This window comes from Amycolatopsis camponoti (assembly GCF_902497555.1).
GTDB classification, from domain to species: domain Bacteria; phylum Actinomycetota; class Actinomycetes; order Mycobacteriales; family Pseudonocardiaceae; genus Amycolatopsis; species Amycolatopsis camponoti.
In genome coordinates this window covers 168,642-223,437 of sequence record NZ_CABVGP010000001.1, presented here as the reverse complement: position 1 = coordinate 223,437, position 54,796 = coordinate 168,642, and the positions used below count along the sequence as shown (strand labels likewise).

The following is a 54,796-nucleotide window of genomic DNA, read 5'->3' as shown; positions in this document are numbered from 1 at the left end:
CTGGATCTTCTCGGTGAAGTCGGCCAGCTGGGCTTCGGTCGGCAGCTCGCCGTAGATCAGCAGGTACGAGACCTCGACGAAGGTCGACTTCTCGGCCAGCTGCTCGATCGGGTAACCGCGGTAGCGGAGGATCCCGGCGTCACCGTCGATGTAGGCGATGGCGGACGACGCGGCGCCGGTGTTGACGAAACCGGGGTCGTAGGTGATGTACCCCGTCTGCGCCAGTAGCTTCCCCAGTTCGATCCCGGGCGCGCCCTCGACCGGGTGGACGATCTTGAACTCGTGCTCGCCACTCGGCAGGGTCAGCTTCGCGGTTTCGCCGCCGGACTGCCCCGCAGTCGTCGCGTCGGACATACAAGTCCCTCTCACGTTCGGCACGGGGACGGCGGCGCCTGCGGGTTCCACAGGTAGCCACGTGTTCACGCGAGGAAACACTGGCGCCTCGCTGCACACCGCCCCGCTGGGGTATGAAGAATGCCCCTCTACGCTAGTCGAGAAACGTGTGTTCGCGCAGCGGTGGCGTTGCTCATGGGGCCCCCTTTGGGACCAGGTTCACACGACCGCCGCCATATCGGCGGACGTGGGCGGCTCGGCCCCGCTCCGGGAAACGGTGATGGACGCCGCCTTCGCCGCGAATCCCAGCGCCTCGCGCCACGCTCCCGAGTCGAGAGAGGCCAGGTCGGTGACCTGGCGGGTGTGCAGCCAGGCCAGCAGGGCGCCCTGGACGGTGTCGCCGGCGCCGATGGTGTCGACGACGTCGACCTTCCGCGACGGCACGTGGGCCAGCTCACCTGCGGCGGTGATCACCGCGACGCCGTCGGCGCCCCGGGTCAGCACCACGGCGTCCACACCGGACTCGATCCACGTCTTCGCGGCGGCGACCGGGTCGGCGCCTTCGGTGAGCCACGCGGCGTCGTCGTCGGAGATCTTGAGCAGCCGGACGTCCGGCAGCCAGGACGCGAACCGGGCGCGGTAGGCGGCCGGATCGGTGATCAGCGCCTCGCGGATGTTGGGGTCGAGAACGGTCAGCACGCCGCGGGCGGCCTCGCGCCGCAGCATCGCCTCGTACGCCGACGCGCCGGGCTCGAGGACCATCCCGAGGGTGCCGAGCGAGAGCGCGGTCACGGCGTCGGGCAGCGGTCCCGGGTCGGCGACGAGCCGGTCGGCCGTGCCCTCGACGTAGAACGTGTAGCGCGCGGCGCCCTTCGCGTCGAGCGCGACGACGGCGAGCGTCGTCGGCTCGTCGCCGCGCTGCAGCAGCGACGTGTCGACGGCCGAGGCGTGCAGGCGCTCGACCATCGCGTCGCCGAAGCGGTCGGTGGACACGCGCGAGAGGAAGGCCGCCGGGACACCGAGGCGACCGGCCGCCAGCGCGACGTTGTACGGCCCGCCGCCGAGCCGCGGCAGCAGCGCGCGCAGCCCACCGTCCACAGTGGAATCCAGGGGGTCGCCGGGAACCAGGTCGACCAGAGCTTCTCCGCCTACGACGATCACGCCGGGAGTTTAGTGGAGTTCAGGCTGACAATTCCTGTCCGCTATTTGTTCAGCCCGCCGAGGAGGAGTTCACCCAGAGCGGTGAACGCTTCGGCGTCGGACACGTCGATCCGCTGGCCGAGCACGCCGGTCTGGATGCCTTCGATGATCAGGCTGGTCATCTCGGCGATGAGCCGGGCGTGGACGTCCCGGAAGACGCCGTCGGCGACGCCCTTGCCGATGAACTGGTGGAGCCGCTGGGCGGCGAACCGGCTGTTGACCTGGTACGCCTCGCGGGCCGGGCCGAACTCGGCGAGGTCGCGCATGAACGACGGCGACGCCCGGTTCAGCTGCTCGGCGACGCCGGCCAGGTACTCCCCGATGAGCTTGCGGGCGTCGTCGATCCCGGCGACGCGCTCCTCGATCCGCTCGCCGGCGCCCCGGAAGAAGTGGGTGACGACCTTGACGGCGAGCTGCTCCTTGCTCGGCGCGAGCGCGTAGAGCGTCGACTTCGAGCAGCGCAGGCGGCCGGCGAGGTCGTCGAGGGTGAAGTCCGCGAAGCCCTCGGCGAGGAAGAGCGCCTCGAGGTCGCCGAGCAGGGCGCGCTGGCGCGCGGTCGGCCGTCGGCGGGGTTCGGGGCGCATCGGCTCACTATCTCCTACGTCTTCCGGCCACCCCAGGCCCGTCTTACTGTACTCTGAGCGGGCCCACAGTACTGTTTTCAGTACCGCTTTGGAGGACGTCGATGCCCGCCGAACGCTTGCTGCCGGATTCGGACGCCGAAGACCTGGTCGCGCTGGCCAGGGAGATCGCGCGCGACGAGCTCGCGCCCCGCGCGGCGGCGGCCGAGGAAGCGGAGCAGTTCCCGCGCGAGCAGTTCCGCCTGCTGGGCAAGTCGGGCCTGCTGGGCCTGCCGTACGCCGGACGCTGGGGCGGCGGCGAGGTGTCGTACGAGGTCTACCTGCAGGTCCTGGAGGAGATCGCGACGGCGTGGATGACCGTCGGCGTCGGGCTGTCGGTGCACACGATGTCCTGCTACGCGCTGTCGGAGTACGGCACGGACGAGCAGCGCGGCGAGTGGCTGCCGGAGATGCTCGAAGGCTCACTCTTGGGCGCGTACGCACTGTCGGAGACCCAGGCGGGCTCGGACGCCGCCGCTTTGTCGACACGCGCGCGTCTCGACGGCACGGACTACGTCGTCAACGGCACGAAGGCGTGGATCACGCACGCGGGCGTGGCGGACTTCTACACGACGATGGTCCGGACGGGCGCGGACGAGATCTCCTGCCTGCTGGTTCCTTCCGCGACCGATGGCCTGTCGGCGGCCCCGCGCGAACGCAAGATGGGCCTGACGGGCTCCCCCACGGCCCAGCTGATCTTCGACGACGCCCGCGTGCCCGCGTCACGACTGCTGGGCGCACCCGGTGACGGACTGCGGATCGCGCTGTCGTCGCTGAGCTCGGGCCGGCTCGGCATCGCGGCGTGCGCGGTGGGCCTGGCGCAGGCGGCGCTGGACGAGGCGGTGGCGTACGCGAAGGGCCGCTCGCAGTTCGGCCGGTCGATCATCGACTTCCAGGGGATCGAGTTCCTCCTGGCCGACATGGCGGCGATCGTGGAGTCGTCCCGCGCGTGCTACCTGGAGGCGGCCCGGCGGCGCGACCGCGGGCTGCCGTTCCAGCGGCAGGCGTCGATCGCGAAGCTGGTGGCGACCGACGGGGCGATGAAGGTGACCACGGACGCGGTGCAGGTCCTGGGCGGGGCCGGGTACACGCGGGACTTCCCGGTGGAGCGGTACATGCGGGAGGCGAAGGTGCCGCAGATCTTCGAAGGGACGAACCAGATCCAGCGGGTCGTCATCGCGCGGGAGCTGAAGAAGGCTTAGCTGGTCGAGGGAAAGGTGTCACACGCTCGGTACAGATACGGTCACTCATGGTTGCACTTGAGCCGTGAGACAATTCCGGCGACGTGAGGAGAGGCTGTGACTGCACTTCCCCAGCCGGGCCCTGCTCGCCGGTGGGAGATCCCTGATCACCTGCTGACGATCGAGGAGTACGCGGCGCTCGGTGAAACCGAAACAGGTTTCACCGAGCTCGTGGAGGGTCGCGTCGTGATGTCACCAAGCCCCAGCAGACGGCACAACAAGGCCGCTTACCTGCTGGGCCGACAGCTGGAATCCCAGTTGCCACCAGAACTCGATTTCACCCTGGACATCGACGTAGACCTTGGTCTGGCGCCCCGCGGTGAAGCGGGGTTTTCACGGCGCCCCGACCTGCTGATCGCCTACCGCGAAGCGAATGCCCGCGTGGACGACGAAGACGGCATGTATCGCGCCGGGGACGTGCTCGTGGCCGTCGAAGTCGTGTCGCCGGGCTCGAAGCGCACCGATTACCAGGTGAAGCACGACGAGTACGCCGATGCGGGCATCCCGCATTACTGGATCGTCGACCTCACCGAGCCGGTCTCGCTGGTCGCGTGTCACCAGGCCGGCGAATTCGGCTATATGGACGCCGCCGCGGTCACCGGCACCTTCACCACTGACGTCCCGTTCCCGGTCGAGATCGACCTGGACGCGCTCCTCGACTGATCGGACGGCACGCCGGAACCGCCCGGTTACCGGCGTGCCGTCCGAAACTCACTGGGACTCGCGGTAGCGGCGGTCCTTCGACACGCCCTCGCCGAGAGTCTCGTCGAAGTGGAACACCTCGTCGCCCCGGACGAACACGCGCAGGGCACGGTTCATCACATCGAGCGGATCACCGGACCACAGCACGACGTCCGCGTCCAAGCCCGGCTTCAGCGAGCCGATCTGACCGTCGAGACCCAGCATCGACGCCGGGTTGACCGTCAGCGCACGCAGCGCCGTCACCGGGTCGAGGCCGTCCTTGACCGACAGGGCCGCCTGGTAGACCAGGAAGTTGATCGGGATCACCGGGTGGTCCGTCGTGATCGCGATCTTCACCCCCGCCCGCGTCAGGATGCCGGCCGAACGCAGGGTGCGGTTGCGCACCTCCACCTTGGACTTCGTGGTGAACAGCGGCCCCAGGATCACCGGGACGTCGCGCTCGGCCAGCAGGTCGGCGATCAGGTGACCCTCGGTGCCGTGGTTGATCACCAGCTTGTAGCCGAACTCGTCGGCCAGCCGCAGCGCCGTCACGATGTCGTCCGCGCGGTGGACGTGCTGGTCCCAGTACAGCTCGCCGTCGAGGACCTTCGCCAGCGTCTCCAGCGTCAGGTCGACCTCGTGCGGCTTGCCCTCGGACTCCGCGTGCGCGCGCTTCGCCTGGTAGTTGCGGGTCTTCGTGAACGCCTCGCGCAGGATCGCCGCGACGCCCAGCCGGGTCGACGGCGTCTGCTTCTTCTCGCCGTACACGCGCTTCGGGTTCTCGCCGAGGGCGCTCTTCACGCTGACGTGCTCCGCGAAGACCATGTCGAGGATGCTGCGGCCCCAGGTCTTGACGCCGATCGTCTGGCCGCCGATCGGGTTGCCCGACCCCGGCTTGATGACGACGCTCGTGACGCCGCCGGCCAGGGCGTCGTCGAAGCCGGAGTCGTAGGGGTCGATGCCGTCGATGGCGCGGAAGCGGGCGCCGTTCGGGTCGGTCATCTCGTTGGTGTCGTTGCCGGCCCAGCCCTCGCCCTCCTCGTGCACGCCGAGGTGCGCGTGGGCGTCGATGAAGCCCGGCAGCACCCAGGTGCCGGCCGCGTCGACGAGCTCGGCGTCCTCCGGGATGTCGACGTCCGCCTCGGTCCCGACCGCGACGATCTTGCCGCCGTCGATCAGGACGGTGCCGCCTTCGATGGGATCACCGTCGATGGGGACGACATGGCCCCCGACAATTGCCTTCGCCATAGTTCGCCACGCTAACGAACTCGCCCGGGCGGGTGCCAGCGGGGCTCAGCTCGCCAGCAGATCGAACCCGAACCCGGCCACGACCAGCGGCCACGCGCGCGCCAGCAGGTTCACCCCGATCGAGATCCCGGTGAAAGCGGCCCACAGCGAGAACGGGAAAGTCACGACGAGGAGCAGGATCGGCACCCACCAGTACCACGGCAGGTCCGGCTCGACGGTCTGGCCGTCCCACGCCGAGCGGGCCCAGCTTGCCGATCCGGCCCCACCACAGCACCGGCACGCCCCAGAGCCGGTAGCCCGACACGGACTGACCGTCGAACCACAGTCCCCAGGCCTGCCAGAACGACACCGTCTGCACCGAAAGCAGCCTACGGAACCCTGGCCTTCTCCAAGTGCACCAGTTCGTGGTTGTTCTCCGGCGTCCGGTGCGTCTCGCGGTACCCGTGCTTGGCGTACAACGCCAGCGGCCCCACGCTCTTCGAACCGGTGAACAACCGGAAGACCGTCACCGGCGGCGGAGCCGCCGACTCCACGAAAGCCAGCAACCCGCCACCCAGCCCGCAGCCCTGCCGGTCCGGCGCCACGACCAACCTGCCGATCACCCCGACGTCGTCGGAAACCGTCAAACGCACCGAAGCGACCAGCCGTCCGTTCTCCCGGATGCCCCAGGACAAGCATGACGAAAGCGCCGCACGGGTCTCGTCCAAGGTCTCCAGCAGCGGCGGCAGATCCCAGTCGTCGTGCGCGCGGGCTTCGGTCACGTACGCCGCGCGTTGCAGCGTCAGCACTTCGCCCGCGTCGGCGACCCCCAGCCGCTTCACCCGACTCGGATGCCCCAGCTGCCCGACCACGACGTCGCCGGCTCGAGCTCGATCAGGTCCGTGCCCGTGTTGAGCGCGTCCGCCGGGCACGTCATCGGCTCGATCGCCACCGCGCGGCCGCGGCCGACCAGGTCGTCCGGGGTGAACACCTGCGCCCAGCGGAAGTCCGGGCCGGTCCAGACCACCAGCCGCTGGTCCTCGTGGCCCAGGACGAAGTGGTGCGTGCCGTCGCCGGCCGCCGACAACGACCCGAACGCCGTGTCCAGGTCGACGCCCGCCAGCACCCGACCGGCGCGGAAGTCGTACTCGGTGCCCTCGACGTCCTGTTCCGGTGCGTACGGCATCTGCTCGTCGCCCAGGTACGGCCGGACGCGGCTCGCGGGCAGCGTCAGGGTCAGCTCGTCGGTCGGGACGTCGCCGATCCGGAAGTACGGGTGCGTGCCGACGCCGACGCCGATCGGCTGCTCGCCCTCGTTGCGGACCTCGTGCGTGATGGTCAGCTCGCGCGGCGCGACCTCGTAGGTGACGGTCGCGCGCAGCGGCACCGGCCAGCCCGGCTGCACCTCGACGTCGACGGCCAGGGTGATCGACGACTCGGCGTGCTCCAGCAGCTCCCACTCGAGGTGGCGGGTCAGGCCGTGGATCGCGTTGCCGCGCGCCTCCTCGGTGATCTCGAGCTGCTGCTCCGCACCTTGGAACGTCCACTTGCCGGCCTTGGTCCGGTTCGGCCAGGGCAGCAGCACCTGCCCGGCACCCTTCGGCGGCTTCGCGTCTTCGGGGAACTCTTCGACGTACGGCACTCCGCCGACTTCGAACGCGCGCAGGCCCGCACCGATTTCGGTGACGACGGCGCGCGCGTTGCCGCGGGTGATCTCGAACTGCTGACCGGTCGGGTTACCCATGCGACGACCTTACCGAGCATCAGACTCACTAGACCGGTCGTCATAGTTTGAGCTACAGTCGCCCCATGGTCCGTCGCACCGACACGCGGCAGCGGATGCTCGACACCGCCGCCGACCTGTTCCACTCGCAGGGCTACCACGCCACCGGCCTCACCCAGCTGACCACGGCCGGGGGCGCGCCGAAGGGGTCGCTCTACTTCCACTTCCCCGGCGGCAAGGAGCAGCTCGCCGCCGAGGCCGTGCGGCTTTCGAGCGAGCGCACGGGCGCGCTCCTCGAAGCGATCCTGCGGGACGCGCCCGACGTCGTGACCGCGATCGACCGTGCGGTCGACGCGCTCGCGAGCAACCTGGCCGAATCGGGCTTCCAGCGCGGGTGTCCACTCGCGACGGTCGCGCTCGACGCCGCCGCGGAGAGCGAGCCGATCCGGGAAGCCTGCGCCGACGGCTATTCGTCGTGGCACGAAATCCTTCGTGACTACCTTGCGAGACAACAGCTTTCTGCGGAACGCGCCGATGAGCTGGCCACCGTCGTGCTCGCCGCGATCGAAGGCGGACTGCTGCTGGCCCGCACCCGCCGCGACCTCGCGCCACTGCGCGCCGTCGCCGCCCACCTGCACACGACCCTCGACCGGGAGTTCTCCTGATGCGCGTCCACCACCTGAACTGCGGCACCATGCGCCCGCTCGGCGGCCGCCTGATCGACGGCCGGCCGGGCCTGTTCCGGCGCGCCACGATGGTCTGCCACTGCCTGCTGCTCGAAACCGGCACGGGTCTCGTGCTCGTCGAGACCGGCATGGGCACGCCGGCCGCCGTCGACCGGAACGCCTGGCTGGGCAAGGGTTTCGTCCGCCAGTCCAACCCGGTCGAAGACCCCGCGCAGACCGCGGTCGCCCAGATCCGCGCGCTCGGCTTCGACCCGGCCGACGTCCGCGACATCGTCCTGACCCACCTCGACCTCGACCACGCGGGCGGGCTCATCGACTTCCCGTGGGCCCGCGTGCACGTCTACGCCGAGGAGCTGCGGGCGTTCCAGGAGCCGCGTGACGCCGCCGAGCGCGGTCGTTACCGCACGATCCAGTTCGCGCATGGTCCACAGTGGACGTCCTATGCGGACAACGGTGAGCGGTGGTTCGGCTTCGACGCCGTCCGGCAGCTCGACGGCTTGCCGCCGGAGATCCTGCTCATCCCGCTCTCCGGGCACACGCGCGGCCACGCCGGGGTCGCCGTCGACACCGGCGACGGCTGGCTGCTCAACGCCGGCGACTCGTTCTTCTTCCACGGACAGGTCGACGCCACCCCGCACTGCCCGCCCGGCCTGAGGTGGTTCGAGGGCCACATGGAGACGGTCAAGGGCGCCCGGCTGGACAATCACCGCCGCCTGCGCCAGCTTGTTCAGGAGCACGGCGACGAGGTGACCGTCTTCGCCGCGCACGACGAGACCGCGTTCGTCCGGCTGAGTTCCAGGAGCAAAGTATGAAAGTGCACCACCTGAACTGCGGATCGATGCGCCCGGCGGGCGGCAAGCTGCTCGACGGCGAGCCCGGCCTGCTGCGGCGGGCGGAGCTGGTCGCGCACTGCCTGCTGATCGAGACCGGCGACAGCCTGGTGCTGGTCGACACCGGGTTCGGCAGCCAGGCCGTGGCCCGCCCCGGCGAGTGGCTGGGCCGGCCGTTCATGGCGATGGTCGTTGCCCGGCTCGAAGCCGCCGAGACGGCGGTCGCGCAGATCAAGGCGCTGGACCTCGACCCCGCCGACGTCCGGCACATCGTCGCGACGCACCTCGACGTCGACCACGCGGGCGGGCTGGCCGACTTCCCGAACGCCGTCGTGCACGTCCGTTCCGAGGAGCACCGGGCCGCGACGGCGCCGTCGAACGCGGCCGAGAAGAACCGCTACCGGGCCGTGCAGTTCGCGCACCGCCCGCTGTGGAGCACCTACGACGAGCGGGGCGAGCCGTGGTTCGGCTTCGAGGCGGTCCGGTCGCTCAAGGGCCTGCCCGAGGAGATCCTGCTGGTCCCGCTCACGGGCCACACGCGCGGCCACACCGGCGTCGCGGTCGACACGGGCGACGGCTGGCTCCTGCACGCCGGCGACGCGTACTTCTTCCACGGGCAGCTGGACCCCGTCGCGCCGCACTGCCCACCGGGCATGACGGCGTTCCAGAACCTCGTCCAGACCGAGCGCAAGGCTCGCCTGGAGAACCTCGAGCGGCTGCACGAACTGGCCCGCGAGCACCCGGACGAGGTCACGGTGTTCTCCGCGCACAGCCCGGTCGAGCTGGCCGCGCTGCGTCGCTGACTTCCGGAACCGAATGATCGTCCGCCCCATCTGAGCCTCCGACGAAGGAGGCTCAGCGGTGACGAAGAAGTGGTGGAGTGCGGCCTTGACCGGGGCGGTCGCGGTGCTGGTCACGGCGTGCGGGAGCGGCACCCCTCCCGCACCGGCCGCCGCCGCGGCGCCGGAAGCGCCGCCGCTCGACCTCTCCGGCGTCGTCCTGCTGCAGCATTCGACGCAGACCGGCCTCGACGACGTCGTCTTCGCCGATCCCGCCACCGGCGCGGCGAAGACGACCTTGTCGCTGCCCGGGTACGACAGCTCGCTGAACCGGTTCGACGGGCCGGCCACCAAGCTGGACCTCATCTCGCCCGACGGTCGGTACGCGACGCTCGAAACCGGCGACGGCGTCGACGTGTTCAAGCTCAACGCCGACGACCGGCGGTACGAACGCACCGGCACCGTGCCGGAACCGGCGCGGTCGATGAGCGAGAAGTCGGCCAAGTTCCGGAACCCGCGGTTCGGGCCGGCCGGCTCGAAGCTGTACTTCGACGACGACAAGGCGGTGTACTCCGTCGACTACCGGCAGCTCGGGCCGCCGGTCGTGGAAGCCACGATCGTGCCGAACAGCAGCTCCGACCAGCACGTGGAGGACTGGGCGATCGGCCCGCAGGGCGAGGTGCTGACCTGGAAGGACGCCCGGCACGCCGGCGAGGGCCTGACGTACCTGACCGACTCGGCGGGCGCGATCGCCTACGCCTTCTACGAAGAACCCGGCGCCGTCTACCAGTTCGTCACGGCGCTCGACGCGACGACCGTGCTGATGTCCGCCGTCACCGGCTCGGACGAGCACGGCGTCCTGATGCGCCTGTCGCTCGCCGGCGGAACGCCGCAGCCGACCAAGCTCGTCGACCGGTCCGAGCCGATGATCGCCAAGACCGCGGCGGCCCCGGACAAGGCCACCGTGCTGTTCCAGACCGATCAGGACGAGTGGTTCCAGTCGCCGGTCACGCCGGGCGCGATCGCGCAGCCCGCGCTCGGTCAGCTGAAGCCCACCGGGACGCTGTCGGAGCGGCAGCTCGTCGGCTGGGCTTGATCAGCTGGCGTCGAGGGCCTGCTTGACCAGCGGCGCCATCTGCTCCGGCGTCATCTTCGCGGGACCGGTGTAGTTGACCAGCACCGGCGTGCCCGCGACCAGCTCGGCCGAGGCGAGGGTGGCCGTCTTCTGCTCGTCGACGTAGTAGACGGCGCCGTCCGGGAAACCGGCGACGTCCTTCGCGCCCGGCTTCGCCTTCTTGATCGAGGCCACCATCTCGGCCGGCTTGCCCTCGCGGCCTTCGTAGCGGGTCACCGCGAGCGCGCCCGCGGCCTTGCCGTTCAGCTGGTACTCGCAGCTGCGGGCCTTGCCGCCGTTGGCCGTGGTGTCCTGGACCGGGCCGGCCACCGCCTGGAGGTTGTCCAGGAACAGCGCCTTCGACACTGCGGCCGCGGGCAGCAGCTTGCACGGGTCGAGCGACGCCGCCGCGGCGGGGTCGGCGCTCGAGCTCGGCTTGGGCGCGGACGACGGCTTCGAGGAAGGCGGCGTCTTCGACGGTTCGTCACCCGAGGAGCAGGCAGTCAAAGCGGCAAAAGCGACCAAAACGACGGCGAGGGTACGCATGCCCGGCACCGTACTCCGAACGGCCTACGCGGTAGGAGCCCGGTATCGCCAGAACGCCGGAAGCAGGAACATCGACGCGCAGACCGACACGATCACCAGCACGCCGCCGACACTCGCCGCGGCCGCCGTGCCGAACGCGGCCGCGCCCCAGCCGTGGACGAGGTCGGCGATTCGCGGGCCGCCGGCGACCACGACCGTGAACACGCCCTGGAGCCGGCCGCGCATCTCGTCGGTGGTCGCGACCTGCAGGATCGCCATCCGGTAGACCGCGCTGACCATGTCCGCCGCGCCGGCCAGCGCCATGAAGACGACCGCGAGCCACAGCGAGTGCGCGAGCCCGAAGGCCGCCACCGCCGCACCCCACGCGCAGATCGCCACGACGACCGCGACGCCCTGGCGCGGGATGCGCGTCAGCCAGCCGGAGAACAGGCCGATCAGCATCGCGCCCGCGGGCAGGGCGGCGTAGAGCCAGCCGAGGGCGGGGCCGCCGCCGGGTGGATCGCCGAACGTGCGCTCGGCCATCTCCGGGATCAGCGCCCGCGGCATGCCGAAGACCATCGCGATGATGTCGGCGACGAACGAGGCCAGCAGCACCTTCTTGGTGGCGAGGTACTTGAAGCCGTCGACGACGTCGCTGAGCCCGGCGCGGCGCGACGGGCCGTTGAGCGGCGGGAGGGCCGGCAGCCGCCAGACCGCGAGCAGCGTGATCGTGAGGGCGACGACGTCGATCAGGTAGAGCGTCGAAAGGCCGAGGACCGGGATGAGCGCACCGGCGAGCAGCGGGCCGAAGACGGCGCCGAAGGTCGACATCGTCGAGCTCAGGGCGTTGGCCGAGGGCAGCAGCTCGTCCGGCACCAGCCGCGCGACGACGGCGCCGCGGGTGGGCATGTTGATCGCGAAGAGGGCCTGGTTGACGGCCAGCAGGGCGAGGACGAGCCACACCGAGCCGAAGTTCAGGAAGGCCTGCAGCCACAGCAGCGCGGAGGTGATGGCGACGAGGACGTTGGTGACGACGAGCAGCTTCCGCCGATCGACGGCATCGGCGACGGCCCCACCCCAGAGCCCGAAGATCAGCAGCGGCACGAGGGCGACGAGCCCGGTGAGGCCGACGTAGGCGGACGACCCGGTGAGGTCGAAGACCTGCTTGGGCACGGCGACGGCGGTCAGCTGGGTGCCGACAGCGGTGACCACAGTGGACAGCCAGAGCCGCCGGAAGGCCGGGATCTTCAGCGGCCGGGTATCGACGATGATGCGGCCGAGGAGCTTGCGAACGCCCCCGGGACGGGGCGGCAAGGTCTCGGGCTCAGAGGTCACAACCGATGAGTTTAGCTCGGCTAACTATCTCGGGTCGCGTGATTTCCATCGCCCGGACGAGTGCTCGACAGCCGAGCAGCGCCCCGGCCCAAGCAGCGCCCCGCCCTCCCTGGGGGGCGTCCCGCTTCCAGCGTATCGGGACCGTCCGACGAAAAGCCGGAAAAGCCGCGGCCGTGACGTGGCTGTCCACATCACGGCCGGGCTGTGCACAAAGCCGGACTCAGGGAGCCACGCGCTCGATGTTCCAGCCGTCGTCGTGCCGGACGAAGCGGAGCCGGTCGTGCATGCGGTCCTCGCGCCCCTGCCAGAACTCGACCAAGTCGGGCCTGATCCGCCACCCGCCCCAGTGGGGCGGCGCCGGGATCTGCTCGACGTCGGCGAAGCGGCGCTCGATTCCGCTCAACGCGTTGTCCAGCGCGCGGCGGCCGTCGACCACCCGGGACTGCGGGGACGCCCACGCCCCCAGCTGCGAACCGCGGGGGCGCTGGGCCCAGTACTCCGCCGTCTCCTTGACGCCGACCTTCTCGACCTCGCCGCGGACGTGGACCTGGCGGTGCAGCGCGTACCAGGGGAACGTCACCGACGCGTAGCGCGTCGCGGTCAGGTCGTGGCTCTTCTCCGACGTGTAGTTCGTGTAGAACACCACGCCGCGCTCGTCGAGGCCCTTGCACAGCACCGTGCGGGACGACGGCCGGCCTTCGGCGTCCGCCGTCGCCAGCACCATCGCGTTCGGTTCGGCGATCCCCGCGCCGACCGCCTGGTTCAACCACCCCTGCAACTGGTCGGTCCACGTGGCCGCCAAGGCGGACTCGTCGAACGCAGCACCGTCGTACGCGACCCGCATTCCGGGCAAGCGAACTACGGCGTCTTCCACCTGGTCCTCGATCCTCGGCGTCATCGCCAAACCTCCACGCCCGGTCGGGGCATCAGTCGACTTCGGCCCTAGGCACGTTAGGGCCTTCCGAGCTGCGGCGGAACCCACTGAACGGTGACACCCGACACCCATTTCCGGCCATCGTCCCGTAACCGCTTGTCAGCAAGCCGTAACGCGGGCGTTACCCACCGGACCAGGATCGATACAGCGCCGCTCTACCTTCGGCCCGTTCCCCACCACCCCGGAGGCGGGCATGACCGAGATCCTGTCGAACGCCGAAGAAACCGCTCCCCCGAAACGCCGGTACGCACCACTCGCGGCGAACGAAAACCGCGAGGACTACTCACTGCGCTTCGCCGCTCATTCGTTCCGGAAATGGTCACCGTTCGTGGTCGCGACGACGGCGCTGGGCGGCATCGCCTACCTCGCCGACTTCGCGATCGGGGCCAGCATCGTCCTCTCCTACGGCTTCACGTCCGGGGTCCTCGCGATCCTCGCCGCGGCCGTCGTCATCTTCGGGACCGGCGTGCCCATCGCGGCCGCCTGCGCGAAGTCCGGAGTGGACATGGACCTGCTGACCCGCGGAGCCGGCTTCGGCTACTTCGGGTCGACGCTGACGTCGCTCGTGTACGCGAGCTTCACCGTCATCTTCTTCTCGCTCGAAGGCTCGATCATGGGGCAGGCCTTCGAGCTGGCCCTCGGCATCCCGCTGCCGATCGGCTACCTGCTGGCGACGCTGATCGTGCTGCCCTTCGCGCTCTACGGCATGGGCGCGGTGGCGAAGATGCAGACCTGGACGCAGCCGCTGTGGATCGCCGGCCTGGTGCTGCCGTTCGTCGTCGTGCTGGTCCGCGAACCCGGCAAGTTCGCCGAGTTCGCCCGCTTCGGAGGCACCGAGGGCGCCGGCGCCGGGTTCTCCGCGATCGGGTTCGGCTTCGGCATGGGTGTCGCGCTTTCGCTGATCGGGCAGATCGGCGAGCAGGCCGACTACCTGCGGTTCATGCCCGAGAAGACGGCGGAGAACAAGCGGTCGTGGTGGGCCGCGGTGCTCGCCGCCGGGCCCGGCTGGGTGATCCTCGGTGCCGCGAAGCAGATCGGGGGCGCGCTGCTGGCGTTCCTCGCGCTCGGCGTCGTCGGGAAGTCGCACGCGCTGGAGCCGATCGCGCCGTACCTCGAAGCGGTGAAGCCCGCGCTCGGCCCGGTGGCGCTGACGTTCGCCGCGCTGTTCGTCGTCGTCTCGCAGATCAAGATCAACACGACGAACGCGTACTCCGGCTCGCTGTCGTTCGCGAACTTCTTCTCCCGCGTGCTGCACAAGCACCCGGGCCGCGTCTGGTACGTGCTGGTGAACTGCGGGATCGCGCTCGCGCTGATGGAGTTCGGCGCGTTCGGGTTCCTGAACAAGATCCTGGGCTTCTACTCGAACGTCGCGATCGCGTGGATCGGCGCGGTGTGCGCGGACCTGGTGATCGCGAAGCCGCTGGGGCTCTCCCCGAAGTACATCGAGTTCAAGCGGGCCTACCTGTACAAGATCAACCCGGTCGGGTTCGGCTCGATGCTCGTCGCGTCGGCCGTGTCGATCGCGGCGTACTTCGGCGCGTTCGGGCCGTTCCTGGCCGCGTTCAGCCCGCTGCTGGCGCTGGTCATCGCGATCGTGCTGGTGCCGACGCTGGCGGCGGCGACCCGCGGGAAGTACTACCTGGCCCGGCCGAACACCGTCGCGGGACCGGACCAGGACGTCGACCTGCGGGCCACGTACACCTGCTCGGTCTGCGGTGATCCGTACGAACTGCCGGACGTCGCCGACTGCGCCAAGCAGAGCGGGCCGATCTGTTCGCTGTGCTGCACGCTCGACAACAGCTGCCACGACCTGTGCCAGGAGACGGGCCCGGTTTCGCTGGGCATGCCCACCGCGCGCGAAGCGTAAAGTCCGTGAAGGCCCGCTCACCGCGTCCGCAGCGGTGAGCGGGCCTTCACGTTCGCCGGGTTCCCCCCTGTGCCCCCGCCCGGCTTGACTCTTCCACGCCGGAGGCGGCGCCGGGGTTGCCTGGGATTTCCAAGATCTTTTCCGGCCGCATGATGGCCGCCAGCATCATGGCGCGCAGCTCCCCGCCGACCTCCTCGACCGGCAGCGGCGGGTCGTGCGCCTGCCACTCTCGCAGCAGCCCGGTGCCCGCGCCGACCAACGCGATCGCCGTGAGCCGGTAGTCCCGCACCGGCGCGACACCGTGCTCGGCGGCGCGGCTCGCCTCGGCGGCGATGAAGTTCGCCCAGCGGTCGACCCACACCTGGTGCTGCGCCTCCAGCTCGGCGCTGACGCCGACGGCTTCGACGTAGGTCAGGCGCGGCATCCGCGGATCCGCGGTGACGGTCGCGATGAAGACGTCCAGCAGCGTCGCGATGCGGGTCATGGCGTCGGCGTCGGCGACCTTGTCGAGCTCGGCGGTGACGTGCGCGAGCGCGAGGCTGTTGATCTGGTCGTGGAGGGTGCGGAGCACGTCCTCCTTGCCGGTGAACTCTTCGTAGAAGTTCCGCGTCGACACGCCGGCGCGGGCGCAGACGTCGGTGATCTTCGTGTGCCGGAAGCCGGTGGAGGTGAAGAGCTCGAGCCCGGCCGTGAGCAGGCGCGCGCGACGATCGGCACGGCGTTGCTCGGGCGCGACGCCGCCGTACGTGCGAGCCACCGGTTCTCTCCTCCTTCCGAGGGATTGCCAGATCCTACCGGGCTGACTACCTTGTGAAAATCTCGATTACCAGAGGGTTCGCCGGAGAGGACGCAGGGGGTCTTCTCCGGCGAACGGTCACCCCGCCCGCGCGACCGCGCCGATGAGTTCGGCGTGCCGCCGGAGCAGGTCCCGGTAGGTCTTGATCACGTCGCGGTCGAAGTCGCTCGAACTGCCGATAGGAGTCGGGCAGGTCACCCGCCGCCGTTCGGCCCGGCTGTTCAGCACGTGGCTCACGTTCATCCACACCTCCCGGGTGACTTCGCCGAGACTATCGCCGGGCGGAATTGCGCCGGGAGGCTCAGAACACCTTCAGCGCCGTGACCGCGTCGGGGGCCAGGGACGTCGTCAGCGTGCCGCCCGCGGCGAGGGGGCTGCGCGACCACCACTCACCCGAAGCCGCCGGCAGGTCCGGGCCGCCGACCACCAGGTCCGTCGCCAGGACCCGGCGGCCGGCCAGCACCGCCAAGCTCTTGTCCAAAGTGGATTCTCCGATCGTCAGCGTCTGCCGCAGCACCGGTACCGAACCCCGCGTGACGTGCGACGACGTCGTCAGCGACCCCGGGCACTCCCCCGTTCGCCCCAGCACCAGCACCTCGCGGGTGTGCAGGTACGCATCCGACGCCAGGGAAGCGCGCAACACCGCCGTGTGCCGGGCCCGCGCCGTGATCACCGTCGGCTCCGGCAGGTAATCCAGCGAGCCACCCTCTTCGACGACCACCGAAACCGTGGACAGCGAACCCTCGCCGTGCAGACCGGGCAGAGCGAGCGTGGCCGCCACGCCGGAAAGGCGCAGCGACGCGCCGGGGCCGACGTGGATCGAGAGCAGCAAGTCGTCCCCGCCCAGGGGCGAGGTCGCCGAGTTGACCAGGTGCACCACCGCCGCCGGACCGCGCCCCCGGCGGGGGAACAACGTCAACGGCGCCATCGAACGCAGCTCGCGCAGCACCGTGCGCGTGCCGTCGAAGCACGCCGTCAGCCGGGCGTGGGCCTTCACAGCAGGGAACGGACCCAGGCGGCGACGTCGGGTGCGTCCGGAGTGTCCACAAGGGACTGAGTGATGACCGGCAGCTCGCCGCGCATCCGGTGCGCGTCCGACGTCATCACGGCCATGTCCGCGTTCACCAGGTGCGCGATGTCGATCTTGTTGATCACCAGCAGGTCCGCGGTCGTGACGCCGGGGCCACCCTTGCGCGGCACCTTGTCGCCGCCCGCCACGTCGACCACGAAGATCTGGCTGTCGGCCAGCCCGCGGCTGAACACCGCCGTCAGGTTGTCGCCGCCGCTCTCGATGATCACCAGGTCCAGCCCCGGGAACTTCTCCTCCAGCCGCTCGACCGCGTCCAGGTTCGCGGTGATGTCGTCGCGGATCGCGGTGTGCGGGCACGCGCCCGTCTGCACCGCCTCGATCCGCGCCGGGTCCAGAACTCCGGCGCGACGCAGGAAGTCCGCGTCCTCCGTCGTGTAGATGTCGTTCGTGACGACGGCGAGGTCGATCTCGTCACCGAGCGCGCGGCACAGGGCCGCGGTCAGCGCCGTCTTGCCCGACCCGACCGGGCCGCCGATGCCGATGCGGTACGCGCGGCCCGCGGTGGGCGCCGCGTCGTAGTGGTCGGGATCGGCGGCCGTTGGGTCGAAGTTGACCTCGTGAAAATGTCCGTGACCGTGACCTTCAGCTGGCAAAGAGACGCACCTCTTCCTGGTGGTGCCGGGCGTGCGCCTCGGCGAACAGATCCAACGCCGGCGACCCCGGCGATGGCAACGACGCCGGGTCGTCCCCCGCCACGGCCGCCGCCTCCGAAGCAACGGACGCGAGGTCCAGCCGAGCGACGACAGCGTTGACGGCGAACGGATCCAGCCCCAGCAGCCGCACGGCCGCGCTCGCCGGACCACTCACCGACAGGTACGCGACGGCCATCGCGGCGTCGTACGGCGAGCCACCCGCGACCCCGACCAAGGCGCCCAGAATCACCGGGTGGTGCGGCCGCGGCGTCTCGGCGAGCAGCGCGTCGAGCACCGGAGACGGCCACGCGATCCGACCGGCCCGGGCGGTACCACGCCCCTGCGCCCGGGATGCCTCTCGCTGCGCGAGCGACGGGGTGCGCGCGTCCAGCTCACTGTCCAAAAGCGACCAATTCCCGCCGGTGACGGCCGCGTGCGCCGAAGCGGCCGCGAAGGTCGCCGCCAGGGCACCCGCTGTGCGCAACCGTCCGGAAAGGAAGCCCGGCAGATCGCGCACGGCCGTCACGAGCTTCCGGGAGACGACCTCCTCCAGCCCGCCACTGTGGACGTGCCCGCCGCCGGGAAAGCGCGAGTCCGCGAGAATGAGTGCCGAGAGGTCCATCAGAACAGAAAGTATCGCTGGGCCATCGGCAACTCCGTCACCGGCTGCGGTTCGATCAGCTCGCCGTCGACGTGCACCGCGAAGCTGTCCGGCTCGACGCGGACGTCCGGCGTCGCGTCGTTGAGCACCATGTCCGCCTTGGTCCGCGCGCGCGTGTTCGCCACGGCGACCAGCGGACGCGTGATGCCGAACGTCTCGCGCAGGCCACTGTCCAATGCGGACGGTGCGACGAAGTGCAGGCTCAGCGCCGCACCGATGTTCGCGCCGAACATCGGGCGGGCCATGACCGGCTGCGGTGTCGGGATGGACGCGTTCGCGTCGCCCATCGCCGCCCACGCGGGAAAGCCGCCCTTCAGGACGACGTGCGGGCGGACGCCGAAGAACTTCGGCTCCCACAGCACCAGGTCGGCGAGCTTGCCCACCTCGACCGAGCCGATCTCGGTCTCCATGCCGTGCGCGATGGCCGGGTTGATCGTGTACTTGGCGACGTATCGACGCGCGCGCAGGTTGTCGGCCGCGCCGTCGCCGGGCAGCGCGCCCCGGCGCTGTTTCATCACGTGCGCGGTCTGCCACGTCCGGATGATCACCTCGCCGATCCGGCCCATGGCCTGCGAGTCCGAGCTCATCATCGAGATGGCGCCGAGGTCGTGCAGCACGTCTTCGGCGGCGATCGTCGACGGCCGGATCCGGCTTTCCGCGAACGCGAGGTCCTCGGGCACCGACGGGTTGAGGTGGTGGCAGACGACCAGCATGTCGAGGTGCTCGTCGAGGGTGTTGGCCGTGTGCGGCCGGGTCGGGTTGGTCGACGACGGCAGGATGTTCGGCAGCGAGACGACCTCGATGATGTCCGGCGCGTGCCCGCCGCCGGCGCCTTCGGTGTGGTACGCGTTGATCGAGCGGCCGCCGATGGCGTCCACAGTGGACTCCAGGAAGCCCGCTTCGTTCAGCGTGTCCGTGTGGATGGCCACCTGGACGCCGGATTCGTCGGCGACGGTCAGGCACGCGTCGATGGCCGCGGGGGTCGTGCCCCAGTCTTCGTGGAGCTTGAAGCCGCCCGCGCCCGCCGCGAGCTGCTCGCGCAGGGCCTCGTGCCGGACGGTGTTCCCCTTGCCCAGCAACAGGACGTTGACCGGGTAACCGTCCATGGCGGACAGCATCCGGCCGAGGTTCCACGCGCCGGGTGTCACCGTCGTCGCCTTCGTGCCCTCGTTGGGGCCGGTGCCGCCGCCGACCAAAGTGGTCAGTCCGGCGGCCAGCGCCGTGTCGACGAGCTGCGGGCAGATGAAGTGGACGTGGCAGTCGATGCCGCCGGCGGTGAGGATCTTGCCGTTGCCGGCCAGGACCTCCGTCGACGGCCCGATGACCAGGGCGGGGTCGACGCCGTCCATCGTGTCCGGGTTGCCCGCCTTGCCGATGCCGACGATCCGGCCGTCGCGCACGCCGACGTCGGCCTTGACGATCCCCCAGTGGTCGAGGATGACGGCGCCGGTGATGACCAGGTCGGGCGCGCCCTCGGCGCGGGTCGCCATGCCCTGGCCCATGGACTCGCGGATGACCTTGCCGCCGCCGAAGAGCACTTCGTCGCCCGAGCCGCCGGGGCCCATCGAGCGGTCTTCGGTGACCTCGATGAGGAGGTCGGTGTCGGCGAGCCGGATCCGGTCGCCGGTGGTCGGGCCGAACAGCTCGGCGTAGCGCTCGCGGTCGATCTGCGGCATTTCAGAACTCTCCCGAGAATTCGGACCGCAGGCCCGGAACGCGGCGCGCGCCGGCGAGCGGAACAAGATCGACCTCGCGCTCGACGCCCGGTTCGAAGCGCACCGACGTGCCGGCCGGGACGTCGAGCCGGTGGCCGCGGGCGGCGTCGCGGTCGAACTCGAGGCCGGGGTTCACCGCCGCGAAGTGGTAGTGCGAGCCGACCTGGATCGGCCGGTCGCCGAGGTTGCGCACGAGCAGCCGGACGCGCGCGCGGCCGGGGTTCAGCTCGACGGGCTCGTCGCCGGGAATGATCTCACCTGGGTGCATCCGGCTCCTCTCTCGCAGGGAGGTCGTGAGTGAGAAACAGGGTTAGAACCCTGTTTCTCACTCACGACGGGTGGGGTCACACGATCGGGTCGTGCACGGTGACGAGTTTGGTGCCGTCCGGGAACGTGGCTTCGACCTGCACGGAGTCCACCATTTCGGGGACGCCGTCGAGCACCTGCGCACGACTCAGCACGCTGCGGCCGCTCGCGACCAGCTCACTGACCGTGCGCCCGTCACGGGCCCCTTCGAGGACGTGGTCGGTGATGAGCGCGACCGCCTCGGGGTAGTTCAGCCGGACGCCTCGGTCCAGCCGCTTCCGCGCGACGTCGGCCGCCACGTGGACGAGCAGCTTGTCGCGCTCCTGCGGGCTGAGGTGCATCGCTCAGGTTTATCACCCGGACCACGACAGCGCCTGGTTCGGAAACATACCTTTAACCTGGCCTTCGTCACAGTCCGTGGCGAAAATTCTCCCGTCGGACGGCCTCGGTGACTGAATCGTTCTCGTAATCGTGACCGAAACCACCGCTTCTTTCGATTGCCCCCCGGCGATCGAGGGAGCAAGGTCTATCCATCCGTGCGATGGTGCGCGCTTTCCCGCGCTATTCCGTCCGCGCGAGCACCACACCAAGACGGGGAAAAAGCGCACCGAAAGGTTCCGCGAAACAGTGACTACCTCCACGATCAGCAAGCCACAGCCGTCCGGCCAACCCGACGACGGCTTCCGACCGGGCCTGGAGGGCGTCGTCGCCTTCCACACCGAGATCGCCGAACCCGACCGGGACGGCGGTGCGCTGCGCTACCGCGGTGTCGACATCGAGGACCTCGCCGGAAAGGTGACCTTCGGTGACGTATGGGGCCTCCTCGTGGACGGCCGGTTCGGCCACGGCCTCCCGCCCGCCGAGCCGTTCCCGCTGCCGGTGCACACCGGTGACGTCCGGGTCGACGTCCAGGCCGCGCTGGCCATGCTGGCGCCGATCTGGGGCTACCGCCCGCTGCTCGACATCACCGACGAAGAGGCCCGCGAGCAGCTGGCCCGCGCCTCGGTGATGGCGCTGTCCTACGTCGCGCAGTCGGCGCGCGGCATCGGCCAGCCCGCCGTGCCGCAGACCCGCGTCGACGAGGCCCACTCGATCACCGAGCGGTTCCTCATCCGCTGGCGCGGCGAGCCCGACCCGGCGCACGTCCGGGCGCTGGACGCGTACTGGGTGTCGGCCGCCGAGCACGGCCTCAACGCGTCGACCTTCACCGCCCGCGTCATCGCCTCCACCGGGGCGGACGTCGCGGCGGCCATGTCCGGCGCCATCGGCGCGATGTCCGGCCCGCTGCACGGTGGCGCCCCGGCGCGCGTGCTGCCGATGATCGAAGAGGTCGAGCGCACCGGCGATCCCACCGGCCTGGTCAAGGGCATCCTCGACCGCAAGGAACGCCTGATGGGCTTCGGCCACCGCGTCTACCGGGCGGAAGACCCGCGGGCGCGCGTGCTGCGCCGCACCTGCCAGGAGCTCGGCGCGACCCGCTACGAAGCGGCCGTCGCGCTGGAGCAGGCGGCGCTGAAGGAGCTGCGCGAGCGGCGTCCGGATCACCCGATCGAGACGAACGTCGAGTTCTGGGCCGCGGTCATCCTGGACTTCGCGCAGGTGCCGCCGCACATGATGCCGTCGATGTTCAGCTCGGCGCGCACCGCCGGCTGGGCCGCGCACATCCTGGAGCAGAAGCGCACCGGACGCCTGGTGCGCCCGTCGGCCAAGTACGTCGGCCCCGACCCGCGCAAGCCCGAGGACGTCGAGGGCTGGGAACTGGTCACCAAGCACTGACCCCGGCACGAAGCCGGAGCTTTCACGGGAAAGCTCCGGCTTCGTCGTGCTTGGCGGTCGCGTCGAGCATCGCCGTGAGCTGGTCGACCAGCCAGGAGTCCAGCAGGTCGCGCGGGACCGTGCGTTCTTGGAGCCAGCTCAGGAGCGCCCCTTCGACGACCGCCGTCCAGCAGCGCAAGGTCAGCGAGAGCAGCGGCGACGGATCTTCGACGCCCAGCGCGTCCAGGATCAGGGCCACCGCCCGGTTGCGGACCTCGTCGATCGCCGCGTCCGTTTCGGACGTCGCGATCACCGAACCGCTGCGCAGCAAGGCGATGTACCCCGCGCGGTAGTGGTCGGCGACGTCGACCAGGCCGCGGACGGCGGCGCGCAGCCGGGTCTCCGGTGGTCCCTCCTCGAGACCGGCCAGGCCGTCGATGAGCCCGACGGTGACCGTGCGCAGCGCTTCGACCTGCAGCTCGCGCAGGCTGGAGAAGTACCGGTAGAACAACGGCCGCGACACCTCGGCGCGCGCGACGATGTCGTCCACGGTGACCAGCTCCGGCGCCCGCGAGCCGAACAGGTCGAGCGCGGCGCCGATCAGGTCGTCGCGGCGGGCCTGCGGCGACATCCGCCGCGGCCGGCTCACGGCGTCAGGTCCCACTTGGCCGCCTGGCGCAGCAATCCGGGCGTCAGTCGCGAAAGGACCAGCGCCGCCTTCGCCTCCGGTGTGGACGGAGCGATCGCGGTGTCCTTCTCGACGGCTCGCAGGATGTCCTTCGCGACGCCCTCCGGGCCGAACCCGCGCCGGGCGTAGAGCTTCGAGCTCTGCTGCTGACGCCGTCGCTGCTCCTCTTCGGACACTCCGACGAACGTGGTCGTGTTCGTGATGTTGGTCTTGACGATGCCCGGGCACACCGCCGTGACGCCGATGTGGTGCTCGGCCAGCTCGGCCCGCAGGCAGACGCTCAACGTCAGCACGGCGGACTTGGTCGTGGCGTAGGCGGTGAGGATCTTCGACGGCAGGTAGGCGGCGGCCGACGCGAGGTTGACGATCTGACCGCCCTCGGCGCGTTCGGCGAGCATCGGCGCGAAGGCGCGGCAGCCGTGGATCACGCCCCAGAGGTTGACGTCGATGACGCGCTCCCAGTCTTCGACGGAGGTGCCGAGGAACGGGCCGGACATGCCGATGCCGGCGTTGTTGACCACGATGTCCGGGACGCCGTGGTGCTCGCGGACCTCTTCGGCGAAGCGGTGCACGGCGGCGCCGTCGCTGGAGTCCACTGTGTACTCAGCGAGCCCGTGGTCTTCCAGCAGCTTGAGGGTTTCCGCGGCGGCCGTCGGATCGATGTCGGTGATGACGACGTCGGCGCCTTCCCCGGCGAAGGCGAGCGCGGTGGCCCGGCCGATCCCGCTGCCGGCGCCCGTGACCACGACCAGCTTGTGCTCGAACCGTTTCGCGCCCACCCGCGCCTTGCGCAGGCCACGGCTCTCGGCGCCGGTTTCGACGTACTCGACCAGCTCGGCGGCGGCTCGCGCGACCACCGCCGGCTTGGCGCGGGTGACCCAGTGCGTCCCGACGATCGGGCGGATCCGCAGGTCCGGCACCCAGCGCGCGACCTCGGTCTGCAGCGGCGCGGTGACGTAGGCGTCGCCGGTCGGGGCCAGGACCTGCACCGGGACGTCGGCGGCGCGCGGCGCGGGGCGGGACAGGCGCGTGAACATGTTGGCGCGGTAGAGCTCGAGGCCGTGCAGGCCGTCGGCCTTCTCCGGGGGCGCCGCGTCGGGTTCCATGCGCTGGATCTGCTTGCCCAGCAGTCCGGTGCGCCACAGCAGGTCCGGGATCAGCGGGATCTGGAACGCGAGGATGTACCAGGAGTGCAGGAACTGGCTCAGCGCGTTCTTGAGCCGCTTCGGCGTGGGGCGGGTGAGCTGGGCGCGGAACCACGCGCCGGCGTGGTCGAGGCTCGGCCCGGAGATCGAGGTGTAGGAGGCGACCCGGCCGCGCAGGCTGTCGCCGGTGACGGCGTGCCAGGTCTGGATCGAGCCCCAGTCGTGGGCGACGAGGTGGACCTTGCCTTCGGGCTGGACGGCGTCGACGACGGCCCGGAGGTCGTCGGCCAGCTGGTCCAGCCGGTAGGACGCGCGTCCCGGCGGCTTGTCCGACTGTCCGGCCCCGCGGACGTCGTAGGTGACGACGCGGTGTTCCACGCCCAGCTCGGCGACCACCCCGCCCCACATCGAGCTGTTGTCGGGGTAGCCGTGCACGAGCACGACCGTGGGCCCGTCTTCCCGGCCGTCGATGGTGACGGAGAGGCGGACACCGTCGCTGGCGGTCACCCACTTGTGAGACATTCTGTCATGTTAGACAACTTGTCAACAGTACGGTTCACCCGCGCGGCGGCTGGCGGCCGGATGTTGTTCATGCATCCGGCTGGTTTTTGCTTGTATGACAGCGTTTTCACGGTTTCCCGTGGAACCAGGGCAGGCCCGGCTGACGACTCTGTCCACCGATCGATGGACAGCCGGATTCAGCTGAGCGTCGCTCCCGCCCTCCGCCGCGAGCGAGCAGACTTCTCCCCATGACCACAGCAGTGAGCGTGCGCGGCCTGCGCAAGCAGTACCCCGGTCACCTCGCGGTGGCCGGGATCGACCTGGACATCGCCCGCGGCGAGGTCTTCTCCCTGCTCGGCCCGAACGGCGCCGGCAAGACCACCACCGTCGAGATCCTCGAAGGCCACCGGCAGCGGACCGCCGGCGAGATCAGCGTCCTCGGCGAGGACCCGGGCAAGGCCGGGCGCGCCTGGCGCGCACGCATCGGGATCGTCCTGCAGACCGCCAACGACGCCGCCGAGCTGAGCGTCGCCGAAACCGTGCGGCACTTCGCGAAGTACTACCCCGACCCGCGCGACCCCGACGAGGTCATCGAGAAGGTCGGGCTCACCGAGAAGGCCAAGGCGCGGGTCAAGTCGCTCTCCGGCGGGCAACGGCGCCGCGTCGACGTCGCGCTCGGCATCATCGGACGGCCCGAGCTGCTCTTCCTCGACGAGCCGACCACCGGCTTCGACCCCGAGGCGCGCCGGCAGTTCTGGAAGCTGATCAGCGACCTCGCCGCCGAGGGCACGACCATCCTGCTGACCACCCACTACCTCGACGAGGCCGAAGCGCTCGCCGACCGCGTCGCGGTGATCGCGCGCGGCGAGATCGTCGCGCAGGACACGCCGCAGAACCTGGGTGGCCGGGCCGCCGCCGAGGCCACCGTGCGGTGGACCGACGAGCGCGGTGAGCACGTCGAGCGCACGTCGTACCCGACCAAGCTCGTCACCGAGCTCTCTGCTGGGGGTAGAGAGCTCGCCGGGCTGACCGTCACGCGGCCGAGCCTGGAGGACATCTACCTGGACCTGATCGGAGACAAGGCATGACCACGCTCGCTCTCCCGGGCCCGCTGTCGCTCGGGCTCGCCCGAGGCGGCACGGAGCTGCGGCAATTCTTCCGGCACAAGGAGCAGGTGGTCTTCACCTTCTCCCTGCCCGCGGTCCTGATGATCCTGCTCGGGTCCATCCTGGACGGTCCGACCGCGCTCGCCGGCGTCACGTCCGGTCAGCTGCTCGCGGCCGGGATGATCGGCTCCGGCATCGTGTCGACGTCGTTCAACAGCATCGCGACCGGCGTCTCGGCCGACCGGGAAACCGGTGCGCTCAAACGGCTTCGCGGCACGCCGATGCCGTCGTCGTCCTACTTCATCGGCAAGATGGTGCTGGTCGCGGTGTCCAGCCTGGCGCAAACCGTGCTGATGGTCGCGGTGGCCGTGCTGCTGTTCGGGCTGAAGCTGCCCACCGAGGGCGGCAAGTGGCTGACGCTGCTCTGGGTGTTCGCACTGGGGATCGTCTCGTGCACGCTGCTCGGGATCGCGCTCAGCTCGCTCGCGAAGTCCACCACGGGCGCGGTCGCCGTCGTGCAGATGCTGTACTTGGTGCTGCAGTTCATCTCCGGCGTGTTCGTCACACCGATCACGAACCTGCCGAAGATCATGGTGGACATCGCGTCGTTCTTCCCGTTGAAGTGGATCTGCCAGGGCTTCCGGTCGGTGTTCCTGCCGGACGGCGCGGTCGGAATGGAGATGGCTGGGTCATGGGAACTCCCGCGGGTGGCGCTGGTGCTGGGGATCTGGTGCGTGGTGGGCGCGGTGCTGGCGCGGCTGAGCTTCCGGTGGACCGACACGAAGTGAAGGACGCCTGGGACCGGTTCAACTGGCTCTGGGAGATCCTCTTCGCGGTCGCTTACCTGGCCACGACGACGCTGGTGCTGCTGGACGAAGCCGATCCGGTCCGCACGGTCGTCGCGGTCGGGGCGCTGACGGCCTTGGCGCTGATCTACCTGCTGTGGGGGCGGCGCATCGTCCGGTCCGATCGGCAGACCGCGGAGCAGTGGGCGTTCGCGGTGCTGGTGGTCCTGCTGGTCGCGGTCGCGGTGTTCGCCAACGCGACGTCCAGCTTCATCCTGTTCATGGTGTGCCCGCTGCTGTTCTCGACGCTCGAGTTCCGGCCGGCCGCGGTGCTCACCACGCTGGTGATCGTGCTGAGCCCGCTGTCGTCGATCGCCGCCGACGGGCTGCGGGGGCCGGCGCTGCACATCCTGCTGCCGATGACCGCGATCCTCGTCGTGTTCGGGATCCTGTCCGGCAAGTTCATCCTGCACGTCATCGAGGAGAGCCGGGCGCGGGCGGACCTCATCGACCGGCTCGAGGCGAGCCAGGCCGAGGTCGCCCGGCTCTCCCGCGAGGCGGGCACGGCGGCCGAGCGCGAACGGCTCGCGCGCGAAATCCACGACACGCTGGCCCAGGGCTTCACCAGCATCGTCACCCTCGCCGAGGCCATCGAGTCCGAACTGGACAGCGACCCGGCGGCCGCGCGGCGGCACGTCGAGCTGGCCGCCCGCACCGCGCGGGAGAACCTCGCCGAGGCCCGCACGATGGTCGCCGCGCTGGCGCCGGCGGACCTCGCGTCCGGGTCCCTCGTGGACGCCGTCCGCCGCCAGGCCGACCGGCTCGCCGACGAGACGGGCGTGTCGGTCGAGTACGAAGTGGACGGTGCGCTGCCCGCGATCGGCATGGCCGGCGAAGTGGTCCTGCTGCGGGGCGCGCAGGAGGCGTTGAACAACGTCCGGAGGCACGCGGCGGCGTCGTCGGTGTCGGTCCGATTGTCCGTTGTGGACGATGCGGTGCGGCTGTCCGTCCGGGACGACGGCGCCGGCTTCGACCCCGAGGGCGTCAACGGGTTCGGCCTGCGCGGCATGCGGTCCCGCGCCGAGCAGGTGGGTGGCAGACTGAGCGTCCGAAGTGGCCCGCGCGGCACCGAACTCACCTTGGAGGTGCCGGCTTGATCCGCATCATGCTCGTCGACGACCACCCCGTAGTCCGCGAAGGCCTCCGGGGGATGCTCGAAGCCGAACCCGATCTGACGGTGGTCGGCGAAGCGGGCTCGGGCGACGAAGCCGTCGCGCTCGACCGCGTCGCGTTGCCGGACGTCGTCTTGATGGACCTGCGGATGCCGGGTCTGGACGGCGTCGGCGCGACGAAGCGGATCCTGCGCGAGCAGCCGGGCCGCCGGATCGTGGTGCTGACGACGTACGAGACGGACGCCGACATCCTGCGCGCGGTCGAGGCGGGGGCGTCGGGTTACCTGCTGAAGGACGCGTCGCGCACGGAGCTGGCGAACGCGATCCGCGCGGCGTCGCGCGGGGAGACGGTGCTGGCGCCGTCGGTGGCCGGGAAGCTGGTCAACCGGGTGCGCAACCCGGAACCGCAGTCGTTGTCGGCCCGCGAGGTGGAGGTGCTGCGCCTGGTCGCGAAGGGCGGCACGAACGCCGACATCGGCCGCGCGCTCCACATCAGCGAGGCAACGGTCAAAACGCACCTGCTGCGAGTGTTCGGCAAGCTCGGCGTATCGGACCGCACGGCCGCAGTAACAACGGCAATGTCCCGAAACCTCCTCACCTGACCCGTGATCCAGCGGGCATCACGCGTGTCCCGAGGGGCATCACCCGTGATTGAGCGGGCATCAAGCGTGATCCCAGGGGCATCAGCCGCGATGCCCCTCCAGACACACGTGATGCCCCTCCAATCACGCGTGATGCCTCTCCGGACACGCCTGATGCCTCTCGACGCACGCCGGGGCGTGTGAGGTCTGGCGAAGAGTCCTGCTGCGCCGGCCGTGGCGCGGCAGAATGCCCCTCATGCTTGAGTCGACCGAACACGCCCTGCTCCGCCGGATCGCCCACGAGCAGGCTGCCTGCCGTGCTCCTTCGCTCGTCGCCGCCGTCGTGCGGGACGGGGAGATCGTCTGGTCCGGGAGCCGCGGGCGCGTCGGCGACCGGCCGCCCGGCACCGACACCCAGTACCGGCTGGGCTCGATCACCAAGACCCTCGTCGCCACCGCCGTCATGCGGCTGCGCGACGAAGGCCTGCTCGACCTCAACGACCCGCTCGAACAGCACGTCCCCGGCACGCCCTTCGGTGCCGCCACCGTCGCGCAGCTGCTGTCGCACACCTCCGGCCTGACCTCGGAATCGCCCGGCCTGTGGTGGGAGCGGACCCCCGGCGCCGACTGGGACGCGCTCGCCGGGAGCCTCGCCGAGGGCGCGACCAAGCACCGGCCGGGCGCGCGGTTCCACTACTCGAACGTCGGCTACGGCGTGCTCGGCGAGCTCATCTCGCGCCACCGGGGCAAGGGCTGGCTGTCCGTGCTCGACGAGGAGATCCTCGGCCCGCTCGGGATGACCCGCACCACCCCGCACCCGGTCGGCGCGCACGCCGAGGGCTTCGCCGTGCACCCCTTCGCCGACGTCCTCCTGCCGGAGCCGAGCCCCGACGCCGGCGCGATGGCCCCGGCCGGGCAGCTGTGGTCCACCGCCACCGACCTCGCCCGCTGGACGGCGTTCCTCGGCGGCCACGACGGCGGCGTCCTCGCCCCGGAGACCATCGAGCAGATGCGGACCATGGTCACCGTCGACGACACCGACGTCTGGACGACCGGGTTCGGCCTCGGCCTGATGCTCGTGCGCTACCAGGGCCGCCGGCTGGCCGGGCACACCGGCTCGATGCCCGGCTTCCTCGCCGTCACGCTGGTCGACCCGGCCGCGCAGACCGGCGCGCTCGTGCTCACGAACTCGACGTCCGGCGTCGGCATCACCCAGCTCTGCCTCGACCTGATCACGATGACCGACGAGCGGGAGCCGCGCCTGCCCGCCGAGTGGCAGCCGTCGGCCGTCGACCCCGCGCTGCTCGCCCTGACCGGGCTCTGGCACTGGGGCCCGACGCCGTACCACCTGCGCATCCAGGGTGACGGGCTGCTCCTGCTGGCCCCGGCCGAAGGAGCCGGGCGCAGCTCGCGCTTCCGCGCCACCGGTCGTGACACCTACGTCGGGCTCGACGGCTACTACGCCGGCGAGACGCTCGTGGTGGGCCGCGACGCCGACGGCGTCGCCACGCACCTCGACCTCGCGACGTTCATCTTCACGCGCACGCCGTACGACCCGGCCGCGCCGGTGCCGGGCGGCGTCGACGGCTGGCGCTGACTCCCGGGCCCCGCTCACACCCCCAGGGTGGTGGTGAGCGGGGCCCTAGGCCAGCGCGGCGGTACCGGCCGAGAAGGCGACGGCGGCCGCGAACCGCGTGGCGATGCGCTTGCCTTCGCCCCAGTCGAAGACCCCGAACTTGAGGTTCGTCATGATCGTGAGCGTCGAGCCTCCGGAGGCCGGCACCACCGTCGCGGTGATCTCCTGGCCCCAGCTGAGCAGGCTCATCCCGGTCCGGAAGGACACGAACCCGCGCTGCGGGTCGTAGAACGGGCCCTGCCCGCCGATCGCCGCGACTCCGGCGGGGAGCGCGTTCCACAACGCCTCGGGCGGCGCCGGGAAGCTCTGCTGCACGGTCTTCATGACCGGCAGCCAACCAGCGGTGACCACGTCCGGGAACCGTGTTTTTACCCCCACGGCCCGCCGCGAGAAGCCGCCGGACGGCCGAGCCGCCTAGAGTCGGAGACGGCGTCCCGGCGCCCGGGTCCCACATACCGGACACTGGCGAACCGCTATCACCAGCCGCATCCCGACCTGAGAGACTGGCCACATGACCGACGCTGAGTTGACCATCCCCGCAGACCTCAAGCCGGCCGACGGCCGCTTCGGCTGCGGACCGTCGAAGGTCCGCGCCGAGCAGCTGAGCGCCCTGGCGGAGTCCGGCTCCACCTACCTCGGCACGTCGCACCGGCAGAAGCCGGTCAAGTCCCTGGTCGGGCGCGTCCGGGCCGGCCTGTCCGAGCTGTTCTCCCTGCCCGAGGGCTACGAGGTGATCCTCGGCAACGGCGGCACCACGGCGTTCTGGGACGCGGCCGCGTTCGGCCTGGTCCGCGAGCGCTCGCAGCACTTCACCTACGGCGAGTTCTCCTCGAAGTTCGCCAGCGTCACCAAGGGCGCCCCGTTCCTGGCCGACCCGATCGTCGTCAAGGCCGACGCGGGCAGCGCGCCGGACATCGCCTACGAAGCCGGCGCGGACCTGGTCGGCTGGGCGCACAACGAGACGTCGACCGGTGTCGCCGTCCCGGTCCGCCGCCCCGAGGGCTCCGGCGACGCGCTCGTCGCGATCGACGCCACCTCCGGCGCCGGCGGTCTCCCGGTCAAGGCCGAGGACTTCGACGTCTACTACTTCGCGCCGCAGAAGTCCTTCGCCGCGGACGGCGGCCTGTGGATCGCGCTGGCCTCGCCGGCCGCGGTCGAGCGCATCGGCGAGATCGGCGGCGGCGACCGCTGGATCCCGGAGTTCCTGTCGCTGACCACCGCGCTGGACAACTCCCGCAAGGACCAGACGTACAACACCCCGGCCGTCGCGACTCTGTTCCTCCTCGCCGAGCAGATCGAGTGGATGAACGGCCAGGGCGGCCTCGAGTGGACGACCGCGCGCACGAAGGACTCGTCGTCGCGGCTGTACGAGTGGGCCGAGAAGACGAGCTACACCACGCCGTTCGTGAAGGACCCGGAGCTGCGCTCGCAGGTCGTCGGCACGGTGGACTTCGCCGACGAGGTCGACGCCGCCGCGGTGGCGAAGGTGCTGCGCGCCAACGGGATCGTCGACACCGAGCCGTACCGCAAGCTGGGCCGCAACCAGCTGCGCGTCGGCCTGTTCCCGGCCATCGACCCGGACGACGTCACCAAGCTGACGCAGAGCATCGAGTACGTGGTCGAGCGCCTCAGCTGACCTGAGGTTCCTTCGAGGGGACCTTCGCCGCTTCGGTGGCGGAGGTCCCCTTTTCCGCGCTCAGGCGGCGGGCGCCGAACGCGGCCAGGACCAGCAGCGCGAGGCCGAACAGCTCGTAGGACTCCGTCGCCAGCCACCAGCCCGCCGACGGCGCCGGGCGCGGGGCGAACCACATCGGGCCGACGATGAACAGCGCCAGCCCGGCCACGACGACCGCGGCCGCCGTCCACCGGATCGCCCGGCCGAAGCGCCACGCGTACCACCCGGCGAGGACGAGGATCGGCACGCACCACGTCCAGTGGTGGGTCCACGAGATCGGCGACACGAGCAGGCCGCCGAGCGCACAGGCAGTCAGCCCGAGCACCGGTTCGGCGCGCGCGACGATCACCGCGACCAGGGCGATCACCACCAGCGCGGCCAGCACCCAGGCGAACTCCGGCCAGCCCGCGCGCACGGTCAGACCGTGCAGCGACTGGTTGCCGACGTAGTCGACCCCGCCGATGCGGCCCGCGTCGAAGACGAGCTTCGTCCAGTAGGTGAAGGACGCCGACGGCCGGATCAGCCACAGCAGCGCCCCCGCCGCGACGAATCCGGCGACCACGCGCGCGGCCGAGCGGAAGTCGCGGCGGACCAGGAAGTAGACGACGAAGACGGCCGGCGTCAGCTTGATCGCCGCGGCCACGCCGATGAGCAGGCCCTTCGTCCGCCGGCGGTCGCCGGGGAGCAGGACGTCGAGGACGACCAGGACCATGAGCAGCGCGTTGATCTGGCCGAAGCCGAGCGTCGAACGGACCGGCTCGAGCAGGGCCCCGGCGAGCTGCGCGCCGATCGCGACCAGGGCGGCGACCGCCCGGCCGTTGACCTTGGTGGCGTCGGTGAGCGAGCCGTTGAGCGTCGCGACGTAGAGGTAGGCGACGACGCCGGTCGCGACGATCGACGCGATGCTGACCAGCTTCATCGTGACGGCGAAGGGCAGCAGCGTGCCGGGCCAGAACGCGGCCGCGGCGAACGGCGTGTAGGTGAACGGCAGCAGGATCTGGTGCGTGGTCGGCACCCAGGCGTCGTACGGCGAGCCCTGCTCGGCCAGCGCCTTCGCCCCGCCGAGGTAGACCTCCAGGTCCAGGCCGTCGAACCGCTTGAGGACGAGCACGAGCACAACGGCGACGACTTCGAGCGCCGCGAGCGCCCACGCCAGCTTCCGCCCAGTCAACGCGCCCCCTCGAACCCAGGTCTTCGACCGGCCGAGATTACCGGGCGCTCAGCAGCAGCTGTGCACCGGCAACCGCGTTGACCTGGCGTTCGCGCCCGCACCGGCCGCCGCTTCGACGCCGGCCAGCATCCGGTCGAGCGCCGCGCGGTCGTACACGCGCCCCGCCGCGACCACCGTGTCGATCCGGCGGACCGCGCGGATGTCGGCCAGCGGGTTCGCGTCGAGGAGCACCAGGTCGGCCACCTTGCCCGGCGTGATCGTGCCCGCCGTCGCGCCGCGGCCGACGAACGCCGCCGCGTCGCGCGTCGCCACCTGCAGCGCCCGGTGGGGCGACAACCCCGCGTCGACCAGGTGAGCCAGCTCGTCGTGCAGGCTGAAGCCGGGGAAGACGTACGGGTTCAGGCAGTCCGTGCCGGCGAGGAGGCCGATACCCGCCCGGTGCGCCGCGCCGACCAGCTCCACCTGCGCGCGGAAGTAGGCGTCCTGCTGCGTGATCTCCGCCGGCGTGACCGGCGTCCGGGTCTGCAGCTGCGCGGCCCAGGTGTCCCGCACCGCCCCGGGCACGTACTTCAGCCGCCGGTCGTGCGCGAACGCGTCCGCGGGCGAGCACATCACCTTGTTCACGACCAGCGTCGGGGTCAGCCGGGTGCCGTCGCGGACGAGCCCGCCGAAGAACTCCCGGGCCCGCCATGGGCTGTACGTCAGCGTCGCCCGCCGGTCCAGGTCGCGGGCCATGGCGAAGAACGAGCGCGGGTTCGCCGGGTCGAACGGCGTCGCGGCGAGCGTCGCGAGGATCTCGTCGCGGTGCGCCGACGTGTACGCGGGGACGCCGAAGAGGTGCTCGAAGCTGCTCTGCCCGGCCTCGCTCGCCGCCGGTTGCGGGACCCGGTACGGCCAGTGCCCGGCGAACGGCAGCCCGGCGCGGCGGCACTCGGCGGCGACCCCGGCGAACGCCTCCGCGCCCAGGTACGAGTACACCTTCACGAAGTCCGCGCCCTCGGCCTCCGCGGTCCGGACGGCCGCGCGGCCCTGGGCGGCCGTCGTCACCTGCGTCACGGGTGGCCCGAGCATGGACACCGGGCCGTCGACGATCGAGCTGCCCATGACGACCCGGGGGCCGGCCAGCTCGCCGCGGACGATCTTGTCGCGCGCCGCGCGGTTTTCGGCGTAGCCCCACATCTCGCGGATCCCGGTGACACCGTTGGCCAGGTACAGCGGCGGGAAGATCGTCTCGTAGTCGAGGCCGTGCGTGTGCAGGTCCCAGAGCCCGGGCACCAGGTACCGGCCGCGGCCGTCGACGACCCGGACGCCGGCGTGCGGCGGGAGGTGCGCGGCGGGACCGGCCCAGGCGATCCGGTCGCCGACCAGCACCACCGCCGCGTCCGGGAGGGGTGGGGCGTCGGTGCCGTCGACGACGGTGGCCCCGAGCACGACGACGACGTCCGAGCCGGCCGCGGCGGCCTCCTGGGCGAACGAGGCGGGCGCGATCCCCGCGGCGGCGAGTCCCGCACCGGCGACCGCCAGCCACCGGAGGAAGTCACGCCGGTTCGCCTCGACCCGCTCCACGGCCGCCCCCTTCGCTCGGGTTCGCCGCTCATTCAACTCGCCGGACGGCGGCCGCGGATCTCCGAGCGTGCGCATTTCCCACTGCGCACGCTCGGAGGTAGCACCGGCGGCAGTCTCCCGTGAAAACGCCGCGGAGAGGACGCTTTCACGGGAGAAACCCCGTCAGGCCAGCGCCTGCGTCGGCGCCAGCCGGGCCGCGCGCACCGCCGGGTAGGCCCCCGCGATCGCGCCCACCAGCGCCGCGACCCCGACTCCGCCGGCCAGCGTCGCCCACGGCAGCACCGCCGGCCAGCCCTGGCTCAGCGCGTAACCCGCCGTCACCAGCACCCCGGCCAGCACCCCCGCGAGCCCGCCGAGCCCCGACAACAGCACCGACTCGGCCAGGAACTGCCCGCGGATCTGGCGTTTCGTCGCCCCGAGCGCGCGGCGCAGGCCGATCTCGCGCCGTCTTTCCAGCACCGAGATGACCATCGTGTTGGCCACCCCGACCCCGCCGACCAGCAGCGCGACCCCGCCGAGTCCCAGGAACAGCGCGCTGTAGGTCGTGTCGGTCAGCTTCTGCGCGGCCAGCGCGTCCGACGGACGGCGCACCTCGACCTCGTTCGGCGCCTGGGGGTTCAGCGTCGCGCCCAGCACCGACCGCACACCGTCCACTTGGGACTCTTCCGCGCGGACGTACACAGTGGACGGATGGCCGTCGAACCCGAGCAGCCGCTTCGCGACGTCCCAGCCGACCAGCACCGACCGTTCGACCTCCGGCGCCAGCGGCATCGGCGAGAGGATCCCGACCACCGTGAACCACTGCGCACCGATCAGCACCTGCGGCGGCCGCGCCGGGTCGACGTGGTCGATCCCGAGCCGGGCCGCGGCCTGTGAACCCAGCACTGTGACGGGGTAGTCCTGGTTCTTGGCGCCCAGGAATTCACCGGTCCGGACCTTGCCGCCGAGCACGCCCAGCAGGTCCGGCTTGGCGGCGTACACGGCGAGCCCGGACGTCTCGTCCGGCGCGATCTTGTCGCTGCGCCGCACGCTCGCCGACGTGTTCCCGGTCCCGCTGGCCGCCTGCACCGGCCCGATCCGCTTGGCCATCGGGACGGCGTCGTCGGGCAGGACGGCGTCCTGCCCGAACAGCGTCTGCCCCGGTCCGGCGGTGAGCAGGTTCGTGCCGAGCGCGGCCAGCCGGTCGTGCAGGGCCTGCGCGCCGGACGCCGGGATGGCCAGCACCGCGACCATCGCGGCGACGCCGATCGCGATGCCCAGCGCGGAAAGCACCGCGCGCACCGGCCGCGTCCGCATGCCGTGGGCACCGAGCGCGACGACGTCCGGCGGCTTGAGCCGGGCCGGTTCCGGCAGCGTCACGAGGGTCATCGCGCCCCCACCAGCCCGGTGTCCAGCCGCAGGTGCCCGTCGAGCAGCTCGATCCGGCGCGGTATGCCCGCGGCGATCTCCCGGTCGTGGGTGATCACGACGATCGTGGTGCCACCGCTGGACAACTCGCCGAGCAGCGCGAGCACGGACGCGCCGGTGCCGGTGTCGAGGTTGCCGGTCGGTTCGTCGGCCAGCAGGATCGACGGCTCGTTGACGACCGCCCGCGCGATCGCGACGCGCTGGCGTTCCCCGCCGGAGAGCTCCCCCGGCCGGTGCCACGCCCGGTGCCCCAGCTTGACGCGGTCGAGCGCGGCCAGTGCCCGTTCGCGGCGCCGCCGCCGCGGCACCCCGGCGTAGAGCAGGCCGGTGCACACGTTGTCCACCGCGCTCATCCCTTCGTCGAGGAAGAACTGCTGGAACACGAACCCGATCCAGCGCGACCGCAGCGCCGAGACCTTGCGGTCCGGGAGCGCGGCGACGTCGTGGCCGTGCAGCTCGATCCGTCCCGCCGACGGCCGGTCGAGCGTGCCCATCAGGTGCAGCAGCGTGGACTTGCCGGACCCGGACGGCCCCACGATCGCCACCATCTCGCCGTCTTCGAGCGAGAGCGAGACGCCGTCGAGCGCGGCGACCCCGCCGGGGTAGGTGCGCGTGACCTCGTGGACGCGCAGCACGGGCGTCACGACGTCGTCACCACCCGCATGCCCGCGGCCAGCCCGGTTCCGGTGACCTCCACCTTGCCGCCGCTGAACAGTCCGGTTTGGACGGCCACGAGCCGGCGCTGCCCGTTCTCGTCGACCTCGACCGCGTAGCCGCCTTCGGCGAGCGCGAGCAGCGCGCCGACCGGCACCGCGAGCACGCCCTGGTGGACGTCCTTGGTGAACCGGACGGTCGCCGGCGCCGAGTCGAGCGTGCCGCCCGCAGCGGGGTCGTCGAGCCGGACGGTCACGGTGATCTTGGGCTTGCCGTCGTCCTGCCCCGCCGCGTCCTTGCCCTCGACCGCGGACTTCCCGACGTCGGTGATCGTGCCCTGCGTCGTCTTCCCGTTGATCGTCACGGACGCCTTCGCGCCCTGCCGCGCGAGATCCTGCTTCGCCGCGTCGAGCTTGACCTGCACCGAACGGACGGTGCCGGTCGTCTTGAGCACCTCGCCCTGGGCCGGCGCACCGGGCTTGGCCGCGAGCGCCGACACGCGGACCTCGCCCGCCGCGAGCACGACGTCGCCCTGGCCGAACGCGCCGGTCTGCTCCAGCCCCAGCGACTTCTGCCACTTCTTCAGCGCGGCCGCCGTCGCCGACGTGAACTTCTTGTCCGGGGTGCCGAACCCGCCGAAGCCGCACGCCTTGAGGTTCTCCTCCAGCTGCTTGACGTCGGCGCCGTCGTCCGCGCCGGCGGCGAGGTCGCGGTAGAACGGCAGCGTGCCGTAGAACAGCGGCACCGGCTTCGCGTCCACCCCGTACACCGGTTTGCACCGGGTGATCGTGGCCCCGGCGGCCGGCAGCGACGTGATCGTGCCGGGCTTGCGGCCCTGGACGCTCTCCTCGTCGCCATAGCCGAGGGTGCCGTCGGCTTCCTCTTCTTCGCTGAGGTCGGTCTTGACGACCTCGGCGGTCTCGACCGACGGCGGCGGCGTCTCCTTGCCGGGTGTCGCGCTCGACACCTGGGTCAGGACCACGACCGAGCTGGTGCCGAGGACCACGACGAGGACCGCGCCGGCGATGAACCAGCGCGTCCGGCCACGGCGGCGCGGTTTGAGGTGGGTCACTTCGCTCACGTCCTGCACGGTCACTTGCCCGCCTCGGCACGGCTGCTGGAGGCGAAGCCGAGCCCGCACGCCTTCGCGGCGGCTTCGAACTTCTTCGGGTCGTCGCCCAGCCCACCGGCCCGCGTCATGCCCTTGCCGCTCGGGTCGGGGTCCGGCATGTCGATGCCGTGCTCGCGCATGCACTTGGCGTCCTTGCGCATCTTGTCGAGCTCCTCGGCGCTCGGCGGCTTCATCTCGCCACCGTTCGGCATGAGGCTCTTGCAGGCCTTCTGCGCGGCTTCGATCTTCGACGCGTCGGCGCCGTCACCGCCCAGGGTGATCGCCATGCCGCCGCCGTCACCAGCCGGCTTGGGGTCGGGCATGTCGACGCCGTGCTCGCGCATGCACTTGGCGAAGTCGCGCATCTTGTCTTCGTCGCTCTTGCCGCTGGTGTCGGCGGCGGTGGGCCCGCCCGACTTCGGCGGGGTCGAAATCGACGCGACCTTGTCGCCGTCGTCCCCCTTGGCGCCGCAGCCCCCGAGCAGCAAGGCCGCCCCGAGCGCCGCGACGACGATCCGTGTCCGCATGGCTCGCTCCTCTCGTTCCGGATGGGTGCCAGGTCTACGGATCGGGGGATTCGGGCGCGCTAAGCGACGTCGCTTATGCGGTCCTTATGGCCCTCCTGCGCAGACTGGGCGGGTGCGCGTGCTGGTGGTGGAGGACGAACGGCTGCTGGCCGACTCCGTGGCGGAGGGGCTGCGGCGGTTTTCGATGGCCGTCGACGTCTGCTACGACGGCGAGCAGGCCCTGGAGCGGGTCGGCGTGCACGGCTACGACGTCGTGGTCCTCGACCGCGACCTGCCCAAGGTGCACGGCGACGCCGTGTGCGCCGCCGTCGTCGAGGCGGGCGGCGAGGCGCGGGTGCTGATGCTGACCGCGGCCGCCGACGTCACCGACCGCGTCGCGGGCTTGGGCCTCGGCGCCGACGACTACCTGACCAAGCCGTTCGCCTTCGCCGAGCTGGTCGCCCGGGTGCAGGCGCTCTCGCGGCGCGCGCGGCCCGCGTTGCCGCCGGTGCTGGAGCGCGACGGCGTCGTGCTCGACCTGCCCCGCCACCAGGCCGCCCGCGACGGCCGGTTCCTGCTGCTCTCGCCGAAGGAGTTCGCCGTGCTCGAGGTGCTCATGCGGGCGGAGGGCGCGGTGGTCAGCGCCGAGGAGCTGCTCGAAAAGGCGTGGGACGAGCACGCCGACCCGTTCACGAACGCGGTGCGCGTCGCGGTGATGACGTTGCGCCGGAAGCTGGGCGACCCGCCGGTGATCGAGACCGTGCCCGGCGCCGGCTACCGGTTCGGCACGCCGTGAACGCCCTTTCCGTCCGGACGAAGCTCACGGCCTGGTACGGCGGGCTGTTCCTGCTCGCCGGGCTGGTCCTGGTCGTCATCAACTACTTGCTGGTGCAGAGCCGGCTGCCGGACCCGGCCCGGATGGCCTTGACGACGGTCGGCTCGGCGGACCTGACCTACGGCGTCCCCGCGCAGACCGTGCCGGCGTCCGGCGTCGCGGTGCGCCTGCTCAGCGGCTCGCTCGACGAGTACCGCTCCTCGACGCTGTCCACGCTCGTCGTCGGCTCGGCGATCGCGCTGGTGTCGACGGCGGCGCTGGCCGTCCTCTTCGGCTGGCTGATGGCCGGCCGCGCGCTGCGGCCGCTGCACGACATCACATCGGCGGCGCGGCGGCTCGAAGCGGGCAAGCTCGACCGGCGGATCAACCTGGAGGGGCCGCCCGACGAGCTGAAGGAGCTGGCGGACACGTTCGACGGCATGCTCGACCGGCTCGCGGAGTCGTTCGACAGCCAGAAGCGGTTCGTCGCGAACGCGTCCCACGAGCTGCGGACGCCCCTGGCGGTGCAGCGGACGCTGGTCGAGGTGGCGATGGCCGCCCCCGAGGTGCCGCCGGAGCTGCGGAAGCTCGGTACGCACCTGCTGCACACGAACGAGCGCAGCGAACGGATGATCGAGGGCCTGCTGGTCCTGGCCCGCACCGACCGCGGGCTCACCTCGCGGACCCCGGTCCACCTCGACGAAGTGGTGGCGGCGGTGGTCCGGGCGACCTCGGCGCAGGCGGCCGCGGCGGGGGTGAAGGTCGAGACGCGGCTGCGGCCCCGCGTGGTCGCGGGCGACCCGGTACTGCTCGAGCGGCTGGCGACGAACCTGCTGGTCAACGCGATCACGTACAACGCGTCGGGCGGCTGGGTGTACGTCGAGGTCCGCGGCGATCCGGCGCTGGAGGTCCGGAACTCGGGGCCGGTGGTGCCGCCGGAAGCCGTGCCGACGTTGTTCGAGCCGTTCCGCCGGGTCGGTTCGGAGCGGACCGGCGACACGCGGAACGCGGGGCTCGGGTTGTCGATCGTGCGCTCGGTGGCCCAGGCCCACGGCGGGTACGCGGAGGCCCAGCCCGGCCGCCGGGGCGGTCTCACGGTGACGGTCCGCCTGCCGCCGTCGTGATCCACTCGATCGTGACTGACCGTGTCCGGCGTGTCACCCGGACGCCGCCGACCAGGGTGATCCATGATGCGGACGTCGCAAAGTGAACAGTGGGCAGTTCTGCACGGACTCGGCGCGCCTCGCACGTCAAGCCGACGCGCCGTTCTAACGTGGGCACCCACAACGGTGAAGCATCGGGGAAGGCGAACAATGCGCACGCTTCGGGTAGTCGGGTTGCACGAGGACGGTAAGTCCATCGTGTGCGAAGACTCGTCGAGCGGAACGCGTTTCCTCCTCCCGGCCGATGAGAGACTGCGCGCGGCGGCGCGGGGAGACATCACCCGCCTCGGCCAGATCGAAATCGAGTTGGAGAGCCAGATGCGGCCACGCGAGATCCAGGCGCGAATCCGCGCCGGCGAGTCAGTCGAGCAGGTCGCGGGCGGCGCCGGCATTTCGGTGCAGCGCGTCGAGCGCTACGCCTACCCCGTCCTGCTCGAGCGGTCCCGGACCGCCGAGCTCGCGCAGAGCGCCCACCCGGTCCGCGAGGACGGCCCCGACGTCCAGACGCTCGGCGAGGTCGTCGCGTACGGCTTCGGCGTCCGCGGGCACGACTACTCGCAGGCCACCTGGGACTCCTGGAAGGGCGACGACGGCCGCTGGGTCGTCGTGCTGCGGTGGAAGGCCGGACGGTCGGACAACCGCGCGCACTGGGCGTTCGCGCCCGGGGCGCACGGCGGCACGGTCGTGGCGCTCGACGAGAACGCCGAGGTCCTGCTCGACCCGAACGCCTACCGCGCGCCCCGCACGGTCCGCGCCCTCGACCCGGCCCGCGACGCGGAGTTCCAGCCGACGCTGGACTCGGTGCCCCCGCAGGACCACGCCGAGCTGCCGGCCGCCGAGCCGGACCCGGACGACGACACCCGCGAGATCCCCCGCGTCCCGGCCGATCCCGAAGAGGATCACGCCGACCAGCCGCGGCCGAAGGCCAAGAAGAACCACCCGATCGTGCCGTCCTGGGAGGACGTGCTGCTCGGGGTCCGCTCCCAGCGCGGCTGAGTCCTACTCCAGGTCCTACTCCAGCCGCGCGACGAGCGTCTTCGGCGCCACCTGCCGGTAGGCCTCGCGCACGATCCCGTCGATCTCGGCCCAGTCGACGTCGACGTCCAGCCGCACGCCCAGCCAGCCGCGGTGCCCGACGTACGCCGGCCGGAAGAACCGCTCGGGCTCGGTGCGCACCAGCTCCTCCTGCGCCCCGGGCGGCGCCGGGCACCAGAAGGCGAGCCTGCCGTCGCCGTGGTGGTCGTCGGCGAACATGACGAACGACTTCTTGCCGCGGACGAACCACGCGGGCGAGCCGTGGCTGAGCCGCTCGGTCGCCTCGGGCAGGGCCAGGCACAACTTCCGCAACGCGTCGAGCTGCCGCATGCCGCCAGGTTACGATGTCACGCTGAGGGAGGGATCGGTCATGCAGCGTGATGTCCGGTGGTGACGGCGACGGCGTCGCCCGGTGAGCAGGCGTGGCTGCTGCGCCAGGGCGAGCTGAAGTTCGGCGTGTTCTCCGGCGCGCCGGTGGTCGAGGTTTCGCCGGAGCGGTGGGGGCTCGACCCGGCCGTCGTCCGGCAGGTCGCGGCCGCCCGCCGGTACCGCGAAACCCCGCCCGGCCAGGCGGGCTGCCTGCGGTTCGCGTTCGCACCCGGCTCCTTCCCGCCGCACTTCGACCGCGGCCCGGGCACCGACGCGAGCCGTCGGCGGCTCGGGAAGCTGCTGACCGGGCAGGAGCAGTTCTGGGTGAGCCTGCGCCGGACGCGGCTGAGCCGGGCAGATGTCGGCGAGGTCGCGGCGGCCGCCGGAATGGCGGTGGTGGCCGAGGCCGCCGACCCCACGGACCGGCTCCTGCTGCTGCGCCGCGCCGGCCTGCCCGCGGAAGAGCTGCGGCCCCGCGCCGGGCGGCGGCTCACCCGGCACTTCGTCTGGTTCGGGGTGACCGCCCTGTTCGCCGCCGCCATGGTGGCCGCGGTCGTCTGGGGACAGCTGACGCGGTGGGCGCTCGGGCCGCTGCTGCTCATCTCCGGCGCCGCGCTCGTGCTGCTCGCCGGCACGGTGGCGATGCGCGTCGTCGCCGGTCGCTCCCCGCGTCTGGAGCTGGACGCGCAGTTCGACGGACGGCCGCGGGCCGCCGTCCCCCACCCGGTCTCGCTGTCCACGGACCTGCTGGCCGAGGTCGCCGCGTGGTACGGCTACTTCTACGGCGGCCCGGTCACCACCGGGCGCAACGAGACATCGCACCTCTTCGTCAAGTGCCGCACCGGGCTGGTGTTCGGCACGCCGGCCCGCCCCGGCCCGCCCGTCTTCGAGCCACCGGCCGGATCACCGGACCGGGAGCAGTGGCTGCGCAACCACCTCGACGGCCGCGACGAGCTGTGGGTCAGCGTCCGGCACGCGAAGCTGCCGCCGGCCCGGATCACCGGCATCGCCGCCGCCGAGGGCCTCTCGCCCGTCGCGGAGTTCACCGACCCCACCGACCTGATCCTGCTGCTGCGCCGCGCATCGGCACCGCCGCGCGCGCCGGGGAAGTTCCGGATGTCGTTCGTCGGTTTCCTCGCCCCGGCGGCGTGGATCCTGCTCTGCTTCGGCGGCAGCTGCGTGACGGCCGCGATCACCGGCGACGCCCACCTGGTCACCATCGGGTTCGCCCTCACGGTGCTCGGCGTGCCGCCGCTGCTGTGGGTGCTGCGGGTCTTCCCCCGCTCGGCCCGCGTCGGGTGGCTGGCCGGAGAGTTCACCGGGAAGGCCGGCGTCAGCTTCTTCACCGGCCAGTTCGCCGTCTCCCCCGAGCTGGAACGTCAGATCGCCGCCTTCCACGGCTACGCGTTCCGCTCCCAGACCTGGACGCGGGCCCAAGGCAGGCTCGTCACCTACGCCCGGTTCCGCTAGAAGGCGATCACCAGCACGCCGATCCACGCGATCAGGACGCCGCCGGCCGCGCCGTACGCGGCCCAGCGCAGGATCGGGGTGCGGCGGATCAGCCACAGCGACGGCGTGATCCCGGCCGTCACGATGACCGACGCCACCAGCGCCAGCCAGCCGCTCGTCTCACGGGCCAGCGTCGAAGCCAGCGCCAGCATGGCCACCACGACCACGGCCGCGATGAACGCCGACACCGTCAGGCCGGTCAGCCACGGCGTCGGCTCCCCGGGCGGGCCGGACGGGCCGAGCACCGAGCGGACGAACCGCTGGCCGGCCGCCTCGGCGCGCGGAGGCGGTTCGACGACCGTGTCGGCGCCGGTCACCGGGTCCACGAACCGCACGGTCGTGCCCATCACCGAAGCCAGCCGTCCGGCCAGCTGACGGCCGCGCTGCGAGACGACGGCGCCCGCTTCGGCCCCGGAATCGGCCGACACCGCGGACGCGACGCGCGCCCATTCGTGCAGGGCCTGTGCGAGGTCCGAGCCGATCGCGAGCTTGTGCGGGTCGACTTCGCGCGCCTGCTCCCCACCGGGTCCGGCCAGCACGGCGCGCTCACCGCGGATCCGCAGCTCCATGGGGTCCTTTCGCGCCGCCCGACTTGCCTCGGGCCCAGACTTTAGTCGGCTCGCGCCAATTCGTAGAAGGCCACGGCGGCGGCCGTCGCGATGTTGAGGGAGTCGACTCCGGCCGGCATGGGTATCCGGACGGCGTGATCAGCCGCCGCCAGCGCCGTTTCGGTCAGCCCGGGACCTTCAGCGCCGAACAGCAGCGCCACCCGGCCGGGTGCGTGCGCCCGCAGCTCGCGCAGCGGGACCGAGCCCGGCCGCGGCGTGAACGCGGCGACGGCGAACCCGCGCGCCCGCAGGTCGTCGAGCCCGCCCGGCCAGTCCGTCAAGTACCCGAAGGGGACACGCAGGACGTGTCCCATCGAAACTCGCACGCTGCGCCGGTAAAGGGGGTCGGAGCACCCGGGCCCGAGCAGGACCCCGCCGACGCCGAGCGCGGCCGCGTTGCGGAAGAGCGCGCCGAGGTTCTCGTGGTCCCCCACGCCTTCGAGGACGGCGACCGTGCCGGCGTTCGCGACGACGTCGGAAACCGTCAGCGGCGCCGGCCGGTCCGCGACGGCGAGGATCCCGCGGTTGAGGTGGAAGCCGACGACGTCGGCCATCGTCTCGGCGGAAGCGGCGTACTGGGGCACGTCGCGCCCGGCGAGGTCGTCCGCCAGCTCGGCGAACCGCCGTTCGACGCCCAGCAGAGCCCGTACCGGGTAGCGGGACGCCAGCAGCCGGGACACCACGACGGTGCCTTCCGCGATCACGAGTCCCTTGCCGCCCGGGCGGTCCGGACGGCGGTCCGCTGTGGACAGGTCCCGGAAATCGTCGACCCGGGGGTCGTCGCGGCCGGCGATGTGGATCAGGCCCATCCGTCCAGTCTGTCATCCGCTTGCCGGGGGGCTCACTGGTCCGAACGTCGAGCCGCCGGTGGTGCGAATGGGGGTATTTTGCTTTCGGTTAACCCCCCGTGACGGAGAGCACCAGTTTGGCCGCTAGCCCGGTTGCATCGGCTGTGTAACGGTTGTCCGCCGGGACCTGAAAGACGTCCTAGTTCCACGCCGACGAAAAGCAGGGATGGTCATGGGGATGGACCTCGCGGCTCAACCGTTCAACACGCTCGACCGGGGACGGTACCGCCGCAAGGTGCAGCGTTGCCTCGACACGTTGGCCCGCATGCTCACCGACGGCAGTTTTTCGTTCCCCCGCAAGAACATCGGCCTCGAGGTCGAGCTGAACCTGGTCGACCGCGAGCTGCGCCCGTCGATGACGAACACCGCGGTGCTGGAGGCGCTCGACGACCCGTCGTTCACCACCGAGCTGGGCCAGCACAACATCGAGCTGAACGTGCCGCCGCGGCCGCTGGCCGGCGATTCGGCCCTCCAGCTCGAAGACGATCTCCGCGCGTACCTCGCCACGGCGGCGTCGAAGGCCCGGGACACCGGGTCGTCGCTGGCCATGATCGGCATCCTGCCGACGTTGAAGCACGAGCACTTCGACCAGAAGTGGCTCACCAACCAGACCCGGTACGCCACGCTGAACGACCAGATCTTCGCCGCGCGCGGCGAACGCACGGTGCTCGCGATGGAAGGCGCGCCGCTGCCGGGCCAGCAGCCCGAGCGCCTGCGCAGCTACGCGGAGTCGATCCTGCCCGAAGCCGCCTGCACCAGCGTGCAGCTGCACCTCCAGGTCGCGCCCGAGGAGTTCGCGGCGCACTGGAACGCGGCGCAGTGCCTGGCCGGGCCGCAGATCGCGCTCGCGTCGAATTCGCCGTTCCTGCTGGGGAAGGCGCTCTGGCACGAGACGCGGATCCCGCTGTTCCTGCAGGCGACCGACACCCGGCCGGAGGAGCTGAAGAACCAGGGCGTGCGGCCGCGCGTGTGGTTCGGCGAGCGCTGGATCACGTCGATCTTCGACCTGTTCGAGGAGAACGTCCGCTACTTCCCCGGCCTGCTCCCGGAAACCGACGTCGAAGACCCGATCGAGGCGCTCGACGCGGGCCAGGCGCCCAAGCTCACCGAGCTGCGCATGCACAACGGCACCATCTGGCGCTGGAACCGCCCGGTGTACGACGTCGTCGACGGCCTGCCGCACCTGCGGATCGAGAACCGGGTGCTGCCCGCCGGGCCGACCGTCGTCGACACCGTGGCCAACGCGGCGTTCTTCTACGGCGCCCAGCGCGCGCTCGCCGAGGCGGAACGCCCGGTGTGGAGCCAGATGTCGTTCCAGGCGGCGGAAGAGAACCTCTACGCCGGCGCGCGCCGCGGCTTCGAGGCCCAGCTGTACTGGCCGGGCATCGGCTGGATCCCGCCGGACGAGCTGGCGCTGCGCGTGCTGCTCCCGCTCGCCCACGAGGGACTGCGCCGCTCCGACGTCTCCGACGAAGCCCGCGAGCGCTATCTCGGGATCATCGAGCGCCGCTGCCTCGCCCGGCGGACGGGGGCGACCTGGCAGCGCGACTACGTCCTGCGCGCCCAGGAACGCGGGCTCGACCGCGAGGCGGCGCTGACCCGGATGCTCGGGCGCTACCTGGAGCTCTCGGAGACCGGTGAGCCGGTGCACACCTGGCAACTGGACGATTGACCGCTAGCCTGAGGCGATGCCGAAGATTCTCGGTGAGTCACTCGAAGCGCACCGGCGTGAGGTGCGGACGCGGGTCTTCGAAGTCCTGCGCGCCCAGCTGTACGAACGCGGCTTCGACGCGATCACGCTCGCCGGGGTCGCGTCGGCCGCCGGCGTGGGCCGGACCGCGCTGTACAACCACTTCCCCGACAAGGAAAGCCTGCTCGTCGCGTTCGTCGAGGACGAAGCGGCGCGGTACGTCACGCGGCTGACCGAATCCGTCGAGGCCCACGCCGACCCGGTCGAGCAGCTCGCCACGTTCGTCCGGCTGCAGCTGCGCGTCCTGGCCGAGTACCACATGCCGCCGGGCACGGCGCTCGCGTCGGCGCTGGCTCCCGCGGCGTACCGGCGCATCAGCGCGCACGCCGACCCGATCACCGACCGGCTGCGCGCGATCCTGGCCGGCGGCGTCGACCTGGGGCGCTGGCCGGCCGAGGACCCGGACGTCCTGATCCCGATGATCACCGCGGCGCTGGGCAACCGGACGCTGGTCGACGGGCCCTCCGAGCAGCTGGAAGACGTCGTCGAGGCCGCGGTGCGGTTCGTGCTGCGAGCGGTCGGAGCTGTGATTTAGGGTATCCTAAGCCGGAAAAATGCCCTACGATCTTTCTGACAGCGTGTCAGATCGATCGCCGGGAGGCTGCCCCATGTCGGTGACCACGGACGCTCGCCCGTTCTCGGCGACCCTGCGCGCGTCGACGCTCGAGGTGCACGAGAAGGCGAACTACTCGACGTACATGCGCGCCCTGCTCGGCGGCGAGCTGACCCAGGAGGGCTACACCCAGCTCGCGGTCCAGTACTACTTCATCTACGGCGCGATCGAGGCGGCGAGCGACCGCCTGGCCGCCGACCCGGTCGCCGGCGAGTTCGTGTTCGACGAGCTGCGGCGGCTGCCCCACCTGGAGCGTGACCTCGCGCACCTGGTCGGCCCGGACTGGCGCTCGACGATCTCCCCGCTGGCCTCGACGCGGGCGTACGTCGCGCGAGTCGGCGAAGCGTCTTCGTGGGCGGGCGGGTACGTGGCGCACCACTACACGCGCTACCTGGGCGACATCGCGGGCGGCCAGGCGATCCGCCGGCTGCTGGAGAAGAAGTACGACGTCGCCGAGGCGGGCACGCTCTTCTACCACTTCGACGGCATCGGCAGCGCACCCCGCTTCCGCGACGGGTACCGCGCGAAGCTGGACAACGCCCCGTGGGACGAGGCCGAGCGGGCCCGCGTGATCGACGAGACACTGGTCGCGTTCGAGTGCAACGTCGCCGTGTTCGACGAGCTGGCTTCGCACCTGGACGAGTTCCGTGCCTGATCTCACAGCTCGTTGACCTCCAGTTAGGTCCAGGTAGCAGGCTCGGTTTCGGGTGCCGGGCCCTCGGGTACGCCACTTGAAGAGCCGCCGTCTCACGCAGTGACGGCCACGCGCCCCCGCTCGCCGCGGAGGGGCGTGTGCTACTAGGTTCGATACCGGAATCTTGTGTCGAAGACAGAAGGAGGGCCAATGGCCCGCTACGAGCTCCCCGATCTCGACTACGACTACAGCGCCCTCGCGCCGCACATCTCCGGCGAGATCAACGAGCTGCACCACAGCAAGCACCACGCGACCTACGTCAAGGGCGCGAACGACACGCTCGACAAGATCGCGGAAGCCCGCGACGCCGGCGACTTCGGCAACATCGTCGGCCTGGAGACCACGCTGGCCTTCAACCTGGCCGGCCACGCCAACCACGTCGTGTGGTGGAAGATCCTGTCGCCGGAAGGCGGCGACAAGCCGACCGGCGAGCTGGCCGCCGCGATCGACGAGGCCTTCGGGTCCTTCGACAAGTTCAAGGCGCAGTTCACCGCCGTGTCGACCACGATCCAGGGCAACGGCTGGGGCGCGCTCTCCTGGGACCCGATCGGCAAGACGCTGATCACCCAGCAGCTGCGCGACCACCACAACAACCTGATCCTGCCGACCGTGCCGATCCTGCTGGTCGACGTCTGGGAGCACGCGTTCTACCTGGACTACAAGAACGTGAAGCCGAAGTACGTCGAGGCCCTCTGGAACATCTTCAACTGGGCCGAGATCAGCAAGCGCTTCGACAACGCCGTCGCCGGCGGCAACGGGCTGCTGCTCGGCTGAGCTTTTCCGGCAACGGGGTCCTCCTGCACGGGAGGGCCCCGTTTTTCGTCGGCGGGTGAAATCACTTGACCTCGAGTGCGGTCGAGGTGTGAGAGTGAACGCATGGACGTTGACGCGTATCTGGCCCGCCTCGGGGTCGCGTGGCCCGCGGCGGCCGACCTGGCGACCCTGCGCCACCTGCAGGAACGTCACCTGGCCGCGGTCCCGTTCGAGAACCTGAGCATCCACCTCGGCGAGCCGGTCGTGCTGACCGAAGACGCGCTGGCGGACAAGATCGTGGGACGTCGTCGCGGCGGCTTCTGCTACGAGCTCAACGGCCTCTTCGCGGCGTTGCTGCGCGAACTCGGGTACCAGGTTTCCCTGCACGCGGCGCAGGTCTTTCGCCCGGACGGCACCCTGGGCCCGCCCCTGGACCACGCGGCGATCGTCGTCGACCTGGACGAACCGTGGCTGGTCGACGTCGGGTTCGGCCGGTTCTCCCGGCATCCGCTGCGACTGTCCGGCGTGGACGCCCAGTCCGACCCGGACGGTGAGTTCCTGCTGCTGGACGCGCCCCACGGCGACATCGACGTGGTGCGGGACGGCAAGCCGCAGTACCGCCTGGAGCGCCGCCCGCGGCCCCTCTCCGACTTCGTCCCGATGGCCTGGTGGCAGGCGACGTCCCCGGAGTCCCATTTCACGAAGTCCCTGACGTGCTCCCGCCCGACGTCCCAGGGCCGGGTGACGCTGTCGGGCGACCGGCTGATCGAGACGGTCGACGGCGTCCGTCACGAGGTCGCGCTGCCGACCGAGGCGGCGATCCGGATGGCGTACCGCGTCTACTTCGGTCTCCCGCTGACCCGGCTGCCCACGCCACCGGGTGAGAGTCCCTTGACGAGCGGTGCGCTCAGCCCGACACTGCCGTGAAGTGAACGAAGCCCCGGCCTGGGGTTCCCAGGGCCGGGGCTCCGTCCGTTCCCGAACTGACTGCCGCTCCCACCACGAAGCGGACATGTATGAGGTTAGCCTAACCTCATCTCTCGGGGCAAGGGTCCCTTCGGGGAGACCCCGATCTCACTCGTCCGGGTGACTTAGTGCCCCCGTTTTCTGTCGGTGCGTGCCGATACGGTTACGCCGTGAACATGAGGGGGATGAAGAAAGACCGCACCGTGCTGATCGCCGTCTCGCTGACGGCGCTCTTCACGCTGGTGTTCGGGCTGGCCTGGTGGTCGACCCGCGACTCGCCGGAGTCGCGTGCGGCACCGCTGGAGCTGCCCTCGCGATGGCCTTCCATCGAGGGCGAGAACGTCCGGCCGGTCCCGATGCCGACCGGCGAGATGGCGGTGGCCCTGCCGTCGCGCACCATCGGCCACGTGCTCTGCGGTGCCGTACCGGAGAAGACCTGGGCCGGTGTCCTGGGTGGTCCGGTCCTCCGGGAGGTCGACGAGAACGGGGCGTGCCACGTCGTCTCGGCCGGTCTCGACGTGTCGGCCACCCTGTGGGCCGACCCGGTGCCGATGAACGGCGGGTCGCCCGAACCCGTGACCGTCGCGGGCCACCAGGCCACCACCAGCGAGTTCGGCGTGGGCTACGGCGAGATCCTCACGGTGCGGCTGAGCGACACCACGGAGAAGTGGACACGGCCGAGCCTGCAGATCATCGTGCACCACGTGCCGGCGGACCGGGCCGAGCACGACTACCGGAGCATGGCACTGTCCTTGGCGGACACGATGACCGGCGCGATCACCACACCGGGGCCGGCCTTGCCCGCGGACGGGGAGGACCGCGAGATGACGCCGATCCCCGGCTCGGGGATCACCGACGCGCCCTACCCGTTCATCACCTGGCAGCTGTGCACGCAGCTGTCCCGGGCGCTGAACGTCGCGCGAGACCAGCTGAAGCCGGGTCCGTTCGGATCGTGCGCGCGGGAAAACGACGGCACTGTCGTCTCGTTCACCTACCACGACGAAGGCAAGAACTACTTCCCCGACCGGATCGCCGGCCGCCCCGCGCACGACGACGGCTCGGGCAGCACCGTCGAGATCCAGCTCCTCGACACCTCCCGGCAGACGCTCGAGCTGACCTGGATCGACAGCACGAAGCCGCGCGACGCCCTGCGCGAGCTGGCCGAGAAGGTGGTGCCCCCGCTCCTCGGCCGCTAGACCTTCGCCCGCTTGAGCACCCGGAGCCCGAACCCCCGCTGAACCGGCCAGGAAACCCCGCCCCGCCGGATCAGCACGACCGCGCACACCACCGCGGCCAGCGCCGAAACGGCGCCGCCGATGTAGAAGGGAGACCGCCCGCCGAACGCCTGCGCCATCCACCCGACCATCGGGCCGCCGATCGGGTTGCCGCCGATGAGCACCAGCACGTACAGCCCCATCACGCGGCCGCGCATCTCGGGGCTGACCGAGGTCTGCACCAGCGCGTTCGCCGTGTTGAGGAACGTCATCGTGGCGAAGCCGAGCGGGATCAGGCCGAGGCCGAACGTCAGGTACGTCGGCATGAACGCCGTGATCAGCTCGAACACGCCGAGGAAGAACGCCGACACCAGCATCAGCCGCACCCGCGGGCGGCCCTTCGTGCCGCGGCGGGCCGACATGATCGCGCCGGTGAACGTGCCGACCGCGACCAGTGTCGACAGCAGGCCGTAGCCGTCGGCGGCGGTGTGGAAGACGTTCGCCGCGACGATCGGCAGCGAGCTGAAGTACGTGATGCCGAACGTGCTGACGAACAGCACCAGCACCATCACCGTCATCAGGTCCGAGCGCCGCCGGACGTACCGCAGGCCTTCGGCCAGCTGCCCCTTCTCGCGCGGTACCGCCGCGACGCGGAACAGCTTGTCCGGGTTCATCAGGACCAGCCCGGCGATCACCGCGACCGTGCTGACCGCGTTCGCGATGAACAGCCAGCCGGTGCCGATCCACGTGATCGCGAACCCGGCGATCGCCGGCCCGACGATCCGCGCCATGTTGAAGATCGACGAGTTCAGCGCGACGGCGTTCGCGATCTGGTCCCGGCCGACCATTTCGGCGACGAACGACTGCCGCGTCGGCACTTCGAGCGATGCCGTGATGCCGAGCGTGAAGCACAGGACGTAGACCTGCCACAGCGCCACGAGCCCGGTGATGTCGAGGACGCCGAGCACCACGGCCTGCGAGCACGCCGCGGCCTGGATCCAGGTCAGCAGCCGCCGCTTGTCGACGCGGTCGGCGAGGACGCCGGCCCACAGCGAAAGGAAGAGGGTCGGCGCGAACTGCAGCGCCACCGCGATGCCGAGGGCGATCGGGTTGTTGCCGCTGAGGGTGAACACCAGCCAGTCCTGGGCGATGCGCTGCATCCAGGTGCCGATGTTCGAGATGACCTGGCCGGTGAAGAAGAGCCGGTAGTTGCGGATCCGCAGGGACGCGAACATGCTGCCGCGCTGGGGAGGGGATGGTGGTGAAGCGGACGGCGGTGGGGCCGTGTCCCGGGTAGCAGTGGTTTCGATGGAACGCTTCGTCTCGCTACCCGTGGCCGTCACCGTGGTTAGTTCCCCGCCATCCTGTCTATGATTTCGGCGGCTTTCGAGAGCACTTCACGCTCTTCGTCGCCGAGCTCCGCCAACTGCCGGTCCAGCCACGCCTCCCGCACGGAGATGGCCTTCTGCACGTAGGCCAGTCCGCTCTCGGACAGCTCGACGATGGCCTGCCGGCCATCGGTCGGGTGCGGGCGCCGCTCGACGAACTTCATCTCTTCGAGCGCGGCGATCACCCTCGTCATCGAGGGCGGCTGGACGCCTTCCTTCGCGGCGAGCTGACCCGGGGTCAGCGCACCGCACTTGTGCAGGGTGGACAGCGCGGCGACCTGAGTCAGCGTGAGGTCGTCCCCGACGCGCTGTGCCCGCAGCCGGCGGTTGAGCCGGACCACCGCGAGACGCAGACGGCTCGCCAAGGAGCGTTCGTGCGTGTCGCCGGACATATAGTTAGCATACCTTACGAAACTTCGGCCGCACGGGTGATCTCTGTCTATCCGCAACCTGGAATAGCCCCGTGCGTCTTCACCAGGAGCGGAACCTGGGGAGTCGGATGAACAAGAAGCTGGTGGGCTCGGCCGTGGTCGGCGCGGCGGTCCTGGCGATCGTGGTGGTCCAGTTCGTGGGCGGCGGCGAGGAAGCGCCCGCCGCCGCACCACCGCCGTCGCCGTCGATGCCGACGACCACCACGCTGCCGTCCCAGGGAACCCTGGAGGCCTACAACTTCCCCGACGTGGCCGGCGGGCGCGGCTGGTCGATCCAGATCCCGGTCCCGACCGGCTGGATCGTCACGCACGAGAACGACCGCGCGAGTTACCGCAACGGTCAGGTCCTCCTGGAGACCGACAAGGTGCCGATCACCCAGGAGGACGCCTTGAGCGGACTCAAAGCCGTGGCCGCGAAGGCGCACCAAGACGGCTCGGTCGTCAAGCCCGTGGAGGCGGGGGACATCCAGGATGCGGCGAAATGGGACTACACCTACGTCCGCGACGGCTACCCCGAACGAGCCACCGTCATCGGGCTGGGCGCGGGCGACAGCCTCGTCACGATCCGCTACGAGGCGCCGCCCGCCGAATTCGACCGCAACCGCGGCGTGCTGGACGCCGCGATGCACGTCAGTGCCCCGGGCTGATCAGCTGAACGCCGCCTGGAGCGGCCCGACCGCGAAGTACGCGACGAAGGCCAGTGCGATCACCCACATCAGCGGGTGCACCTGGCGGGCCTTGCCGGTGGCCGCGCGGATCACGACGTAGCTGACGAAGCCGGCGCCGATGCCGTTCGCGATCGAGTACGTGAACGGCATGACGACGATGGTCAGGAACGCGGGCAGCGCGATCGAGTAGTCCGTGAAGTCGATGTCGCGGACCTGCGCCATCAGCATCGCGCCGACCACGACCAGCGCCGGCGCGGCCGCCTCGACCGGCACGACCTGGTAGAGCGGCGTCAGGAACATCGCGGCGATGAAGAGCACGCCGGTGACGATGTTCGCCAGGCCGGTCCGGGCGCCTTCGGCGATGCCGGCCGCCGATTCGACGAAAACCGTGTTCGAGCTGGCCGAACCGAACCCGCCGGCCGCGCCCGCGAGGCCCTCGACGAACAGCGCCTTGCCGACGTTGGGCAGCTGACCGTCCTCCGGCAGCAGGTCGGCTTCCTTCGCCAGGCCGGTCATCGTGCCCATCGCGTCGAAGAAGTCGGCCAGTACCAGCGTGAACACCAGCAGGCAGACGGTGATGATCGGCAGCCGCGTCCAGGCGCCGAACGAGACGTCACCCACCAGCGAGAGGTTCGGCAGGCCGACGACCTGGTCCGGCAGCGCCGGATAGCCGAGGTTCCAGCCCTTCGGGTTCGTGCCCTGCGACGGCCCCGCCTTGACGATCGCCTCGACGACGATGGCCAGCACGGTCGAGGACAGCACCCCGATCAGGATCGCGCCCTTGACCTTGCGCACCACCAGGACACCGGTGATCAGCAGGCCGACGACGAACACCGCGGTCGGCCAGCTCGCGATCGAGCCGTTGATGCCCAGGCCGACCGGGACGGTGGTGTGCGCGGCGTCCGGCAGCCGGCGCACGAACCCGGCGTCCACCAGGCCGATCAGGCAGATGAAGACGCCGATGCCGACGGCGATCGCGGACTTCAGCGACGCCGGCACGGCCCGGAACACCGCGGTGCGGAAGCCGGTGAGCACGAGCGCGACGATGATCACGCCCTCGATGACGACCAGGCCCATTGCCTCCGGCCAGGTCATCTGCGGGGCGATGGTGACCGCGACCAGGCTGTTGATGCCCAGGCCGGTGGCGATGGCGAACGGGTAGTTCGCGACCAGGCCCATCAGGATCGTCATGACGCCGGCGACGAGCGCCGTCACCGCGGCGACCTGCGATACGGGCAGGATGCCGCCGAGGAGGTCCTTGTGCGCGCCCGCGTCCTCGGCCGAGAAGCTGCCGATGATCAGCGGGTTCAGCACCACGATGTAGGCCATCGTGACGAAGGTGACCAGGCCGCCGCGCAGTTCGCGCGGGACGGTCGAGCCCCGTTCGGTGATCTTGAAGAACCGGTCCAGTGTGGACGTCCCGGTGCGGGTCGTCTCCTGCTCCGCCATTCGCCTGCCCATTCTCTCGCTGCTGCGGAGTACCCTGCACCTCGTGAGTGATCCGAGCAATCCACCGGAGGTTACGGGCTCGTTGCGGCACACGCCGGAGCTGCCCAAGAGGCTGACCGACCTGACGCCGGTGGTGATCGTAGGCACCTCGATCTGGGCTGTCGCACTGGTGGTGCTCTTCTTCACGACTTCGGGGCTGTGGGTGCAGACAGCGCTGTCGGGGTTCGTGCTCGGATTCGTCGGCCTGGCCATCATCGGCTGGCAGCGGGCCGCCGCCCGGCGCGGCTCGAAGTCGGCCCAGCGGCTCTAGGCTCCTACGCCAGCAGCGTCCTCGGCGACGGGTCGTCGAGCAGCGCCGTGATGAGGTGCCGGTCGGGCCACCGCCCGGCCGCCCAGGCGAACGCGCGGGCCAGGCCCTCGGACGTGTCGGCGGCGCGCAGCCGGCCGTCGGACCACCACTGGACGTCGTGCTCGGTGCCCTGGATCGAGACGGTCAGGGGGTCGTGCACCAGGACGCCGCCGTCGGGCAGCCGGATGCCGAGCTGTTCAGCGACGAGCTTGAGCGCGGGCAGCTCGGCCCACGGCGCGTACTCGCCTTCGCTGGTCACCGTGGCCGCCTCGGTGCTCGCGAGCGGGAGGTCGAGCAGATCCGCGAGACGCTCGGGTTCCTCGGGCGCGACGACGTACTGGTCGGGTTCCAGCGCCCCGGCCACCCAGGGCACGTCCAGCACCAGCGCACCGTCCACAACGGACCCGTCAGCGGCCCGGAC

General features: G+C 71.0%; 60 protein-coding genes (2 of these 60 only partly in view). 26 read left to right on the top strand and 34 right to left on the bottom strand.

The annotated features are described in order from the left end of the window. From AA23TX_RS01090 to AA23TX_RS01080, 3 genes are all read right to left on the bottom strand, one after another. Positions 1 to 354 carry the 5' portion of a citrate synthase gene (locus AA23TX_RS01090; protein WP_155540737.1) on the bottom strand. 963 nt of this gene lie to the left of the window's left edge, so 354 of the gene's 1,317 nt are visible here — the first part of the coding sequence; it begins with the start codon at positions 352 to 354; its stop codon lies off the left edge, out of view. A 198-nt stretch (positions 355 to 552) separates the two neighbouring features. Further along, positions 553 to 1,494, bottom strand: coding sequence for a carbohydrate kinase family protein (locus AA23TX_RS01085; protein ID WP_155540736.1), 942 nt, complete (start codon positions 1,492 to 1,494; stop codon positions 553 to 555). A gap of 41 nt (positions 1,495 to 1,535) precedes the next feature. Then, a complete protein-coding gene (locus tag AA23TX_RS01080) occupies positions 1,536 to 2,117 on the bottom strand; it encodes a TetR/AcrR family transcriptional regulator (protein WP_155540735.1) in 582 nt (193 codons plus the stop codon). Between the two features lie 101 nt (positions 2,118 to 2,218). Between AA23TX_RS01080 and AA23TX_RS01075 the strand changes: the two genes are divergently transcribed. Both AA23TX_RS01075 and AA23TX_RS01070 read left to right on the top strand, forming a co-directional pair. Further along, complete coding sequence (locus AA23TX_RS01075) at positions 2,219 to 3,355, top strand: acyl-CoA dehydrogenase family protein (protein WP_155540734.1); 1,137 nt, start codon at positions 2,219 to 2,221, stop codon at positions 3,353 to 3,355. A gap of 96 nt (positions 3,356 to 3,451) precedes the next feature. Beyond that, entirely contained in the window at positions 3,452 to 4,057 is a 606-nt protein-coding gene (locus AA23TX_RS01070) for a Uma2 family endonuclease (protein WP_155540733.1), read from the top strand. Between the two features lie 48 nt (positions 4,058 to 4,105). Here AA23TX_RS01070 and AA23TX_RS01065 read toward each other — a convergent pair whose 3' ends face one another. The 4 genes from AA23TX_RS01065 to AA23TX_RS01050 all read right to left on the bottom strand — a co-directional run bounded on the left by AA23TX_RS01065 (position 4,106) and on the right by AA23TX_RS01050 (position 7,046). Beyond that, positions 4,106 to 5,323, bottom strand: a complete 1,218-nt coding sequence (locus AA23TX_RS01065; RefSeq protein WP_155540732.1) for an amidohydrolase — start codon at positions 5,321 to 5,323, stop codon at positions 4,106 to 4,108. A 45-nt stretch (positions 5,324 to 5,368) separates the two neighbouring features. After that, positions 5,369 to 5,509, bottom strand: a complete 141-nt coding sequence (locus AA23TX_RS01060; protein WP_155540731.1) for a hypothetical protein — start codon at positions 5,507 to 5,509, stop codon at positions 5,369 to 5,371. 182 nt (positions 5,510 to 5,691) lie between these two features. Next, positions 5,692 to 6,174, bottom strand: a complete 483-nt coding sequence (locus AA23TX_RS01055) for a GNAT family N-acetyltransferase (protein WP_155540730.1) — start codon at positions 6,172 to 6,174, stop codon at positions 5,692 to 5,694. Continuing rightward, entirely contained in the window at positions 6,141 to 7,046 is a 906-nt protein-coding gene (locus AA23TX_RS01050; RefSeq protein ID WP_155540729.1) for an aldose 1-epimerase family protein, read from the bottom strand. Before AA23TX_RS01050 ends, AA23TX_RS01055 begins: the two co-directional genes overlap by 34 nt. A 65-nt stretch (positions 7,047 to 7,111) precedes the next feature. On the opposite strand from AA23TX_RS01050, the gene AA23TX_RS01045 reads away from it, so the two are divergent. From AA23TX_RS01045 to AA23TX_RS01030, 4 genes are read left to right on the top strand one after another with little or no spacing between them, the layout of a single operon-like run. After that, on the top strand, positions 7,112 to 7,690 hold the full coding sequence (locus AA23TX_RS01045; RefSeq protein ID WP_155540728.1) for a TetR/AcrR family transcriptional regulator: 579 nt from the start codon (positions 7,112 to 7,114) through the stop codon (positions 7,688 to 7,690). Next, positions 7,690 to 8,523, top strand: a complete 834-nt coding sequence (locus AA23TX_RS01040; protein ID WP_155540727.1) for an MBL fold metallo-hydrolase — start codon at positions 7,690 to 7,692, stop codon at positions 8,521 to 8,523. Before AA23TX_RS01045 ends, AA23TX_RS01040 begins: the two co-directional genes overlap by 1 nt. Beyond that, entirely contained in the window at positions 8,520 to 9,344 is an 825-nt protein-coding gene (locus tag AA23TX_RS01035; RefSeq protein ID WP_155540726.1) for an MBL fold metallo-hydrolase, read from the top strand. The genes AA23TX_RS01040 and AA23TX_RS01035 overlap by 4 nt, the downstream gene beginning before the upstream one ends. A 58-nt stretch (positions 9,345 to 9,402) precedes the next feature. After that, complete coding sequence (locus tag AA23TX_RS01030; RefSeq protein ID WP_155540725.1) at positions 9,403 to 10,416, top strand: hypothetical protein; 1,014 nt, start codon at positions 9,403 to 9,405, stop codon at positions 10,414 to 10,416. Here AA23TX_RS01030 and AA23TX_RS01025 read toward each other — a convergent pair whose 3' ends face one another. The 3 genes from AA23TX_RS01025 to pdxH form a co-directional block, all read right to left on the bottom strand. Continuing rightward, entirely contained in the window at positions 10,417 to 10,980 is a 564-nt protein-coding gene (locus tag AA23TX_RS01025) for a DUF3558 family protein (protein ID WP_155540724.1), read from the bottom strand. A gap of 24 nt (positions 10,981 to 11,004) precedes the next feature. After that, complete coding sequence (locus AA23TX_RS01020; RefSeq protein ID WP_155544172.1) at positions 11,005 to 12,273, bottom strand: MFS transporter; 1,269 nt, start codon at positions 12,271 to 12,273, stop codon at positions 11,005 to 11,007. Positions 12,274 to 12,514: 241 nt separating this feature from the next. Continuing rightward, positions 12,515 to 13,192, bottom strand: a complete 678-nt coding sequence (gene pdxH / locus AA23TX_RS01015; RefSeq protein ID WP_155540723.1) for a pyridoxamine 5'-phosphate oxidase — start codon at positions 13,190 to 13,192, stop codon at positions 12,515 to 12,517. Positions 13,193 to 13,421: 229 nt separating this feature from the next. Here pdxH and AA23TX_RS01010 point away from each other — a divergent pair, with 229 nt between their 5' ends. Beyond that, positions 13,422 to 15,095 (top strand): purine-cytosine permease family protein, encoded by a 1,674-nt coding sequence (locus AA23TX_RS01010; protein ID WP_155540722.1) that lies wholly within the window; start codon positions 13,422 to 13,424, stop codon positions 15,093 to 15,095. Positions 15,096 to 15,141: 46 nt separating this feature from the next. On the opposite strand, the gene AA23TX_RS01005 is transcribed toward AA23TX_RS01010, so the two are convergent. The 8 genes from AA23TX_RS01005 to AA23TX_RS00970 form a co-directional block, all read right to left on the bottom strand. After that, positions 15,142 to 15,852: a TetR/AcrR family transcriptional regulator gene (locus AA23TX_RS01005; protein ID WP_155540721.1), complete on the bottom strand. Its 711-nt coding sequence runs from the start codon at positions 15,850 to 15,852 to the stop codon at positions 15,142 to 15,144. A 117-nt stretch (positions 15,853 to 15,969) separates the two neighbouring features. Next, entirely contained in the window at positions 15,970 to 16,134 is a 165-nt protein-coding gene (locus AA23TX_RS01000; protein WP_155540720.1) for a hypothetical protein, read from the bottom strand. 58 nt (positions 16,135 to 16,192) lie between these two features. Continuing rightward, positions 16,193 to 16,888 (bottom strand): urease accessory protein UreD, encoded by a 696-nt coding sequence (locus tag AA23TX_RS00995; protein ID WP_155540719.1) that lies wholly within the window; start codon positions 16,886 to 16,888, stop codon positions 16,193 to 16,195. Further along, complete coding sequence (gene ureG / locus AA23TX_RS00990; RefSeq protein WP_155540718.1) at positions 16,885 to 17,574, bottom strand: urease accessory protein UreG; 690 nt, start codon at positions 17,572 to 17,574, stop codon at positions 16,885 to 16,887. Before ureG ends, AA23TX_RS00995 begins: the two co-directional genes overlap by 4 nt. Next, positions 17,564 to 18,235, bottom strand: coding sequence for an urease accessory protein UreF (locus AA23TX_RS00985; RefSeq protein ID WP_155540717.1), 672 nt, complete (start codon positions 18,233 to 18,235; stop codon positions 17,564 to 17,566). Before AA23TX_RS00985 ends, ureG begins: the two co-directional genes overlap by 11 nt. Beyond that, complete coding sequence (locus tag AA23TX_RS00980) at positions 18,235 to 19,950, bottom strand: urease subunit alpha (protein WP_155540716.1); 1,716 nt, start codon at positions 19,948 to 19,950, stop codon at positions 18,235 to 18,237. The genes AA23TX_RS00985 and AA23TX_RS00980 overlap by 1 nt, the downstream gene beginning before the upstream one ends. A gap of 1 nt (position 19,951) precedes the next feature. Further along, entirely contained in the window at positions 19,952 to 20,257 is a 306-nt protein-coding gene (locus AA23TX_RS00975) for an urease subunit beta (RefSeq protein ID WP_155540715.1), read from the bottom strand. A 76-nt stretch (positions 20,258 to 20,333) separates the two neighbouring features. Beyond that, the gene (locus AA23TX_RS00970; RefSeq protein ID WP_155540714.1) at positions 20,334 to 20,636 is read right to left on the bottom strand and encodes an urease subunit gamma; all 303 of its coding nucleotides are present in this window, start codon (positions 20,634 to 20,636) and stop codon (positions 20,334 to 20,336) included. A 286-nt stretch (positions 20,637 to 20,922) separates the two neighbouring features. Here AA23TX_RS00970 and AA23TX_RS00965 point away from each other — a divergent pair, with 286 nt between their 5' ends. Then, positions 20,923 to 22,071 carry a citrate synthase 2 gene (locus AA23TX_RS00965; RefSeq protein WP_155540713.1) on the top strand — a complete coding sequence of 383 codons (1,149 nt, stop codon included), beginning with the start codon at positions 20,923 to 20,925 and terminating at the stop codon, positions 22,069 to 22,071. Between the two features lie 22 nt (positions 22,072 to 22,093). Here AA23TX_RS00965 and AA23TX_RS00960 read toward each other — a convergent pair whose 3' ends face one another. Together AA23TX_RS00960 and AA23TX_RS00955 are read right to left on the bottom strand one after the other, a co-directional pair. Continuing rightward, a complete protein-coding gene (locus AA23TX_RS00960) occupies positions 22,094 to 22,681 on the bottom strand; it encodes a TetR/AcrR family transcriptional regulator (RefSeq protein ID WP_155544171.1) in 588 nt (195 codons plus the stop codon). Between the two features lie 14 nt (positions 22,682 to 22,695). Next, positions 22,696 to 24,390, bottom strand: coding sequence for an SDR family oxidoreductase (locus AA23TX_RS00955; protein ID WP_155544170.1), 1,695 nt, complete (start codon positions 24,388 to 24,390; stop codon positions 22,696 to 22,698). Positions 24,391 to 24,632: 242 nt separating this feature from the next. On the opposite strand from AA23TX_RS00955, the gene AA23TX_RS00950 reads away from it, so the two are divergent. From AA23TX_RS00950 to AA23TX_RS00930, 5 genes are all read left to right on the top strand, one after another. Beyond that, positions 24,633 to 25,472 carry an ABC transporter ATP-binding protein gene (locus AA23TX_RS00950; protein ID WP_155540712.1) on the top strand — a complete coding sequence of 280 codons (840 nt, stop codon included), beginning with the start codon at positions 24,633 to 24,635 and terminating at the stop codon, positions 25,470 to 25,472. Beyond that, positions 25,469 to 26,278 (top strand): ABC transporter permease, encoded by an 810-nt coding sequence (locus AA23TX_RS00945; protein WP_155540711.1) that lies wholly within the window; start codon positions 25,469 to 25,471, stop codon positions 26,276 to 26,278. Before AA23TX_RS00950 ends, AA23TX_RS00945 begins: the two co-directional genes overlap by 4 nt. After that, positions 26,275 to 27,432: a sensor histidine kinase gene (locus tag AA23TX_RS00940; protein ID WP_155544169.1), complete on the top strand. Its 1,158-nt coding sequence runs from the start codon at positions 26,275 to 26,277 to the stop codon at positions 27,430 to 27,432. The genes AA23TX_RS00945 and AA23TX_RS00940 overlap by 4 nt, the downstream gene beginning before the upstream one ends. Next, on the top strand, positions 27,429 to 28,049 hold the full coding sequence (locus AA23TX_RS00935; RefSeq protein ID WP_155540710.1) for a response regulator transcription factor: 621 nt from the start codon (positions 27,429 to 27,431) through the stop codon (positions 28,047 to 28,049). Before AA23TX_RS00940 ends, AA23TX_RS00935 begins: the two co-directional genes overlap by 4 nt. Positions 28,050 to 28,284: 235 nt before the next feature. Continuing rightward, on the top strand, positions 28,285 to 29,625 hold the full coding sequence (locus tag AA23TX_RS00930) for a serine hydrolase domain-containing protein (RefSeq protein WP_155540709.1): 1,341 nt from the start codon (positions 28,285 to 28,287) through the stop codon (positions 29,623 to 29,625). A 45-nt stretch (positions 29,626 to 29,670) separates the two neighbouring features. Here the strand turns inward: AA23TX_RS00930 and AA23TX_RS00925 are convergent, their stop codons facing one another. Further along, positions 29,671 to 29,988 carry a hypothetical protein gene (locus tag AA23TX_RS00925; protein ID WP_155540708.1) on the bottom strand — a complete coding sequence of 106 codons (318 nt, stop codon included), beginning with the start codon at positions 29,986 to 29,988 and terminating at the stop codon, positions 29,671 to 29,673. A gap of 187 nt (positions 29,989 to 30,175) precedes the next feature. On the opposite strand from AA23TX_RS00925, the gene serC reads away from it, so the two are divergent. After that, entirely contained in the window at positions 30,176 to 31,300 is a 1,125-nt protein-coding gene (serC, locus tag AA23TX_RS00920; RefSeq protein ID WP_155540707.1) for a phosphoserine transaminase, read from the top strand. Here the strand turns inward: serC and AA23TX_RS00915 are convergent. The 6 genes from AA23TX_RS00915 to AA23TX_RS00890 form a co-directional block, all read right to left on the bottom strand. Further along, the gene (locus AA23TX_RS00915) at positions 31,293 to 32,510 is read right to left on the bottom strand and encodes a glycosyltransferase 87 family protein (RefSeq protein ID WP_230862292.1); all 1,218 of its coding nucleotides are present in this window, start codon (positions 32,508 to 32,510) and stop codon (positions 31,293 to 31,295) included. The two genes, serC and AA23TX_RS00915, sit on opposite strands and share 8 nt — an antisense overlap. 48 nt (positions 32,511 to 32,558) lie before the next feature. Further along, complete coding sequence (locus tag AA23TX_RS00910) at positions 32,559 to 34,076, bottom strand: amidohydrolase family protein (protein ID WP_230862291.1); 1,518 nt, start codon at positions 34,074 to 34,076, stop codon at positions 32,559 to 32,561. A 162-nt stretch (positions 34,077 to 34,238) separates the two neighbouring features. Beyond that, on the bottom strand, positions 34,239 to 35,444 hold the full coding sequence (locus AA23TX_RS00905) for an ABC transporter permease (protein WP_155540705.1): 1,206 nt from the start codon (positions 35,442 to 35,444) through the stop codon (positions 34,239 to 34,241). Next, entirely contained in the window at positions 35,441 to 36,127 is a 687-nt protein-coding gene (locus AA23TX_RS00900; RefSeq protein ID WP_155540704.1) for an ABC transporter ATP-binding protein, read from the bottom strand. Before AA23TX_RS00900 ends, AA23TX_RS00905 begins: the two co-directional genes overlap by 4 nt. Continuing rightward, positions 36,124 to 37,218, bottom strand: coding sequence for a peptidoglycan-binding protein (locus tag AA23TX_RS00895; RefSeq protein ID WP_196425134.1), 1,095 nt, complete (start codon positions 37,216 to 37,218; stop codon positions 36,124 to 36,126). Before AA23TX_RS00895 ends, AA23TX_RS00900 begins: the two co-directional genes overlap by 4 nt. A gap of 11 nt (positions 37,219 to 37,229) precedes the next feature. Further along, a complete protein-coding gene (locus AA23TX_RS00890) occupies positions 37,230 to 37,775 on the bottom strand; it encodes a hypothetical protein (protein WP_155540703.1) in 546 nt (181 codons plus the stop codon). Between the two features lie 112 nt (positions 37,776 to 37,887). On the opposite strand from AA23TX_RS00890, the gene AA23TX_RS00885 reads away from it, so the two are divergent. The 3 genes from AA23TX_RS00885 to sepH all read left to right on the top strand — a co-directional run bounded on the left by AA23TX_RS00885 (position 37,888) and on the right by sepH (position 40,727). Further along, on the top strand, positions 37,888 to 38,550 hold the full coding sequence (locus AA23TX_RS00885; protein WP_155540702.1) for a response regulator transcription factor: 663 nt from the start codon (positions 37,888 to 37,890) through the stop codon (positions 38,548 to 38,550). Continuing rightward, on the top strand, positions 38,547 to 39,692 hold the full coding sequence (locus AA23TX_RS00880; RefSeq protein ID WP_155540701.1) for a sensor histidine kinase: 1,146 nt from the start codon (positions 38,547 to 38,549) through the stop codon (positions 39,690 to 39,692). Before AA23TX_RS00885 ends, AA23TX_RS00880 begins: the two co-directional genes overlap by 4 nt. 189 nt (positions 39,693 to 39,881) lie before the next feature. After that, a complete protein-coding gene (sepH, locus tag AA23TX_RS00875; protein ID WP_155540700.1) occupies positions 39,882 to 40,727 on the top strand; it encodes a septation protein SepH in 846 nt (281 codons plus the stop codon). A 15-nt stretch (positions 40,728 to 40,742) separates the two neighbouring features. Here the strand turns inward: sepH and AA23TX_RS00870 are convergent, their stop codons facing one another. Further along, positions 40,743 to 41,096 (bottom strand): MmcQ/YjbR family DNA-binding protein, encoded by a 354-nt coding sequence (locus AA23TX_RS00870; RefSeq protein ID WP_155540699.1) that lies wholly within the window; start codon positions 41,094 to 41,096, stop codon positions 40,743 to 40,745. A gap of 57 nt (positions 41,097 to 41,153) precedes the next feature. Here AA23TX_RS00870 and AA23TX_RS00865 point away from each other — a divergent pair, with 57 nt between their 5' ends. Then, a complete protein-coding gene (locus tag AA23TX_RS00865) occupies positions 41,154 to 42,605 on the top strand; it encodes a hypothetical protein (RefSeq protein ID WP_230862290.1) in 1,452 nt (483 codons plus the stop codon). Here AA23TX_RS00865 and AA23TX_RS00860 read toward each other — a convergent pair. Continuing rightward, positions 42,602 to 43,213 (bottom strand): DUF2537 domain-containing protein, encoded by a 612-nt coding sequence (locus AA23TX_RS00860; protein WP_155540698.1) that lies wholly within the window; start codon positions 43,211 to 43,213, stop codon positions 42,602 to 42,604. The genes AA23TX_RS00865 and AA23TX_RS00860 overlap by 4 nt on opposite strands. A gap of 41 nt (positions 43,214 to 43,254) precedes the next feature. Further along, complete coding sequence (locus tag AA23TX_RS00855; RefSeq protein ID WP_155540697.1) at positions 43,255 to 44,061, bottom strand: TrmH family RNA methyltransferase; 807 nt, start codon at positions 44,059 to 44,061, stop codon at positions 43,255 to 43,257. A gap of 211 nt (positions 44,062 to 44,272) precedes the next feature. Between AA23TX_RS00855 and AA23TX_RS00850 the strand changes: the two genes are divergently transcribed. From AA23TX_RS00850 to AA23TX_RS00825, 6 genes are all read left to right on the top strand, one after another. Continuing rightward, positions 44,273 to 45,772: a glutamate-cysteine ligase family protein gene (locus AA23TX_RS00850; protein ID WP_196425133.1), complete on the top strand. Its 1,500-nt coding sequence runs from the start codon at positions 44,273 to 44,275 to the stop codon at positions 45,770 to 45,772. Positions 45,773 to 45,788: 16 nt separating this feature from the next. Next, positions 45,789 to 46,385 carry a TetR/AcrR family transcriptional regulator gene (locus AA23TX_RS00845; protein ID WP_155540695.1) on the top strand — a complete coding sequence of 199 codons (597 nt, stop codon included), beginning with the start codon at positions 45,789 to 45,791 and terminating at the stop codon, positions 46,383 to 46,385. A 73-nt stretch (positions 46,386 to 46,458) separates the two neighbouring features. Continuing rightward, positions 46,459 to 47,118 carry a biliverdin-producing heme oxygenase gene (locus tag AA23TX_RS00840; RefSeq protein WP_155540694.1) on the top strand — a complete coding sequence of 220 codons (660 nt, stop codon included), beginning with the start codon at positions 46,459 to 46,461 and terminating at the stop codon, positions 47,116 to 47,118. A 189-nt stretch (positions 47,119 to 47,307) separates the two neighbouring features. Then, a complete protein-coding gene (locus AA23TX_RS00835; protein WP_155540693.1) occupies positions 47,308 to 47,931 on the top strand; it encodes a superoxide dismutase in 624 nt (207 codons plus the stop codon). Between the two features lie 102 nt (positions 47,932 to 48,033). Continuing rightward, positions 48,034 to 48,837: an arylamine N-acetyltransferase family protein gene (locus tag AA23TX_RS00830; RefSeq protein WP_155540692.1), complete on the top strand. Its 804-nt coding sequence runs from the start codon at positions 48,034 to 48,036 to the stop codon at positions 48,835 to 48,837. Between the two features lie 224 nt (positions 48,838 to 49,061). After that, positions 49,062 to 50,072 carry a hypothetical protein gene (locus tag AA23TX_RS00825; protein WP_155540691.1) on the top strand — a complete coding sequence of 337 codons (1,011 nt, stop codon included), beginning with the start codon at positions 49,062 to 49,064 and terminating at the stop codon, positions 50,070 to 50,072. Here the strand turns inward: AA23TX_RS00825 and AA23TX_RS00820 are convergent. Continuing rightward, the gene (locus AA23TX_RS00820; protein WP_155540690.1) at positions 50,069 to 51,325 is read right to left on the bottom strand and encodes an MFS transporter; all 1,257 of its coding nucleotides are present in this window, start codon (positions 51,323 to 51,325) and stop codon (positions 50,069 to 50,071) included. The genes AA23TX_RS00825 and AA23TX_RS00820 overlap by 4 nt on opposite strands. Before the next feature lie 113 nt (positions 51,326 to 51,438). After that, entirely contained in the window at positions 51,439 to 51,870 is a 432-nt protein-coding gene (locus tag AA23TX_RS00815) for a MarR family winged helix-turn-helix transcriptional regulator (RefSeq protein WP_086675176.1), read from the bottom strand. A gap of 107 nt (positions 51,871 to 51,977) precedes the next feature. On the opposite strand from AA23TX_RS00815, the gene AA23TX_RS00810 reads away from it, so the two are divergent. Then, positions 51,978 to 52,556 (top strand): hypothetical protein, encoded by a 579-nt coding sequence (locus AA23TX_RS00810; RefSeq protein WP_155540689.1) that lies wholly within the window; start codon positions 51,978 to 51,980, stop codon positions 52,554 to 52,556. On the opposite strand, the gene AA23TX_RS00805 is transcribed toward AA23TX_RS00810, so the two are convergent. Further along, complete coding sequence (locus tag AA23TX_RS00805) at positions 52,557 to 54,026, bottom strand: NCS2 family permease (RefSeq protein ID WP_155544165.1); 1,470 nt, start codon at positions 54,024 to 54,026, stop codon at positions 52,557 to 52,559. A gap of 82 nt (positions 54,027 to 54,108) precedes the next feature. Between AA23TX_RS00805 and AA23TX_RS00800 the strand changes: the two genes are divergently transcribed. After that, a complete protein-coding gene (locus tag AA23TX_RS00800; protein ID WP_155544164.1) occupies positions 54,109 to 54,336 on the top strand; it encodes a DUF2530 domain-containing protein in 228 nt (75 codons plus the stop codon). 4 nt (positions 54,337 to 54,340) lie between these two features. Here AA23TX_RS00800 and AA23TX_RS00795 read toward each other — a convergent pair whose 3' ends face one another. Then, positions 54,341 to 54,796, bottom strand: partial view of a sacsin N-terminal ATP-binding-like domain-containing protein gene (locus AA23TX_RS00795; RefSeq protein WP_155540688.1) — the 3' end only. The gene runs 2,364 nt beyond the window's last position; the window shows 456 of its 2,820 coding nt (coding positions 2,365–2,820); the start codon falls outside the window, past its right edge — the gene reads right to left on this strand; it ends in the stop codon at positions 54,341 to 54,343.

What these genes read in the sequence shown, in the direction of transcription:
- AA23TX_RS01080 (WP_155540735.1), bottom strand. Translation starts at nt 2,117, where the DNA reads ATGCGCCCCGAACCCCGCCGACGGCCGACCGCGCGCCAGCGCGCCCTG.
- AA23TX_RS01075 (WP_155540734.1), top strand. Translation starts at nt 2,219, where the DNA reads ATGCCCGCCGAACGCTTGCTGCCGGATTCGGACGCCGAAGACCTGGTC.
- AA23TX_RS01065 (WP_155540732.1), bottom strand. Translation starts at nt 5,323, where the DNA reads ATGGCGAAGGCAATTGTCGGGGGCCATGTCGTCCCCATCGACGGTGAT.
- AA23TX_RS01050 (WP_155540729.1), bottom strand. Translation starts at nt 7,046, where the DNA reads ATGGGTAACCCGACCGGTCAGCAGTTCGAGATCACCCGCGGCAACGCG.
- AA23TX_RS01045 (WP_155540728.1), top strand. Translation starts at nt 7,112, where the DNA reads ATGGTCCGTCGCACCGACACGCGGCAGCGGATGCTCGACACCGCCGCC.
- AA23TX_RS01040 (WP_155540727.1), top strand. Translation starts at nt 7,690, where the DNA reads ATGCGCGTCCACCACCTGAACTGCGGCACCATGCGCCCGCTCGGCGGC.
- AA23TX_RS01035 (WP_155540726.1), top strand. Translation starts at nt 8,520, where the DNA reads ATGAAAGTGCACCACCTGAACTGCGGATCGATGCGCCCGGCGGGCGGC.
- AA23TX_RS01025 (WP_155540724.1), bottom strand. Translation starts at nt 10,980, where the DNA reads ATGCGTACCCTCGCCGTCGTTTTGGTCGCTTTTGCCGCTTTGACTGCC.
- pdxH (WP_155540723.1), bottom strand. Translation starts at nt 13,192, where the DNA reads ATGACGCCGAGGATCGAGGACCAGGTGGAAGACGCCGTAGTTCGCTTG.
- AA23TX_RS01010 (WP_155540722.1), top strand. Translation starts at nt 13,422, where the DNA reads ATGACCGAGATCCTGTCGAACGCCGAAGAAACCGCTCCCCCGAAACGC.
- AA23TX_RS01000 (WP_155540720.1), bottom strand. Translation starts at nt 16,134, where the DNA reads ATGAACGTGAGCCACGTGCTGAACAGCCGGGCCGAACGGCGGCGGGTG.
- AA23TX_RS00985 (WP_155540717.1), bottom strand. Translation starts at nt 18,235, where the DNA reads ATGGACCTCTCGGCACTCATTCTCGCGGACTCGCGCTTTCCCGGCGGC.
- AA23TX_RS00980 (WP_155540716.1), bottom strand. Translation starts at nt 19,950, where the DNA reads ATGCCGCAGATCGACCGCGAGCGCTACGCCGAGCTGTTCGGCCCGACC.
- AA23TX_RS00975 (WP_155540715.1), bottom strand. Translation starts at nt 20,257, where the DNA reads ATGCACCCAGGTGAGATCATTCCCGGCGACGAGCCCGTCGAGCTGAAC.
- AA23TX_RS00970 (WP_155540714.1), bottom strand. Translation starts at nt 20,636, where the DNA reads ATGCACCTCAGCCCGCAGGAGCGCGACAAGCTGCTCGTCCACGTGGCG.
- AA23TX_RS00960 (WP_155544171.1), bottom strand. Translation starts at nt 22,681, where the DNA reads ATGTCGCCGCAGGCCCGCCGCGACGACCTGATCGGCGCCGCGCTCGAC.
- AA23TX_RS00950 (WP_155540712.1), top strand. Translation starts at nt 24,633, where the DNA reads ATGACCACAGCAGTGAGCGTGCGCGGCCTGCGCAAGCAGTACCCCGGT.
- AA23TX_RS00945 (WP_155540711.1), top strand. Translation starts at nt 25,469, where the DNA reads ATGACCACGCTCGCTCTCCCGGGCCCGCTGTCGCTCGGGCTCGCCCGA.
- AA23TX_RS00930 (WP_155540709.1), top strand. Translation starts at nt 28,285, where the DNA reads ATGCTTGAGTCGACCGAACACGCCCTGCTCCGCCGGATCGCCCACGAG.
- AA23TX_RS00925 (WP_155540708.1), bottom strand. Translation starts at nt 29,988, where the DNA reads ATGAAGACCGTGCAGCAGAGCTTCCCGGCGCCGCCCGAGGCGTTGTGG.
- serC (WP_155540707.1), top strand. Translation starts at nt 30,176, where the DNA reads ATGACCGACGCTGAGTTGACCATCCCCGCAGACCTCAAGCCGGCCGAC.
- AA23TX_RS00905 (WP_155540705.1), bottom strand. Translation starts at nt 35,444, where the DNA reads ATGACCCTCGTGACGCTGCCGGAACCGGCCCGGCTCAAGCCGCCGGAC.
- AA23TX_RS00890 (WP_155540703.1), bottom strand. Translation starts at nt 37,775, where the DNA reads ATGCGGACACGGATCGTCGTCGCGGCGCTCGGGGCGGCCTTGCTGCTC.
- sepH (WP_155540700.1), top strand. Translation starts at nt 39,882, where the DNA reads ATGCGCACGCTTCGGGTAGTCGGGTTGCACGAGGACGGTAAGTCCATC.
- AA23TX_RS00870 (WP_155540699.1), bottom strand. Translation starts at nt 41,096, where the DNA reads ATGCGGCAGCTCGACGCGTTGCGGAAGTTGTGCCTGGCCCTGCCCGAG.
- AA23TX_RS00860 (WP_155540698.1), bottom strand. Translation starts at nt 43,213, where the DNA reads ATGGAGCTGCGGATCCGCGGTGAGCGCGCCGTGCTGGCCGGACCCGGT.
- AA23TX_RS00855 (WP_155540697.1), bottom strand. Translation starts at nt 44,061, where the DNA reads ATGGGCCTGATCCACATCGCCGGCCGCGACGACCCCCGGGTCGACGAT.
- AA23TX_RS00850 (WP_196425133.1), top strand. Translation starts at nt 44,273, where the DNA reads ATGGGGATGGACCTCGCGGCTCAACCGTTCAACACGCTCGACCGGGGA.
- AA23TX_RS00845 (WP_155540695.1), top strand. Translation starts at nt 45,789, where the DNA reads ATGCCGAAGATTCTCGGTGAGTCACTCGAAGCGCACCGGCGTGAGGTG.
- AA23TX_RS00840 (WP_155540694.1), top strand. Translation starts at nt 46,459, where the DNA reads ATGTCGGTGACCACGGACGCTCGCCCGTTCTCGGCGACCCTGCGCGCG.
- AA23TX_RS00835 (WP_155540693.1), top strand. Translation starts at nt 47,308, where the DNA reads ATGGCCCGCTACGAGCTCCCCGATCTCGACTACGACTACAGCGCCCTC.
- AA23TX_RS00830 (WP_155540692.1), top strand. Translation starts at nt 48,034, where the DNA reads ATGGACGTTGACGCGTATCTGGCCCGCCTCGGGGTCGCGTGGCCCGCG.
- AA23TX_RS00825 (WP_155540691.1), top strand. Translation starts at nt 49,062, where the DNA reads ATGAAGAAAGACCGCACCGTGCTGATCGCCGTCTCGCTGACGGCGCTC.
- AA23TX_RS00820 (WP_155540690.1), bottom strand. Translation starts at nt 51,325, where the DNA reads ATGTTCGCGTCCCTGCGGATCCGCAACTACCGGCTCTTCTTCACCGGC.
- AA23TX_RS00815 (WP_086675176.1), bottom strand. Translation starts at nt 51,870, where the DNA reads ATGTCCGGCGACACGCACGAACGCTCCTTGGCGAGCCGTCTGCGTCTC.
- AA23TX_RS00810 (WP_155540689.1), top strand. Translation starts at nt 51,978, where the DNA reads ATGAACAAGAAGCTGGTGGGCTCGGCCGTGGTCGGCGCGGCGGTCCTG.
- AA23TX_RS00805 (WP_155544165.1), bottom strand. Translation starts at nt 54,026, where the DNA reads ATGGCGGAGCAGGAGACGACCCGCACCGGGACGTCCACACTGGACCGG.